Here is a 57671-nt window from a genome sequence, read left to right as displayed (position 1 = left end):
CATTCGGCGGCGCCGCACAACGGTCAAGATGAAGGCGGCCTGAAAATTTCAGTTCGCCTGAGTTCAATTCTCGACAGAGGCCCTGGGGCGAAGCGCCCTGAACAGGGATCTTACGAGCGAGCATCTTCCAGGATCGAGTCGTGACGGACGGCCGAAGATCGGTCGCCGTCTACACGATCGCGGGGCCGCTGGATTGGAAGCGTTCACAAGTCGGAGTGACGCGCGCTTCGAGGGCACCGTTAGTTTGCCGCTGCCCGCGCGGTCGACTTCGGCGATTCGGACTGGGCTGGAAGGCATGTGATGGGATGTCATGCCGTCGCGCTAGGGCAGGGTTCCGTCGGGCGAGCATGAGGGTCCTTCGACGAATTTCCATTGCGCACCGGCCTCGGCACGCCAGACAGGTGGCGTGACCAGTGCTGACGAGTGCTCCCGGGGCCCAGCGTCCCGCGTGAGCGCGAATCCGGCCTCTTGCGCTCATCGCAGTGCAGTGGCATCGTCACCCACCAATACCGCTTCGTCGGGCTGACACATCCCATCACATGAACGAGCGTCAGACCGGCGCGAGCTTGTGAGCGCTAACGAGCCGAGGGCGGCCGGCTGCTGCGCCGCCAACTCATTCCGTCTGCTGAAGGGCATCACATGTCTTCGCTCTCCGCCTTCGAGATCACTCGGCGCAGGCTGCTGACGACGATCGGGGCCGCTGGTGCGGCGGGCCTTCTCGGCGTCGATGTCGCGGGCGCCACCAGCGGGCCGTCGAGTTACACCGCTTCGTGGGCTTCGGTCGATCAGCACCCGCCGGCGCCGGAGTGGTTCCAGGACGCGAAGTTCGGGATCTACTTCCACTGGGGTGTGTTCAGCGTTCCCGCGTACGGGGACGAGTGGTACCCGCGGCGGATGTACATCTCCGGGGACGCGTGCAACACCCACCACATCGCGACCTACGGGGATCCGTCGGTGTGGCCGTATAACGACTTCATCGACGGCGGGTACGACAAGTCCGGCAACTTCGTGCAGTTCGCGCCGAAGCTCGCCTCGGCGGGCGGCGCGTTCGATCCGAACGCGTGGGCTCAGCTGTTCAAGAGCGCCGGTGCGAAGTTCGCGGGGCCGGTGGCCGAGCACCACGACGGGTACTCGATGTGGAACAGCCAGGTCAACGAGTGGAACTCGGTCGGGCGGGGTCCGCATCTGGATCTGGTGGGCCTGCACGCTCAGGCTATCCGCGCGCAGGGGTTGAAGTTCATCACGACCTTCCATACCGCGTACCACTTCAACGGCTACTACGACCACGTGCCGGCGCAGTCGAGCGCCACGCTGCAGAAGCTCTACGGGCAGCTCGGTACGGCTGCGGAGAACCAGCTCTGGTACAACAAGCTCGTCGAGGTGATCAACGGCTACCAGCCGGACCTGATCTACCACGACTTCGATCTGAACCTGGTCGAGGAGAGCTACCGGCTGCAGTTCCTCTCCTACTACTTCAACCAGGCGGTCGCCTGGAACAAGGACGTCCTGACGACGTACAAGGACGGGTTCGACAGCCTGGGCGAGGTCTACGACTACGAGCGTGGAGGGCCGGGCGGGCTGCTGACGCCCTACTGGGAGACCGACGACAGCATCTCCGGCTCCACTTGGTGCTATGTCACCGGTATCGGCTATTACACGACCCAGCAGCTGCTGCATTCGATGATCGACCGGATCAGCAAGGGCGGCACGATGCTGCTCAACATCGCGCCGATGGCGAGCGGCACGATCCCCTCCGCGCAGCAGTCCGTGCTGCTGGGGATCGGCGACTATCTCGGCCGTTTCGGCGAGTCGATCTACGCGACCCGGGCGTGGACGGCGTATGGCGAGGGGCCCACGCAGATGGGTGGCGGCGCGTTCACCGGGGATGTCGCGGGCACGGCGAAGGACATCCGCTTCACGCGCAGCAAGGACGGCACGGTGCTGTATGCCACCGCGCTCGGCTGGCAGGGGAGCACGATGACGATCGCGACGCTGAACTCGAACCAGTTCAGTCTGAGCAATCTCGTCTCGGCGCAGCTTCTCGGCAACACGGCGGGCAGCTACACGAATCTGCCCAAGCCCACTCAGGACGCCTCGGGCCTGCACCTCGCCATGCCCGCTTCCACGGCGCCGTTCAGTGCCCTGGCGTATGTCGTCAAGCTGACCTTCTCCGGGCAGATTCCGACGCTGGGCACGGGCGGCAGCGGCAGTGGCATACCGACCGGCTGGACGAAGATTGCGAACGCCACCAGCGGGCTCGTGCTCGATAGCGGCGGCAGCGTCGCGTCGGGGTCCAACCTCAAGCAGTGGTCCTATAACGGCAGCCCGAACCTGCAGTGGCAGTTCGTGAGTCTGGGCGGCGGTTACTACCGCATCGTCAACAACACCAACGGCATGGTCGCCGACAGCTGGGGTGACACCGCCAACGGTGCGCCCGCGCGCCAGGCCGCGTGGAACGGCGGCAACAACCAGCAGTGGAGCCTGACCAGCGTCGGCAACGGCCGGTACCAGATCGTCAACCGCGGGTCCGGCACGGCTCTGGACGGCGCGGGCAGCACCACGACCGGTTCGACGGCAGAGCTGTGGGCGCCGAACGGCAGCACCAACAACGAATGGACCATCACCGGGGTCTGAAGATCACACGGCTGCTGCCGGGCGCGCTCGCTCCTCCTCCGGGCGTGCCCGGCAGTTCTTGCTTCGAGACAGAACAGGACGTTTTCGTGAGTCTTCTGCGTCATCGTTCGTGGCTGGCCGGCGGCAGCGCCGCCGTGCTGGCCGCCGCCGGGTTGACCCTGGCCTCGACCACCACCGCCCAGGCCGCCGCCGGCTGCCAGGTCTCCTATACCGTCAGCAGCCAGTGGCAAGGCGGCTTCGGCGCGAACGTCACCATCACCAACCTCGGCAGCCCGATCAGCGCGTGGAGCCTGGGCTGGTCCTTCACCACCGGCCAGGCCATCACCCAACTCTGGAACGGCAGCTACACCCAGACCGGCACGAACGTCACCGTCACCAACGCCTCCTACGACGGCGCGATCCCCACCAACGGCACCACCACGTTCGGGTTCAACGGCTCCTGGACCACCGCGAACCCCGCCCCGGCCCAGTTCACCCTCAACGGCACCACCTGCACCGGCGCGGTCACCGCCACCAGCGCTAGCGCCAGTGCTTCCGCGAGCGCGTCCGCTTCCGCGTCGCCGACGGGAACGGCCAGTTCGTCGAAGCTGCCGTGCGACATCTACGCGGCCGGGGGCACCCCGTGCGTCGCGGCCCACAGCACCGTGCGTGCGCTTTACGCCGCGTATTCCGGCTCGCTCTACCAGGTGCGGCGCTCCTCGGACAACACGACGAAGGACATCGGAGTCCTGGCTACCGGGGGATACGCGAACGCAGCGGCCCAGGACGCGTTCTGCGCGAACACGAGCTGCGTGATCACGATCGTCTACGACCAGTCCGGACACGGCAACAACATGACGTATCAGGGCTCTGGCGGAGCCGGCGGCGAGGACACGGCGGCGACCGCCACCACCGAGTCGCTGAGCGCCGGCGGCCACAAGGCCTACTCGCTCTACATCAAGCCCGGCAACAGCTACTGGCACAACGGTTCATCCTCCGGCATACCCACCGGCAGCAGTCCGCAGGGCATTTACATGGTCACCTCGGGCACGCACGTCAACAGCGGCTGCTGCTTCGACTACGGCAACAGCGAAACCGACCGCAGCGCCGACGGCGCCGGCGCGATGGACGCGATCTACTTCGGCACCAGCTGCTGGTTCGGCGGCTGCTCCGGGACCGGGCCGTGGGTCCAGGCGGACCTCGAGTACGGGCTCTTCCCCGGCGGCAGCTCCTCCTGGAACCCGGGCCAGCGCGCGTTCACCAGCAAGTTCGTCACCGCGATGCTGAAGAACAACGGGAGCACCCAGATGGCGCTGAAGGGCGCGAACGCGCAGTCCGGCACGCTGAGCACCCTGTGGAACGGATCACTCCCGCCGGGATACGACCCGATGAAGCAGCAGGGCGCGATCATCCTCGGCAGCGGCGGCGACTGCTGCGCCCGCAACACCAACCAGAGCCAGGGCACGTTCTACGAAGGCGCCATCGTCGCCGGCTACCCCTCGGACGCAACCGACAGCGCCATCCAAGCGAGCATCGTGGCCGCCGGATACCAATAGGCCCCCGCCCACAGGGTCGCGCCACGTGGTCGCGCCGCGCCTGGTTCCTGTCTCCGCCTCTATATTACCGGCAGCGTGCTGTTACGCTGCCGCAGCGAGGCGTCCCTGAGTGAGGTGCGACAGATGTCGTTGACCGACAAGGCCATCGAGCATATCCGGGAACTGATCCTGTCCGGCCAGTTGCCTCCCGGGTCCCGCCTGCCTTCCGAACCGGGGCTCGCCGCCCAGCTGGGGATCTCCAGGAACCTGATGCGCGAGGCGGTCAAGTCGCTGGTGATGGCGCGGGTGCTGGAGATCCGCCGCGGCGCGGGGACCTACGTCACCAGTCTCGAGCCCGGGGTGCTGCTCGAAGGGCTCGGCTCCGCGGTCGAGCTCCTGCAGGGCGACACTCTGCTGGAGATGATCGAGGCCCGGCGGCTGTTCGAGCCGGTGGCCACCGGGTTGGCGGCCACCAGGATCTCGGCGGACGCGTTGGAGGTGGTCGCCGGCCACCTCGCCGCCATGCGCGCGGCCCACGACGACGTGGAGCTCCTGAACCGGCACGACGCGGCCTTCCACCGCGCCGTGGTGGCCGCCACCGGCAACGAGACGCTCGCCAGCCTGATGGACGGGATCGCCGGCCGGACCGTGCGTGCGCGGGTGTGGCGCGGGATGATCGACGGAAATGCGGCACAGGGCACCCTGAACGAGCACCAGGCGATTTACGACGCGCTGGCGGCCGGTGATGCCGCTCTTGCTCAGGCGACGGCGTTGATGCATGTGAACACGACGGAGACGTGGCTCAGGAGACATCTCGCGGATGTCGCCGCGGCCGTCCCGGATGTGCTGGACGACCGCGGCGACGACGCCGAGCCCCTTGCGGACGAGGACCCGGTCTTGTCCTGAATCAGCAGGCCGGGTTCGTTCCGGTGGCCAGGCCGATCCGCCAGGGCAGCAGGTTGTAGCTCTGGGTCGAGCCGGGAGCCACGCCCTGGTACAGGTACTGGAGGTGACAGGGGTCGATCGTGGGCGTCTGGTTGTAGGTGGTGCGGATCGCCTCACCGCTGCTGAAGTCCTGGGTCCACACCGGGGTGCCGGACGGGAAGGTGACGTCGGAGGCGCCCATGAACGGGTTGGACTGGGTCGCGGCCAGTGGGGTCCAGGTCCCGGTGAGGCTGTTCGAGGTCCAGGAGTGGAAGAGCCGGTGCCCGTCGGTGCCGATCGCCTCGACGATGAGCAGGTAGGTGTTCGATCCGGCGACCTGGTAGACGTTGTCGGCTTCGAACATGTCGTTCTTGTTGCTGTCCGAGGCTGCGATGACGGTGTTCGAGCCGTTGCCGAAGCCGCTCGGGAACTGGGCGAGCGAGCTGGTCGAGCGGTAGATGTGGCCGTTGTCGTCGGCGGAGAAGAGGTAGCAGTTGGCGGTGTCGCAGATGACCCAGCTGTCGACCCAGTAGCCGCTGCCGATGTTCTGGCTGATGATCGAGGGCATGCCGTTGCTGTAGAAGTTGTGCGTCGCGCTCCAGCCGGACGGGTTGGTGATGTCGGGGTTGGTCGAGTATCCGATGTTGCTGCCGGTCTGGTACGTCAGGTACCACAGCTTCTGCGGGGCGAAGTAGAACAGCATGGGTGCGGTCTTGTACCCGCCGCCGATCGGGGTGGTGTCCAGGTAGGTGACGGGCGCGGAGGCGGCCTGGGACCAGTCGGTGAAGTTGATGGTCGCCATGCCGTAGTTCCCGCTCGCGTCCACGGTCGACATGTAGACGTACCAGCGGCCGTTGTAGGAGACGACCGACGGGTCCTTCACGGCAATGATGTTGTGCGTGGAGTCGGACTTGGGGCTGATCAGGATGTTGCTCGAACTCCACTTGAAGCTGCTCGGCAAGCTCCCGCCCGTTCCGCCGCCGGTCGATGACGGCGTGGGCGAGGCACTGGGGGAGGCGCTCGCGCTCGGTGACGCGGTGGTGGGCGTGGCGCTGGGGGTGCTGCTGGCGACCGAGCCGGTGCAGACTGTGCCGTTGAGGGTGAACTGGGCCGGGGCGGGGTTCGCGGTGGTCCAGGAGCCGTTGAACCCGAACGTGGTGGTGCCGTTGGTGGGGATCGCGCCGTCGTAGGAGGCGTTGGTGACGGTGACGTTCGTGCCGGTCTGGGTGTAGCTGCCGTTCCAGAGTTGGGTGATGGCCTGGCCGGTGGTGAAGGACCAGCCCAGGCTCCACGCGCTGATCGGGCTGCCGAGGTTGGTGATGGTGACGTTCGCGCCGAAGCCGCCTTGCCACTGGCTGCTGACGGTGTAGGAGACCTGGCAGCCGGCGGCGGCTTGGGCGGTGGTGGTCGAGGCCAGGGTCAACCCGGCGGCGGCCAGCACGGCGGCGCTGCCGCCGGCCAGCCACGAACGATGACGCAGAAGACTCACGGTGCACACTCCGAGGAGGGATGCTGTATCTGTTAGCGTTAACATGAGATGTCGAGCAGAAAAGGGCCGATGTGGGTGATGGGATGATTCTGACGAGATGGTGAGGTGTCGCCAGTTAAAACTGCCAAGCTGTGTGGGCGTGGGCAAGGTGTCTGCGGCGACCCGCGCGGCGCGGCGTGCTCGGTCGGTATCCGGAATCCCTTGCCAGCTGGGGGTGGAGGCGGCTGCCGATAAGCCCCTTCGGACGGAAATCCGATAGGGGATAGTGAAAATTTCATAAGTGTGCTTCGATAGTTCCGCGGCGTTCGCGAACAGCCATCCCATCACTGGGCGCTTGCGGGGCCGGAAGAGACATCAGAGCGCTGGACGGTGCCGGGGAGCCCGCGCTACAACATCACGGATGCGGCCGGGGCTCGTGCCGCATCACCACCGCACTGCGATTCGCGCATTCCCTTCGCGAGGAAGGCACTTCGACCATGGCTTCGCCCGAATCAGCGCCCTTGTCCGTCCAGAACGGGTTCACCGCCCGTCCGCGGCCTGCCGCGGCCGGCGGAGGACCGGACGGACGGGCCCCGCGGATGGCGGACGTGGCGCGCTTCGCAGGCGTCTCGCACCAGACCGTCTCCAGGGTGCTCAACGACCACCCGAACGTGAAGCCGGCCACGCGCGATCGCGTGCTCGAGGTCATCAAGGAAATGGGATATCGGCCGAACGTGGCCGCGCGTGCGCTCGTCACCAGGAAGTCCCGGACCCTAGGCGTCGTCGCCTTCAACACCACGCTCTACGGGCCGGCCTCGATGTTGTACGGGATCGAACAGGCCGCCAAGGATCTCGACTACTTCGTCATGGTCGCCGCGCTCTCGTCGTTGGACCGGCGAGCGGTGCTCGACGCCGTGGACCGTCTCCGCGACCAGGCTGTGGAAGGCCTGATTGTGATAGCGCCTCAGGCGAGCGCCGTGCGCGCGCTCGGCCAGGTGCCCTCTGGCATCCCGTTGGTCGCGGTCGGCTGCGGTACCCATGCCGGGGTGGCCTCGGCGGCCGTCGACAACGAAGCCGGTGCCGCGCAGGCCACCTCGTTCCTTCTCGACCTGGGGCACCGCACCGTCCACCACGTCGCCGGTCCGCGGCTGTGGCTTGAGGCGCAGGAGCGTGAAGCCGGGTGGCGCCGGGCCCTTCTCGAGCGCGGCGCCCCGGTCGTCGAGCCGATGTACGGAGGCGACTGGTCCGCCCGCTCGGGCTTCGCGCTCGGCCGTGAAATGGTGCAGCGGGTCTATGACGAGGCCGATCCGATCACCGCCGTCTTCTGCGCCAACGACCATGCCGCGCTCGGGCTCGTCCGCGCGTTCCAGCAGGCCGGCGTGCGCGTGCCGGAGGACGTGAGCGTGGTCGGGTTCGACGACATCCCCGAGGCGGAGTTCATCGGCCCGCCTCTCACCACCGTCCGGCAGCACTTCGACGAGCTCGGTCGGCACGCGCTGTCGACGCTCATGGAACTCGTGCGTGGCGAAGCGGGCCAGGGCGGGCGGCCGTCGCCGACGACCGCGCCGAGATTGACGGTCGCACCGGGCCTGGTCGTTCGGGCGTCGACGGCTCCGCCGCGTTCGCGGGGGTAAGAGGCGCACCGAAGTGCCGCACCGCCGTTGTGCGGTGCGGCACTCGTGCTCGCGCAGACGCGCGGCCGGTTCTGTGCCTGATCAGCCGGTGGTGCAGGATGCGCCGTTGAGCGCGAAGTTCGTCGGGACCGGGTTGGAGCTGTTGTTCCAGGCTCCGTTGAAGCCGAAGGTGGTGTTGCCGCCGGTGGCGAGCGAACCGTTGTAGGAGACGTTCTTGACGGTGACGTTCGCGCCGGACTGGGTGTAGCTGCCGTTCCACAGCTGGGTGATCGTCTGGCCGGCGCCGAAGGACCAGGTCAGGGTCCAGCTGCTGATCGGGCTGCCGAGGTTGGTGACGATGATGTTGGCGCCGAAGCCGCCTCCCCACTGGCTGGAGATGCTGTAGCTGACCTTGCAGCTGGATCCGCCACCGGTGGGCGAGCTCGACGGGCTGGCCGAGGGCGACTTCGACGGGCTGCTTGAGGGCGACGCGGACGGGCTCGCGGACGGGGAGCTGGACGGGCTGGAGGACGGTGAGGCCGAGGGGGAGTTGCTCGGCTGGACGCCGCCGCCGTTCAGGGCGTTGAGCACGGAGGTGTACGAGGCTTTGGGCTGCCAGTTGCTGTCGAACAGCGTGGCGGCGCCGTAGCCGGAGAACGTGCCGGGGACCCAGGAGTCGGCGTCACTGATGTTCCACTGGGTGACGCCGGGGCAGTGTGCGTTGGCCAGGCAGACCTTGACGATGTTCGCGTCGTCAGTGGCCTGCTGGGTGAGGTTGGCGCTGCTGGCCGGGGTGGGCATGCGGTCGTCGAGCTCTGTGATCGCGACGTCCAGGCCGAGCGCGGTGAAGCGGGCCATGTTCGAGGCCAGGGTGGAGGGGACCTGTCCGACGATGAAGTGGCTCTCGAACCCGATGCCGCTCAGCGGCACGCCCGCCTGGAGCAGTTGCTGGGCGAGGGTGTACATGGCGTTGGCCTTCGCGCCGGAGCCCTCGATGTTGTAGTCGTTGATGTAGAGCTTCGCGTTCGGGTCGGCCGCGTGCGCGGTGTTGATCGCGTCGGCGATGTACTGCTCGCCGCCGCCGAAGGCGTTGTAGAACACGTCCTGCCGGTAGGTGCCGTCGTCGTTGAAGGGCTCGTTGACCACGTCCCAGGCGTAGATCTTGCCCTTGTAGTGGCTGACCTCGGCGGTGATGTGCGCTTCCATCGCGGCTTTGACCTGGCTGGTCGGCAGGCTGGTGACCCAGGAGGGCAGCTGGTTCTCCCAGACCAGGTTGTGTCCGCGCACCTTTTCGTTGTGCGAGGTCGCGAAGTTGACGATCGCGTCACCCGGTCCGAAGTTGTACGAGCCGTTGGACGGCTCGATGGTGTCCCACTTCATCTCGTTCTCGGGGGTCACCATGTTGAACTGGGTGCCGGCGAGGTTGGCGGCGGAGGAGTTGCTCAGGTCGCTCTGGCCCACCGAGACGCCGAAGTACCGCCCGCTGGTCGCGGCGGCCCCGCCGAGCGTGGTCGCCGCGGAGGCGCTGCCGGCCATCACGACGACGGCGCCGGTGGTCATGGCGACGACGGCCACCGTCGCGGCGGCGAGGCGAGCGCGCAGCCGGCGGCTGCTCGAAGATCTGATATCGCTGTCGATACCCATGGGTGTTCACCTTTCTCGTCCGCGCAGCGCGGACGAAGACGGCTGAGATGCGAGGCCCGGGGCCTTCGCGTCGTGGAGTGTGTCAAAGGCTGGCCGAAACCTCAACGACTGACTCTCGAAACTTTCGACCAGGCCGCCGGGCGAAGCGGCATCGTGGCGCATCAGGCCGGTGGGATGTCCTGATGGACCGACCAGGGCGCGCCGTCGAGTGGCCGGGACGAGGGGGCTGCGGACCTGAAAATTTCACTGCCCGCGGCTTGAAAGCAGCACGCGGCTGAGGCCTTGCTATGACAGCCTCCTGAGCTGCCGTTTCCGGTGCGGGTGCGCCCATCCGCCGTCGCACTCGACATGTGCGGCTCTTAAGCTTTCGGCGCGGTCTTGGCGGCTTCATCCATCGACGCGGTCCGCGCCCGAGCCGGCACATCCCATCTCGGCGCGCCGCGGGCGGGAACCACGGCGTAGGGGAGTGGACACCTCCTGCCGCCCCGACACCGGGTGACGGGACGGCAGGAGGTGACTGTCTGCTGCTGAGCCTTCAGAACGTCAGCTCAGCGACCACTTCTGGTTGGATCCGCCCGAGCAGCTGTAGAGCTGAATGAGCGTGCCGTCGGCGGTCCCGGCGCCCACCACGTCCAGGCAGAGGCCTGACTGAACGCCGGTGATGGAGCCGTTGGAGTTGATGTTCCACTGCTGGTTGGTCTGGCCGTTGCAGGGCCAGATGATCACCTTGGTGCCGTTCGTCGTACCGTTGCCGTTGGCATCGAGGCAGTCGGTTGTGCCGTTGTTCGTGACGGTCAGCTGACCGGAGGCGGTGTGGGTCCAGACCTGCGGGGCCCCGCCCCAGCAGTCGTAGATCTGCTGCTGGGTGCCGCCGGTCGTGCTGCCGTTGGGGTCGTCCAGGCACTTGCCCGCGCCGACGGCGTGGATCTCCCCGGACGTCCCGCCACCGCCGGTGCCACCGCCGGTGCTGCCGGAGCCGTAGCCGGCCGCGACGATGTTGGCCTGGACTGAGGCTTCGGTGGTGGCGGAGGCGTAGCCGGTGGTCATGACGCCTTCGTAGAAGGTGCCGTCGACGCCGTCGCTGTTGTCGCCGCCGATGCCGAGGATGATCGCGCCCTGCTTCTTCATCGGGTTGTAGCCCGAGACGTTGGGCCGCGCGCCGCTGTAGTCGGTGGCGAGGGTGCCGGACTGGGCGTTGCCGCCGAGGATGGCCCACTGGTTGGCGCCGCCCTCGATCATCGCGGTGGTGTAGCGGTAGCTGGTCGTCGGGTCGTTGGCGTTGTATCCGGCGTTGCGGCCGGAGTACAGGCCGTTCTCCATGTCGGCCATGATCCACGGGCCGTTGCCGGCGCCGTAGCCCCAGACCTTGATGCTGCCGAAGTAGATGGCTTCCATGGTGCCGTTGCCGTCGTCGTTGTTGTTCGTCTCGGCGTTGCCGTAGTCGAAGCAGCAGCCGCCGTTGTAGTCCTGGCCGTCGAGGACCGCGTACTCGGACTCGGGGTTATCGCCGGTGGCGATGCCGTTGGTGGCGTCGTCGCGGTAGCCGGTGCCCGGGACGATCGCGACGCCGTAGGCCTCGTGGCCGCCCAGGGTGGTGGGTGCGGCGTTGGCCACCGCGAGCTTGTCCGGTCCGGGCTGTGCGCCGCCGGCCGGGGCGTCGGTGAGGTTGTTGCCGCGCCCGGACTGGTCGTAGATCTCGGTGATCACGCACGAGGTGCCCGCGCAGAACGAGTCCTGCGCCGCGGCGTTCGCGTAGCCGCCGGCCGAGGTGACGCCGATGTTCAGCGTCGTATTGTCCGACGAACGCCGCACCTGGTACAGGTTCCCGCTGTACGCGGCGTACAGGGCCCGGGTGGTGGAGTGGGCGGCCACGCACGGAGTGCCGCCCGCCGCGTAGATGTCACACGGACCCTGCGACGCCGCCTGCGCGGTGCCGGCCGTGATCGCGTAGCCGGTCAGCGCCGCCGCGGCGAGCGCCGTGGCAGCGGACATCCGGCCGAGCGTGCGGAGCCGGCCCGGCGGCCGCGTGCGCTCGCTGCGGGTGCGGGCGAGGTGGAGCGGAAGTGGTCTCACCGGTTGCCTTCCTGGTAGATCGGGCACAGTGATTGTTAGCGTTAACAACTCGGCTTCGCGGGTGGGCCGGAAACCGAGGAAGACCCCGGGGGTGTTGCGAGGGGAGACGGTGCACCCGGCGGGCGGGGGTTGTCAAGAGAGACGGACGCAACCGGTTCGACGCTCCGCCAAGTGTGCAGGGAAACGCGAGGTGAGCCCATGAGTCCTCATGAAACTTACATGAGGGCTTGACGTCCGTGTGTCGGGCGAGTTTCCTGCTTCCCACAGCCCGGGTCAGGGGCCGCATGCCGGGCGGTCCCGCAGTGCCGGTGCTGCATCGTTCGGCGCCCAGCGCGCCGAGTCATCCCGTCACACGCCCCTTTCGCGGCGCCTCGACGCCATAGCGCGGTGGGCGGGTGAGCCGTATCCCACAGGTGACTCACCTGGGAAGGAACCCACATGTCTTTCCTCAGATCACTGACCCGTTCACGCGGCGGGCCGCGCGCCCTCGCGGCGCTCGCCACCGCCGTGGCCGCCGCCTCCGCCGACGGCGGGCGGTACTTCGGTACCGAGCTGACCGGCAACATGGTCGACAACTCGACCATCACGAATCTGGCCGCCACCCAGTTCGACATGGTCACCCCCGGCAACGAGATGAAGTGGGACGCCACCGAGCCCTCGAACGGGTCGTACAACTTCAGCGGGGGCGACGCGATCGTCTCCTTCGCGTCCTCGCACGGCATGCAGGTTCGGGGGCACAACCTGGTGTGGCAGAACCAGCTGCCCTCGTGGGTCTCGAGCCTGCCGACCAATCAGATCCAGGGCGCCATGGAGTCCCACATCACCACCGAGGTGAGCCACTTCAAGGCCAAGGTCTATTCGTGGGATGTGGTGAACGAGCCGTTCAACGGCGACGGCTCGCTCGTCTCGGATCCGTTCTACAAGGCGATGGGCTCGGGCTACATCGCCGACGCCCTGCGCACCGCGCACGCCGCGGACCCCAACGCCAAGCTGTACCTGAACGACTACAGCATCGAAGGCGAGAACGCGAAGAGCAACGCGATGTACTCGCTCGCCCAGTCGCTGCTCTCGCAGGGCGTGCCGCTGAACGGAATCGGCTTCGAGAGCCACTTCATCGTCGGCCAGATCCCCTCCGACATGCAGGCGAACATGCAGCGCTTTGCCAACCTCGGCCTGGACGTGGCCGTGACCGAGCTCGACGACCGGATCCAGACGCCGGCATCGAGCGCGAACCTTCAGCAGCAGGCGACGGATTACGCCACCGTCGTCCGCGACTGCCTGGCCGTCTCCGGCTGCGTGGGCGTCTCGCAGTGGGGCGTGGGCGACGCCGACTCATGGATCCCGGGCACCTTCTCCGGGTGGGGAGCGGCGACGATGTACGACAGCAACTACCAGCCCAAGCCCGCGTGCACCTCGACTCTGGCCGCTCTCGGCGGCGGTGGCGGATCCTCCTCGAGCTCGCCGCCTCCCGGTGGCGGTACGAGTGGTGCGTTGCACGCGGTGGGTGCCGGCAAGTGCCTGGACGACCCGAACTCGACCACCACCGGCGGCACCCAGCAGCAGATCTACGACTGCAACGGCCAAGCCAACCAGCACTGGACCCACACCTCCTCCGGACAACTCACCCTCACCGTCAACGGCACCACCGACTGCCTCGACGCCAACGACAACGGCACCACCAACGGCACCAAAGCCATCATCTGGGCCTGCAACGGCCAGACCAACCAGCAGTGGACCCTCAGCTGACCGCTGTTGCCACGCTCGGGCGAATCCGGAGTACCTGCGCCAGTTCAGAAGGCGCAGGTACTCCCGCGCTCGATCAGCTGGGTTTGCAACTCGACCCGGGGTACCTGAAGCTGCTCGCCGTCGATCAGGCGCAGCAGCATCCGGGCGGCCTGCTCAGCCATCTCGCGCACGGGCTGGCGGACGGTGGTCAGCCCCGGGCTGAGCCAGCGCGCCTCGGGGAGGTCGTCGAACCCGACGACGCTCAGATCACCCGGGACCCGCAGTTCCCGTTCGGCGGCCGCGTCGAAGACGCCGAGCGCCATCCGGTCGGAGCAGGCGAAGATCGCGGTCGGCCGGTCCGGCTGGTCGAGCAGCACCCGTGCGGCCTCGGCCGCTCCGCTGCGTCGCCAGTCGCCGTAACCCACATCGAGCGTGTCGCCGGCGAAGCCGTGGGCGATGAGCGCGGAGCGGAATCCGTCGACCCGGGCCTGGCTGTACTGGTGGCGCGCTGTGCCTGCGATGACCGCGAAACGCTCGTGCCCCAGGGCGATCAAGTGTTCTGCGGCCTGCCGGCCGCCGGTCCAGTGGCTCGCGCCCACGGTCGGGATCGCGCCGGAGATCGGCTTGTGCGGGTCGAGGGCGACCACCTGGACGCCGGCGGCCCGCAGTCGGCGGTATTCGGCGGCGGTCGGGGCGACCAGCGCGAGCACCGCGCCCTTACTGCCGCGATCGATCAGGCGCTGGACCCAGTCGCGTTCCTCCGGCACGCCCTCGCGCGCGAGCACGACGACGACGTCGAGACCCGTCTCCGCCGCCGCGCCCTCGATCCCGGAGAGCATGACGTTCGCCCAGGTGCCTTCCACGGCCGAGACCACGAGGTCGAGCAGAGCGGTCAGCGCGGAAGCATTCACCGACGGGGCCGGGGTGTAACCGGCCAGCCGAAGCTGCTCGGCGACGGTCTCGCGCACCGACGGCGACACGTCGCTGCGCCCGTTGAGCACCTTCGAGACCACCGGCACCGGCACGCCCGCGGCTCGGGCGATCTGGGTCAGCGTCGGCGATCCGGGAGGTCTGCGCCATGCGCGCTGCGTCATGCCGCGAGTATGCGGCGCACTGCATTTGTTGCGCAACTTTCTCCCTATGGCCTGCCGATCCGAAGCCGATGTATCGTTCCTAAGCTGTCCATGCGCGAATTACTCCTCGCGCCCGGCCGTCGTTGGCCTCAAAGTTGCGCAAGATAAGGAAGGACCAGTACGTTGCCCCGCGCCCACATCGAACTCGACCGAAGCGCCGTCATCGCCCCCGTCCGGCGCCGCACCTTCGGCTCGTTCGTCGAGCACCTCGGCCGCTGCGTGTACAACGGGCTCTACGAGCCGGGACACCCGAGCGCGAACGAGGACGGGTTCCGCATGGACGTCGTCGAGCTCGTCAAAGAGCTCGGCAGTACGACCGTGCGCTACCCCGGCGGCAACTTCGTCTCCGGCTTCCGCTGGGAGGACTCGGTCGGCCCGCGCGAGAAGCGCCCGGTGCGCCGCGACCTCGCCTGGCACTCGCTCGAATCGAACCAGGTCGGGCTCGACGAGTTCGCCAGGTGGCTCAAGCTCACCGACTCCGAGCTGATGCTTGCGGTCAACATCGCCACCCGCGGCATCCTGCCCGCGCTCGACCTGCTCGAGTACGCCAACCACCCGTCCGGCACGGCGCTCTCCGACCTGCGTATCGCCAACGGCACGCCGGATCCGCACAACGTGCGCATGTGGTGCCTGGGCAACGAGATGGACGGCCCGTGGCAGACCGGGTTCATGACGGCGCAGGACTACGGCAAGCTCGCCGCGCGCACCGCGGCCGCGATGAAGATGGCCGACAAGGACCTCGAACTCGTCGTCTGCGGCTCCTCCGGCTCCGGCATGCCGACCTTCGGCGACTGGGAGCGCACGGTACTCGAGCACAGCTACGACCACGTCGACTACATCTCCTGCCACGCCTACTACCAGGAGCACGACGGCGACCTCGGCTCCTTCCTCGCCTCGGCGCTCGACATGGACTTCTTCATCGACACCGTCGTCGCGACCGCGGACCACGTCGGGTACAAGAAGCGCTCGAACAAGAAGATCAACATCTCCTTCGACGAGTGGAACATCTGGTACCTCAAGGAGCACATGGAGTCCGAGAAGCCTGACGAGGGATGGCACTACGCCCCGCGCAAGCTCGAGGACGTCTACACGGTCGCGGACGCCGTCGTCGTCGGCAACCTGCTGATGACGCTGCTCAAGCGCAGCGACCGCGTCACCTCCGCCTCGCTCGCCCAGCTCGTCAACGTGATCGCGCCGATCATGACCGAGCCTGGCGGCCCGGCCTGGCGTCAGACGACGTTCTACCCGTTCTCGATCACGAGCCGGCTCGCCTCGGGCGAGGTGATCCGGCCCGTGATCCATACGTCGACGTACGAGACGGCACGCCACGGCGAGGCATCCCTCGTCGACGCCGTGGCGACCGTGGATGAGGACCGAGCCGCGCTCTTCCTCGTCAACCGCGACCTCACCGAGGCTGCGCAGGTCACGATCGACCTGCGCAGCCTCGGCTCATCGCGCATCGTCGAGGCGCTCACCCTCGCCGACTCCGACGTATACGCGAAGAACACGCTCACCGACCAGTACCGGGTGACCCCGTCCGCCAACAAGAGCGCGACGCTCGCCGACGGCGTGCTCACCATCGACCTGCCGGCGGTGTCCTGGACGGCGATCGCCCTTCACTGACCGATGATGGCTGATCAGCTGCTGCTACATGTCAGCGTGGGCGTCGGTGTGGAGTTGCCGGTGGCCGTGAACCCGAAGGTCGTGCTCCCGCCGACGGCCAGCGTGCCGTTATAGCTCTCGTTCGTGACGGACACGCTGCTGCCACTCGTCGTCAGAACGCCGCTCCACAGTTGGCTGATGGCCTGGCCGCTCGGCAGTGTCCAGTGCACGTTCCATGCGCTGGTCGGCGTAGAACCGGCCGAGACGGTCACGGTGGCCTGGAACCCGCCCGGCCAGGTGTTGGTCACCGTGTATGCCGCCGTGCAGCCGCCGGTGGCTGGCGGAGTGGACTGCGACGGAGAGGCGCTGGGGCTCGCGCTTTTGCTGGGGCTCGCCGAGGGTGAGGCCGAAGTGCTCGGCCCGCCGGTGCCGCCACTCCCGGTGATGCGGTAGGTGACGAGCGACCGTGCCGGAACCGTGGCGTTGAACGCGCCGCCGCTCACGGCGATCGCCGACTGCGCCGCCGTGCTGCTCGAGCTATTGGTCACATACGGCGTGGCCGTCCCGTTCGAGACGCCGGTGCCGGTCAGGCTGAAGCCGGTGGTCGTGGCGCTGCTCGCCGAGTTCAGTGCGACGAGGATGATCGAGCCGTCGCTGTTGCGGTAGGCGCTCACGCTCAGGCCGCTGGGGGCGCCGGTGGCTGCGATGCGCACGGCGCCCGGCCGGATGAACCGGCTGTAGTTGGCCAGGGCGTAGTAGCGCTTGGACGGCGTGAGAGTGGACCCGCTCAGCCCGATCAGGGAGCTGTCGTGGCTGGTCGAGCTGATTCCCCACCAGTAGAGGAACGCATTGAGGTTCGCGCCGGTCATGCCAGTCTGGATGTTCTGCGCCCAGCTGTAGCCGGAGTCCGCGGTGCCGTCGTCCCAGGCGGTGTCCCAGTTGCTGCCGTTGATCGACCACTCCGACTCCCACACCGGGCGTCCGTTCGAGCTGATCGGCGAGCTCGGCGCGCCGGAGTAGCCGTGGCTGGTGAACAGGCCGACGTCGGCGTTCGCGGTCGAGTTGCCCTGCACGGCACTGACGTAGCCGGGAAGGACGTTGAACCCGAGCGTGTCGCAGCAGGCCACCTTCGTGGAAAGGCCCGAGGCCTTCATGGTCGGCCCGAGCACGGATAGGAAGCTGGCCGCCTGCGAGGAGTTGACCAGCATGCTGTCGTAGGTGGTGGTCAGGGAGGGCTCGTTGACGAAGTCGACGGCTGAGGGGGTGAGCCCGACCGAGGACCAGTCCTTCGCGTACTGCACCAGGTAGTTCGCGTAGGCCTGGCGCCAGTCGCCTGATGAGCAGGTGGCGCCCGGCGTGCCGCACAGCGAGCCGCCGTTGATGTTGCTTCCGTTGGTCTTCATGTAGCCCGGAGCGCTCCAGGCGTCTTCGTAGAAGTCGGATACGCCGTAGGTCTTGGCCTGCTTGGCGAGCCACAGCTGCCCGTCGTCTGTGGCGTCGCTGTTGCCGTTCCATACGTACGTAGGCGTGGCGGACGGGCTGCCCGGGCTGTTCGGTTCGATCGAGTCGCTGCCGGAGGGGATCAGGCTGCGCAGGATGCTGAATCCGGCGCCGGTGCTGGTGTTGAACAGCAGATCCAGCGCCTGCTTCTGGGCGGAGCCGGTCAGGCTGCGGATGGAGTTCGCCTGACCGAAGGCCTCGGAGATGCCGAATCCGTCGATGGTCTGGTAGGTCGTGCCGCCGTTGATCGCGACGGTGGAGGCCGCGTTGGCCGGTGTCTGAGCCGCGGCGACCAGCAGGCCGGCACCGACGACGGCAGCCAGGCCGGCGCAAGCCGCGCCTCGTAGAGATGGCTTATCGGGCATGGGATGACTTCCTCGAGTAGGCGGCCCGACCTGCCCGGCACCTGGCCGAATCTGGCCAAAGCTGGCCGTGGGTGCCGGATCGGTCGGCATGAGTCGATGTGACATGGGATGACCGCGCGCCTCGGCGACCCGTCGAAGAGGCTGTGACGTGCTTCGTTAACGCTAACAACAAGCGAATTCGGCTGCTGAGATATGTCGGGGACAGGGGTGTCGGGCACGGCGGCCACGTCATCGAGGGACGCTGCCAGGCCCCTGCGAAAAGCTCAACAGCCTCACGGCGGATCCGTCCGCATTGCGAACCGACGGCCCGCCGACACGGCCCGTCAACTGCAATGATTTGCCCTCGCCGGACAACCGGCCGATGTCTGCGCCCGCGGAAACTTACAGCTGATCAGGCGCCGTTTCCGCGCGCAGATCGAAGCCGTTGTCACCCACCCTGTAGGCCGGCGCGGCGTCGGCCGGGCCGCTCGTCATCGTGCATCGCCCCGCTCGTGAAAATTTCATCTGCGCTCTGCTCGGCCGGCGGCGGCGGCAGGGCGGCTCTCGTGCCCGAAGAGTCGCTGCTGAACGGCTCCGTGGCGCGCATCGCCGCTCGAAGCGATCACGGCGCGGCTCGCGCCGGTTTCCGGCTGGGCATTGCAGGCGGACTTGCGGATTTATACGGTGCGCACGTCGTCGTCCGAGGGCCGCACTCTCCTTTGCGGTCATCCCGTCCGGGGCGCGCATCAGGGACAGCTCGCCATGGCCATCCACGGCGAGCACTCGACGATGCACTGTTAGCGTTAACATTGGAGGCTCTCCATGCTCTCTCCGCGAAGTCGCGCGGCCGTGGCGGCCGGCGTGGCGGCGGGGCTCGCCACCGCCGGCGTCGTGCTGGCCACCGTCTCGGCGCAGGCGGCCACCGCAGCAGGCTGCTCCGTGAACTACGCCGTCAGTTCCCAGTGGCCCGGCGGATTCGGGGCCGACGTCACCATCACGAACCTCGGCAACGCGATCAGTTCGTGGAACCTGACCTGGTCGTTCGGCGCCGGGCAGACGGTCACGCAGCTGTGGAACGGGACCTACACCGAATCCGGCGCGAACGTGACCGTGGCGAACGCCTCGTACAACGGTGCGCTCGCCACCGGCGGAACCGCGGCATTCGGGTTCAACGGCTCCTGGAACAACAGCTCCAACCCGACTCCGACGAACTTCGCCTTGAACGGCGTCGCCTGTACCGGCAGCGTCACGACGACCTCGTCCGCACCCACGTCCGCCTCCGCCAGCCCGAGCAGTTCGCCGACGACCTCGCCGACTCCGCCGCCCGCCGGGCAGGAGCCGTGCGACATCTTCGCCGCGGGCGGCACGCCGTGCGTCGCCGCGCACTCGACCACGCGCGCGCTGTTCGCCGGCTACAACGGCCCGCTCTACCAGGTGCGCCGTTCCTCGGACAACACCACGAAGGACATCGGCGTCGTCAGCACCGGCGGCGTGGCCAACGCGGCGACCCAGGACTCGTTCTGCTCCGGCACGACCTGCGTCATCACGGTCATCTACGACCAGACCTCTCATCACAACAACCTGACCCAGGCACCGGCCGGCGGTGCCGCCGGGGGACCGGACAACCTCGCCAACGCGACCTCGGCCGCGACCACACTCAACGGGCACAAGGCCTACGGCGTCTACATCCCGCCGGGCACCGGCTACCGCGACAACTCCGCCACCGGCACCGCCACCGGCGACAACTCCGAGGGCGAATACGCCATCTTCGACGGCACCCACTACAACGGCGGCTGCTGCTTCGACTACGGCAACGCCGAGACCAACAGCCGCGACGACGGCAACGGCACCATGGAAGCGATCTACTTCGGCAACATCAAGGTCTGGGGCTACGGTTCGGGCAACGGCCCGTGGATCATGGCGGACCTCGAGAACGGCCTGTTCTCCGGCGTCAACCAGCATCTCAACTCGAACGACCCGAGCGTGAGCTACCGCTACCTCACCGCGATGGTCAACGGCGGCCCGAACCACTGGGCCATCCTCGGCGGCAACGCCCAGTCCGGCAGCCTCTCGACGTTCTACGACGGCGTGCGCCCGAACGTCTCCGGCTACAACCCGATGCACAAGCAGGGAGCCATCATCCTGGGCACCGGCGGTGACAACAGCGACGGCGCGCAGGGCACGTTCTACGAGGGCGTGATGACCTCCGGCTACCCGTCCGCCGCGACCGACGCCGCGGTCCAGGCGAACATCGTGGCCGCAGGCTACGGCCACTGATCAAATCGCGGCGCCGGGTCCTGTGGCCCGGCGCCGCACCGTGGACGGACGGCCCCTGGGTGGATTGGCACAAGGTTCCGACTGGCACCGCATCAAGGTACTGGTATGTGGAAGTTTCACAGATTCGAGCTCACGCAGCCTTCCGGCAGCCGACTCGGTCAGGGCTCTGACCTGCGATGTCCCGCGTGTCCTGCGTTGTCCGGCCGCTCGGTCGACCCGGCCGGTACTTGAGCCCCGGGCAACGTCTTGGCATGGTCCCGAGCGATGGAAACGTTTGCGAAACCGGGCTGGCCCACCCACCCGGCTTCGCTCGTCTCTCAAAGGAGTACCCAATGACTCGAAGATTCCGGCCGCGCGCGCTTGCGGCGGTCCTCGCGGTCGCCTTCGCGGCGGCGCTGTCCATCGTCGCCGTACCGGCCGCGCAGGCGGACACGTCCACCTGCTCGGGCACGGGCACGATCGCGGCCGGCGCCTACGAGATCCAGGCCAACGAGTGGAACTCGAGCGCGCAGCAGTGCATCGACTACACCAGCGGGACCGCCTGGACCGTGTCGACGGCGAACTTCAACCTCGCGACCAACGGCGCCCCCGCCACGTACCCGTCCATCTTCAAGGGCTGCCACTGGGGGTTGTGCACCGCGAACAGCGGCCTGCCGATCCAGATGAGCAACCTGGGCAGCGCCGTCTCCTCGTGGAGCACCACGCAGCCCTCCTCGGGTGCCTACGACGTCTCCTACGACATCTGGTTCAACTCCACGCCCACCACCAGCGGCCAGCCGGACGGCACCGAGGTGATGATCTGGCTCAACAGCCGCGGCGGTGTGCAGCCCTTCGGCTCGCAGACCGGCACCTCGAACGTCGACGGCATGAACTGGAACGTGTGGACCGGCCAGCAGACCTCGTGGAAGATCATCTCCTATGTGCTGAACCCCGGCGCGACCTCCGTGAGCAACCTCGACCTCAAGTCCCTGTTCCAGGACGCGGTCTCGCGCGGCTCGATCAACCCGTCGAACTACCTGATCGACGTCGAGGCGGGCTTCGAGATCTGGCAGGGCGGCCAGGGTCTGGGCACGAACAGCTTCTCGGTCTCGGCCACGGCCGGCAGCAGTGGTGGCGGCGGCGGTGGTGACACGAGCGCGCCCTCGACGCCGACCGACGTGAAGGTCGCCGGCGTGACCAGCTCCTCGGCCTCGCTGTCCTGGTCGCCGTCCACCGACAACGTCGGGGTGACCGGCTACCGGGTGTACCGCAACGGCACCCAGGTCGGCACGGCGAGCGGAACCACGTTCACCGACACCGGCCTGTCGGCGTCGACGAACTACACCTACACGGTCGCCGCCTACGACGCGGCCGGGAACGTCTCGGCCCAGTCCGCCGGCGTGGCCGCGACCACCTCCTCCTCCGGCGGCGGCGGTGGCACGGGCAGTGGCGGCGGATGCGTCGCCAGCTACGTGGTGAGCAGCCAATGGGCGAACGGGTTCACCGCCAACGTCACCGTGACGAACAACGGGACCACGGCCGCCAAGGGTTGGAAGGTGGCCTGGAACTGGGGCGGCAACCAGCAGATCACCAACCTCTGGAACGGAGTCGAGAGCCACAGCGGGCAGAGCGAGACCGTCACCAACGCGAGCTTCAACGGCTCCGTCGCGGCCGGCGGAAACACCTCGTTCGGGTTCCAGGCCAGCTACTCGGGTTCCAACACCACTCCGACACTCAGCTGCACCCTGAGCTGACACAGCAGCACCGCGCGACCGCCCGCCTGGAGACCTTTCTCCAGGCGGGCGGCTCGTGTATCGCCATCGCTATCGCAGAAGCCTCCTCCGTGGCCGTCCTCCGGTTCGCTTCACCGTCAGCTCGGCGGGGTCAGCAGGGATCTGCGCAGCCATTTCTCCGCGGTACTCACGTGGATGAGCGCGGCTGCGTGGGCGAGCACGGGATCGCGGGATGCGAGAGCGGCGTGGATGGCGGCGTGCTCGGCGACCACGGTGTCTGCGGTGTCTTCGTCGAGGACCCCGCGCGGTATCCAGGCGAGGGCGGTCTGGGCCGGCACACCGCCGAAAAGCCTCGCCAGCGCATCGTTCCCGGTGGCGAAGGTCACCGTGCGATGGAAGGCGATATCGAGCCTGCCGAACGCGGCTGCGTCGTCGCGGGCCGCGGTCATCGCTTCAAGCAGGGCGGCGATCTCGGTCAGGTAGTCCTCCGCGACGCGCGTTGCCGCGAGGGAGGCGATGGCCGGCTCGAATAGCCGGCGTACCTCGATGAGCTCGAGCAGGACATTTGGGGAGAGAGGTTCCGTCGGCCGCGTGGTCTCCCGCGTCGCCACGTTCGGGGCGTCATGCGCGAGCTCCAGTACTCGCGGGGACCCCGGCATCATCTTCAGCCGTGGTGAGCGAATGTGATAGCTCACTTGAGTCTCCTCGAAATGCGTGTAAGAGGGCTGAATTCATACGGGGATGGTTGATTCGGCTCGACGGCCCTCACTATGACGCTCGTGTGATCTCCCGTCAAGATGAGGGGCCCGTGCGAGAAGACTCACAGCAGAAAAGTGATATGACCGGTGCGCTGCCGGGCCCGCTGCACTGACCTCCATGTTCGGCTCGCCGCTGTCGCCGATTCGGCTGCATTCGACATATGCGGTGATTTCTGTTCTGTATCACGCACTGCGGTTGTGATTCCTACGCGTGTTGACGGCGAAGCAGTTCTCTGGGAGATTCGTGACCTCGGTTTTCTCCCGACGGTTCCCGCCGGCACCGCTCAGGCGGTCTTGCCGACGAGGGATGCTGTTGATCGCTATAGGGTGAGTGCCTACCTGCTCCGCATTCGACTCTGCAGGAGGGTGAACGCGTGACGACCGCGAGTGCCAAGGGTTCCCAGCTCGTCCTCGAGGCGCAGCAGGGCGACGCCCGGGCGCGTGACGCGCTTGTCGCGGAGTATCTTCCGCTCCTGTACAACGTCGTCGGGCGCGCGTTGAGCGGGCACGTCGATGTCGACGACGTCGTCCAGGAGACCCTGCTGCGGGCCGTACGCGACCTGAAGGATCTGCGGTCACCCGAGAGCTTCCGACCTTGGCTGCTGGCCATAGCGGTGCATCAGATCGACGGGCACCTGCGCAGGCAGCGGACGGCGGATGAGCGAACCGCAGCCGTCGACGACGCGAGAGCTTTGCCGGGAGACGTCGCGCTCGAGAACGAGACCGTTTTGCGGATGGAGCTGTCCGACGAGCGGCGCCGAGTTGCCGAGGCAGCCCGCTGGCTCGATCCCGGCTTCCGAGCGGTACTCGGGCTGTGGTGGCAGGAGACAGCCGGGCTGCTGAGCCGGCCTGAGCTCGCGAAAGCGGTTGACACGAGTGTTGCGCACGCCGGGGTGCGGGTGCAGCGGATGCGCGAACAGATGGAACAAGCGCGCGGCCTGGTCGCGGCTCTCGTGGCCAAGCCGCGGTGTCCCGACCTGGCGGACCTGATCTCCAGCTGGGACGGTCGGCGTTCGCCGTTGTGGCGTAAGCGAATAGTCCGTCACACGCGGCAGTGCCCCGTCTGCACGGTCGCCGCCGCGCGGCGTATCCCCTTGGAGCGGCTGCTTCCGTCGCTCGCCCCGATCGGTGTCCCTGCGTCGCTGGTTACCGCGCTGCATGCGAAAGGCTTGTTGGCGTGGATGCCTGCGGCATCAGCGGCGGTAGGGAGTTCGCCGGGTGCCGCTGTGGCCGGCGCCCACTCGGCTGCAAGGGTCGGTCGAGCGGGAGCTCACGCCGCTCGACACGGTCTGCGCGGTACGTCCCAGATCCGCAAAGTGGTGCGTCCGGCAGCGGCGCATCCCGCCGTCACCAGCGCGATCGGCGTCGCAGTGGTCGTGGGCGTCATCGCGACTACGACCTGGCCGCCCGCCTCGACGCACAAGCCGACCCCGACCGCGGCCCCGACAGCAGCCGTGCACCCCGCAAGCCACACCCCTGACCCTGACCCGTCGCCTTCGCCGAGCGCGATACCGGCCGGCACAGTGCCGCTCGGCCCGTTGTCGCTGGAACTGGTATCCGAACCCGGCCACTACCTCGCCGACCCGGCCGTGTACGCCGACCTGGCTTCGGTTTCCGCCTCCAGCAACCTGACCGCCAGGAGACAAGCGACGTTCACGGTGGTCCGCGGCCTCGCCGACGCAAAGTGCGTCTCATTCGTCGCCTCCAACGGGCTCTACCTGCGCCACTACGAACTGCGACTTCAGCTCAGCGCCCCAGACGGCACACAGCTGTTCCACGAAGACGCCACGTTCTGCCCCCACCCCGGCGCAACAGCCGACTCGGTGCATCTGCAGTCACTGAACTACCCCTATCTGGTCATCCGGCTGCGCGCCGGCGCCTTCTACATCGATGTCTCCGACGGCACCACCGCGTTCGACGACGAGAGCTCCTTCGTCGTGCACCCGCCCTGGGCGTGACACTCAGGCAACGTGATTGCCCGGCGACCGCGGCACCCGCTTCGAGGGCGGCGAATTAGGCGAAACGGGTGAAGCGCGCGACGACGGGGACGCCGGATTCGGCGTTCGCGGAGGCGTTAGGGGAGGCGTTCGCGGTGGTGTCGCGGGCCCTTCGGAGGAGTCCGGCGGCGGGGGCATGGATCGGCGCGCCTCCCGCATTGCCGTCGTTCCGGCTCTCGCACCGTAATCTGGGATGAACCGGCCCGTAAGCGGGCAAACAGGGTCGGTTTATTAGGATACGAATATCATGGAAGGCGGAATCATGGCCGGAGCACGATCCCTCGGGCGCAGCTGCAGGGCCCGCCTCGCGGCGGCCGGCGTGTGCTTGGGCATGGTGTGTACGGGGGCCGCTGGATGCGACTCGTCGTCCACGGTTCCGAACGTCAGCATGGCGTCGCCCGCGGACACCCTGGCCGGAACCGCGGCGCAACGCGAGCTCGCCTGGTTCGAGGCACTGCCCACCCGAGCGTCGGGACCACGGCTCGCCTCCGGGTACTTCGGCGGATACGGAACCGGCTTCTCGGCAACGTCCTGGTCGGCCGACGGGCATTCTCCGGGGCTGATCGGCTGCGACTACGTCGATCTTCCCGCCTCGGGCCAGCCGGTGATCGACACGTCCTGCGACGGCGCGCTGTCGCAGTACGCCTCGGCCGGTGGACTGGTCGCCGTGAGCGTCCATGCGCCTAACCCGTCCGGCGCAGTATTCACCAAACCCATGACGGCGGCTCAGTTCGCTCAGTTGACCCAGCCGAACACCTCGATCGGCCGGGCGTGGGACGGACAACTCACGCAGGTCGCAGCCGGATTAGCCCGTCTGACGAACGCAGGGGTGCCCGTGCTCTTCCGACCGTTGCCCGAGATGAACGGCGCGTCCTTCTGGTGGAGCGGTCAGGACCCGGCGGTCTTCCGCCAGGTCTGGCAGGACATGTTCCGCCGCGTCGGCGCGAGTCTCGGCACGTCAGGGCACAACGTGCTCTGGGTCTGGTCGCCCGCTTGCGAGACGGCGGGCGGCGCCGGCGGCGCGACCGGCCAAGCCACCGCCACCACGGACTACTTCCCGGGCAGGCAATACGCCGACGTCGTCGGAGCGGACTGCTACACCAACCAGCCCGCCGGACCCGCCCCCGCTCACACCCAGGACGTGCCGCAAACCTACAAGGAGCTTTCCGGGCTGGCCCAACACGAAAGCAAGCCCTTCGCGTTCGCCGAACTCGGCGGCGACAACGGGAACAACGGGGCGGACTCAGCCGTCGACTTCACCGCCTGGATCAATGCCCTGCACAAAAACTACCCCCTCGCCTCCTACTTCATGGCGTGGAACGGGCTGGTCGGCCCGACCGGCCCGCACAACAAGAACGGTGCGAGCCTGTTGACGGACCCTGGAGTGATCAATCAGGGCCAGTTCGGAGCGCAGCAGCTCAACTTCAACGGCGCATGAGCGGAGCGCACTGACGTCGAGTGACGCACGGCCGCGCCGCAGGGTTTTGACGATGATATTCCGGACGAACCCGGCCGATCGTCACCCGGCCGGCGAGCCTGCGGGCTCGCCGGCTCAAGGCGAGAGCTGTCAGTGAGCGTACATGTCCCCGGCGAAGGTCATGAGCGCCTGCCGGATGTGCTCGTTCACAGTCCGGGAGGAGTCTTGGCCGTAGTACACGGCGGGCTGCAGGAGTAAGTAACTGCCGTGCGGTCCGCGCCGCGCAGGCTTGGGAGGCGTGACGGCGGGTTCGCACCAGACGAGGAGGCGTGCCCCGATGCCGGTACCGGTCAACCGCACGCGCTGGATGGAGTCCCAGCGGATCTCACGCTCGTGTCCATCGACGTTCCAGCGGATTCCGTCGGCATCCACGAAGATGGTGAGCTTCACGTCCGAGCGCCGCGTGCGTAGCCAGACCGACAGCGACTGAGCCAGCGCGACACCGATCCCGCCGGAGCCCAGCGCCACGCTCAGGGTGTCCAGCGCGCCGCCCAGATCCGTCGGCCCGATCGGCCCGGGTACCCGGCGGACAAGGCCGGCCAGATCACGCTCGGCGCCCAGCGATTTCGCCAACGAGTTCAACTCCGCGACAGTGTCGCCGCCACGCACGCCGATCAGCACCATACCCGGATACCCCAACGATCGGCGACCGACAGAAGCAGCGTGATGAGATCGGCAGACGACCGCATCCACGGAGCGTCACGCCAATGCTACCGGGTTCGACATCATCGGCCACGTCTACTTCGTGGGGCGCGACCGGGCCCCGGAACCGGATGTCCCGGTCCCGGGGCCGATGCGTGTGGGCCGTCGACGGGCGACCGGGGTCAGCCCGCCGGGGTCAGCAGTACGGCGTGGTTCTGGCCGGTGGTGGTGTTCGTGGCGTCGGCGAGGATCTCTCCGGTGCCGGTGATGGAGACGGCGTCGGTCAGTTCCCAGCCCGAGCCGGCCGGGATGAGGGTGTTGAGGTCCGTGAAGGTGCCGTTGCGGTAGATGAACGCGTCCTCGAAGGGGTCGCCTGCGGTGTTGACGCCGTAGGTCTGGCCGACGATGACGCCGGCGTCGTTGATCGCCTGTGGGGTGGTGTCGATGTTGTACGTGCCGAGACTGGTCATCTTGCCGTTGGAGTAGACGAACGGGTGCGAGGTGTCGCCGGCGTCCTGGGAGGATCCGGTGACGACGCCGGCGTCGTTGATGGCGTTCACCGAGGAGTTCGGGCCGCCGAGGGTGCCGACGTCGGTCACGGTGCCGTTCTGGTACACGAAGCCGCGCTCGTCGCTGTCCGCGGTGTCGGAGTTGCCGATCACCACGCCCGCGTCGTTGATCCCGTTGGCCACGCTGCTGGTACCGCCGTCGATCGTGCCGAGGTCGATCATCGATCCGTTCGTGTACAGGAAGGCGTGGTTTCCGGTGGCGCCGGGAGCGGTGGACCAGCCGGCGATCTGCCCGTTGTCGTTGACGGCGAGGGCGTTGCTGGCGGCTGCGGCGCCGTCGAGCGTGCCCAGGTCGGTGATGGTGCCGCCGCTGAAGACGGCGGCGTGGGTGGATCCGCTGGCCAGCTGCGCCGAGCCGACGAGGGTGCCGCCGGTGTTGATCGCGTTCGCGGACGAGTCCATCCCGCCGAGTGTGCCCAGGTCGGTCATGGTCCCGGCCGCGTAGCTGAAGGCGTGCTCCGGGTGCACGACGCACGGCTTGCGCACGCCGTACTTGGGCGGGCAGCCGGTCGCGGGAAGCGTCTCGGACAGCGAGGAGACGCCGCCGACTTCCCCGGCGGCGTTCAGACCGCCGCCGGACGAGGAGATGTAGCCGAGGGTGCCCAGGTCCGTGACGGTGTAGCCGGCCGTAGCCGCCGAGGCCGCGGCGGCCCCCAGGACGCTCGAGCCGCCCGCGAGCCCGACGGCGAGTGCCGCCGCGAGCAGGGTGCGTGGATGCATGTCGATCCTCCTTGACGAGGTCGTGCGGGCGCGTGGGCCGCGCCCGTGCTCTCGTTCCGCCCCGGGGAACGGGCAAACGGGCTCAGCGGTTCAGACCCCTGACACATGAACACCGACGCCCGCCCGCACACCGTCGTCGCGACGACTCGGAGCCGCAGATGAGAGTGCGCGGGTGGTCTTACGATGCTGCGGGCTGAATCCGGACCCTGCTTAAGACTCTGTGAAACTTTCCCGCAGCCCCTGTTCGAACGTGGTCGCTCACGTTTACGCGTCGCTGCTCGACCTGCCGCCCTGTCTGATCGCTAGCGCCGGGCGAGCGGGCGGCTGGGCGGCTGCTCGGCGTCGGCCCGCTCAATCAGCTCGCTGAGACCGCCGCGTCTCCGCGTCTCCGCGGCTGCAGGGCTGCGGAGTAGCCATGGCGAGCTCGGACCGGGATGATGATCGGCCATGGACCTCATGTTCAGCGGCGAGCGTCACGTTCGCCAGTTCCCGTGCCAGTGCTGCAACTCCATTGTCGATCGGACGTGGGCCAACCTGTCCGAGGCCGGCGTGGATCGAGCGGTGTTCTACGCCAGTTGCTACCACCATGCTGTTGGCGGTGAGGTCTTCTTCGACATCGTCATCGGCACGTGGGGCACCGGTGATTTCAGCGATCACGTGACGTTCGGCTGTCGTTGGGGAGCGGTCGAAGGCCATGAGCAGCCGATGTGTTCGCTGACGACCGGCGGCAATGTGTTCGGCGACAGTGCACTGTTCGGGGCCAAGCTCGACCGTGCTGCCGCGCTGGCGAGCCCGCTGCTGCCGGAGTTCTGGGGCATGGTCGACTTCCTGCTGCTCAACGACCCGGTCGTTGCCCCGTTCGTCAATTCCCACCGCGAGAGACTTCGGCTTCGGTAATGCGAGCCGGGTGCTGCAGCGGCTCGAGACCTATTCTTGGAGGCATCCACGGAGCCGAGACGGCGGCGCGTCTCCGGCAGCAAGACCTTCACCTTGTGCTCGCTCGTGCTTCTCTGTACTTGACTCGTTCGGACTAGCGTTCCGGTCAACTGGTCATCTCCAAGCCTTGATTCGTGAGGTCGTCTGCCATGGCATGATGGAGCCATGACGTCGATACGAAAGGCCTATGTCGCGTAGGTCGCCCGGCGCGGTGCGCACCGACTATCAGATGCGGCGAGGCGGGCTACGGAAATTCAGCCAGGTCAGAGGCATCAGCCAGCGAACATCTGCCGCCGTCAAGCGGTTGGAGCGCACGCGGCTGGGTCCAGGCGCGGTGGCCGAGGCGATCGCCACGTATGAACGCTTCCTTCGGCGGCCGGGTCGGCCTTTGTATAGGCCCTGGCATGAGTGCCCGTGCTGTGACCCGGTCTATGCGCGGGACACTCTGCAGGACGTTCTTGGAGCACTCCCTTCCGCAACGGGCCGTGACCTGCGGCTGCTCGTGGCACGGCTGGATGTGGAGTTCGAGCGCAAGACGTTGCCCGATCCCCGGCCGCCGCGTGTCGGGGAGAACCGCAACTGGTGGCACTTCCGGCTGTGAGCTTCGAAGCGGCCTGGTTGGCCCGAATGCAGGAAGATCGGGGACCGGAACAGGTCGATGACGTCGATCTCTCCGGCCCGTCGCTCGGCGACGGCGAGTTCCCGTCGGGCCGGCAGGTCTGCTTTGAGCTCGCTGATCCGTCTGCGTATCTTTAGGTTGACATGCACCATCGGGCATCTGCATGGCTCGCGTTCGAGCAGGCATTGAGGCGATCTCGTGTAGCTCTTTCGCCAGGATCCGCCCCGCGGACGAAATGACGAGAGGCGCGAACGGGTCGCGATCCGCCGCTCCTTGTTGAGCGCGTGACATCCGCTCCTCATAGGCGCTTATGGCCCAGCCGCGTTGGCTTTGGTGCTGCCAGGTCGGGCGCGGGCCAGGATGCGAACCTGCGGTGCGACTCGTTCGGCCTGGACCGCGACGATCCGGTCGTGCCCGTCGAGCACGACACAGCACTTGAGACCACTGATCCACCGCAGCAGGACCGGCGGAAGGCAGCCCTCGCGCACGAGCCCGCGCCACGCCTTCACGCGGGCGGCATCGGGGTTCGAGAGCGGTGCGTCCCCGATAATGCGCTGGCGTTGTACCCGGTTCACCATTAGCCTCGTCGCCGTGAACAACCTCCGAGGAGTTGGGGTCGTCGGCCGGCACGCACGCGCTGACTCATAGACCTGTCACCGCGTGCTGCTCCGGAAGCGCAGCACCACTCCTCGAAGGGCACATTCGTGTCTTGCTTCATCCTGTCCTGCCTTGTTTATCTCAGCACGGCGCTGCCCGGGTCGACCCTGGGACAGTTGTGGCCGTCGATGCGCGTCAGCCTCCACCAGCCGACGGGAGCACTCGGGGTCCTGCTCGCTGCCGGCGTTGCTGCTTCAGCCCTGTCCAGCGCCGCTACCGGGCGTCTGTCGGCCCGGATGTCGATGGGGCCGCTCCTGGTTCTCGGCACCATGACGATCAGTGCAGCCTTGGCCCTGGAGTCCGTGGCTCCCGCGCTTTGGGTGATGGCCCTTGGCGTGGCGGTCTTCGGGCTGGGCTTCGGAATGATCGACACTGCGCTCAACGTGTACGCGGCCGGGCATTTCAGTGCCCGGAACATCACCTGGATGCACGCCGGCTACGGACTGGGCGCCACCGCCGGGCCGTTGATCGTCACCGTGCTGCTGACGGGCGGCTTGAATTGGCGCGTCTCGCTTGGGTTCATGGCGGGCGTCATCGCGCTGGTGGGTGTCCTGCTCGCGTTCACACATCGCTCGTGGGATCGCCCCGCACTCTCGAGCGCGGCGACTCCGCCGCTCCCTGATACATCGCCCTCGGCGGGTGCTGTGGGGCAGACGGCGCGCTGGTCGCGAGCCCTGGTGGCCGGGGTGGCTTTCATGGCCGTGGAAGACGGGATCGAGTCGGGCGCGGGCGTGTGGGGATATGTGTTCCTCACCGCCGGGCGCGGCCTGCCGCAGACGGCGGCGGGTATCGCCGTCTCCGCATACTGGGCGATGATGTTCGCCGGTCGGATGCTGCTCGGTCCGCTCGCCGACCGGCTCGGCTCCTCCCGGGTCTTGGCGGGAGCCGTCACCGCCGTACCGCTGGGCGCGCTGCTGACCGCTCTGCCCGCCCCGGCGCCGGTCGCGGTCGCCGGGATGATGCTCTTGGGACTTGCGACCGCGCCGGTCTTTCCTCTGCTCATGCTCACCGCCGGTGACCGCGATCGCGCCGAAGCCATGGCTACGACGGTCGGCCTGCAGGTCGCGGGCTCCGCGATCGGAGGCGCCGTGCTGCCGGCAGGCATCGGGCTGCTCATCGGAGCAGTCGGTGCGTACGCCGTTGGCCCGTCCCTTCTCGTGCTCGGCCTCGCTGCGTGCGGCATCTACTGGCTGGCGCTGCACACCGATCGGGACAACGAGCCCAACGGAATGCAGCCCGCGAGAGATGCGCGGTCGACGACGCTGACTACGTCTCGCGGCCAGGAGATGGGCTGAGCGCGACTGGCCTCCGAACAGAGCGCGGACCAGGGAGATTCAAGGTTCTGACCCGGTTGCGTGACGTCGGTCCGACTGTCGGCGTTCGCGATCGAGGGGCCGGTGACAACGTCCGGCGCGCGGTTTCCCTAGAGTATGTCTATGGCCGTAGAAGACGACTTGGCCGACGTGCTGGAAGCGCCCCTGGACGGACTGATCGCGATGGATGTGCAGGTCGCCGGCGGCCTGCACATCTACGGGTGGGATCTGCGGGCGTCCCACGGCGGTTCCCGACGTCGCTTCGGCGATTGAGGCTCGCCATGTATCGCCTGAGGATCGGCTCTATGTGCTGGGAACGTGGGGCAGCTCCCGCCGGCGTTGCGTGCTGTCCATCCCGAGCACTACACGCCGACCGTCGGCTCATCAACGCCTCGGTCCCCAGTCCCGGCACACTCTCAGCGCCCGGGCAGGGCTCGGCGGGCCGCCGATCAAATCGATAAGGCGTGTGAGCTTTTGGCGGATGGCGGGGCGCGGCTACGTGTACATCCGGGGTTTTGCGGTATCGGCGAAAGGATGAGGCCCTTCATGAGTGAGGCGTTTTACTCGCAGGCGAGGCTGTACGACCTGATGTTCCCGGGCGGCGGGCCGTCAGTCGACTTCTACCTGGCGGAGGCCAAGCGCCAAGGCGGGCGCGTGCTGGAGCTCGGTTGCGGCACCGGGCAGAAGTTGATCCCCATCGCGTCCGACGGGCATCCGTGCGTCGGCCTGGACTTCTCGTCGGACATGCTGGCTGAGGCTGAGCGCAAGGCGAACGAGCGCGGTGTGTCGGTGGCGGTGGAATGGGTGCACGGCGACATGCGGGCCTTCGACCTGGGGCGCACGTTCGACTTCGTCTTCATCGCCTCCAACGCGCTGCTGCATCTGTATGAGGCTACGGATCTGGTGAGCTGCTTCCGCTCGGTTCGCGAGCACCTGGCACCTGGAGCACGGTTCGCCTTCGATGTCTTCAACCCAAGCGTGCGGATGCTCGCCGAAGCCGACGGCGTGCGGCGCACCCGAGAGTCGTTGTCGTTCGTGGATCCCGATCGTGGCACCGTGAGCGTCGATGTCGCCGAGGTCTACGATGCGGCCACGCAGGTTAACCGCGGGATGTGGCACTTCTCGACTGTCTCCGACCCCGACTTCCTCGTCACACCGCTTGAGATCAGGAGCATCTTCCCGCAAGAGCTGCCGCTGCTCCTCTCGCTCGGCGGCCTTCGGCTCGTCGAACGCTTCGGCGACTGGTCCGGGCGACCCTTTGCCGGGGATGCGCCCCTTCAACTCTGTGTCTGCGAGCCTGCGTGATCGAAGGCATTTGAGCGCGCCGCCTGACCCTGCGGTGCCGGAACGGATCGGAGGGCTGCGTGCGGGCGGTAGCTGATTGAGGTGTTGATCGGCGATCGCGGTCCGCCCGGCGGAATAACCGCGTGGCGGACATCCATGAACGCGACGGCGCGCAGCGTGACGAGCTGCACGTCCCTCCGACGTTCCCCGTGAGAAACGGGCAGATCGTGAGCACTTCGCCACGATCGACCTTAATCTGACGCCCTGTCATAGTCGCCTTGCCCGGCGTTTTCTCCCTCTTCCGACGGATGGCCGTCCCAGGCGGTCGGCCCCTGCACGGAGTCGGAGTCCAAGCTTGCCCGGCACATGTTCGTGCCCAGCCTCTTGCAGACCTCTGACTTCATCTCATCTCTTCGGGCCGTCGGCTTGCTCGGTGATCCCGGTCGGGACGAACGGGACGCGCTAAGCGATGCAGGCATGAGGAGCGGCGGCCGCTCTTTGGGAGGGGCTGCGCGGGAGCCTGGACGCAGATCTCTGCCGACGGATATATGAGGAAAGTAGGGGTGCAGAATGAGACGTTCTCACACTCCCGTTGACGGTGAGACGTATGCAGTGCCGCGAGCCGCATCGGAGCAAGGCCCGCTTACGCGCAGGTCTCGAAGCGATTAAGCTGGTAGAGGCCTTCCTGGGCCTACCGCATACTGAGGGGACTCAAAGCGGAGGAGGGAGGGTGATTGGCGATCTTCAGCGACGAGCCGCTGTTGTCGGCCCTCGAAAGTGAAGACCTTCGTACTCTACTAAGGCTAGGGTACCCTCACACTTTCTCCGCGGATGAGCGCATACTCAAACAGGGATATGCGAGCACTCATGTAGTGGCCGTTATCAGTGGGTGGACCGTCGTGCGGGGCGAGGCGGACAACGGCCGCTCGGTCATCTTCGGGCTGCTCGGTCCGAAGGATCTGATCGGCGAGATTGCTGCACTCGACGGCGGTCCGCGCACGGCGACGGTGACCGCCCTGACCCCGGTCGAGGCGCGTGTCATCAATGCACCGGACTTCCGCGGGTATCTCGAACGGCATCCGCGTGCCGCCGCGGCGGTCACCCGTCTGCTCACCGCACGTCTGCGTTCCGCCGACTTCCTCAGCCAGGACATGGCTACGCTTCCCGTCCTGCGGCGATTGGCCCGGCTGCTGCTCGACCTGGCCGGGACCGACCGGCCGGCCGAGGCCGTCGCGCGATTGACCCAGCAGGAGATGGCCGCGGCCATCGGGGCGAGCAGAGAGGCGGTCGCCAAGAACCTGGCGGCCCTTCGCGAACGAGGCATCGTGCGGTCCGTGGACCGCCGGGTGGTCGTCGCGGACGTGCGGGCGCTGCGTGCCATAGCCGATTTGTGACCGCTCTTCGGCGCATACGGCAGCCGACCGTCGACGCCGAGCCGTGGTGGCGGCTTTGTGTAATCGGCTACAGCGTCGCCCGGCGCTGATACGGAAGATAGGGATTCCGCGGACGTCCGTGCGTGGGATCGGGTCGGCTTCGCGCGGTGGTGGTCCGCGTCGGAGAGGGAGGGATGCATGAGGAGTGTTCTCTTGTCGCGCGCTCAAAAAGCGCGCGCCACCGGTGAGCAGGCCCCGGTTCGGCAGCAGCCGTCGGTGGTCGCGCATCTGGCCGCGCAGGCCGAGCACGCCATCGAGCGCGCTGACGGGAAGGCGAGCGCACTCGCCGCGACGGCGACCGCGATCCTGATCTTCGCCGCTCAGGGCCTCGGCACGGCACACCCCGGCGCCGCGGGGCTCACCCTGCTCATCGGTGCGGGCGTGTGCTGGGTCGCCGGAATCGCGGCACTGGGCGCCGCGATCTTCCCGCGCTTCGCGGGCTCGCCCGAGGACGCCGTGTGGCTGCACCAGTTCCCCGGCAAGCACGACTCCGCCACGTTGAGCAGCGTACTGAGTACGGCGAACGCCGACCCTGAACGATGGCTGCGCGCCCAGGCGGAAGTGCTGGGCCGAATCGCGATGACCAAGTTCCGCTACGTGCGGATCGGCATGGCGCTCCTGGGATTCGGCGCCGCGTTCGCGGTCGTCGGACTGCTCTTGGGTTAGCGGCCGTGGGCCGCCACCGACCGGCTTCCCCTATTAAAATTGTTGATATAGCGTGATGTAAATATACGTGCTTGAAACCTCCGGAAAGGCGAGAGTTGCATGAACGCACCAGCGTTGTACTCGGCGATTGCCGTCGCCGACATCGAACGCTTCGGCTCGAGGAACGACGCGGCGCAACGCGCGCTGCGCCGGGACCTGCACGCCGCGCTTTCGGGCGCCTTCCGCGCGCTGCACGTCGATTGGTCCTGCGTGCACGTGAAGGAGACCGGGGACGGGGCGATCATGTTCGTTCCGCCGTCCGTCCCCAAGGCGGTCGTCACCCGCGCGATGACATGGCAGCTGCACCGAGCCCTGGTCATGCGCACACTGGCCGAGACTCCCGTCGAGGAGATGCGGCTGCGTGTCTCGTTGCACGGCGGCGAGGTCAACGACGACGAGTTCGGTGTATTCGGCAGCGACCTGAACATCGCGTGTCGCATGGTCGACGCCCAGCCGCTGCGCGAGGTGCTGACCGCCGCCGCGCGCTCGACGGTGGCGGTGATCGTCTCGGATACGTGGTACCGGGGGGTGATCCGGCAGGGTCACGACGGCGTCGATGCGGATTCGTACGCGCCGTTGCTGCTCGCCGTGAAGGAAATGCGGGAAACAGCCTGGGTTCACGTTCCCGGGTTGAGCTCGCCTCCCGGCCTGCCGCCCTACGTCGCCCCCGCTCAGCCGCAGGATCCCGCGATCGTCGCCACGCGCACGGCCCCCACGGGACCGGACGGTGCGACGGCGGGGCAGCCGACCTACAGCACCCAGATCTACGGCTCTCACTTCAACGACCTCGTCAACGGCCCGAAGACAGTGAACTCCAGCGAGCCCGGATCAGGAGGTGTAAGTCGATGAGCGAGGAAACGCCGAACGCGAAGGCGTCCGAGCCTCAGCCCGGTGCACCGGCCGAGCCGGACGGCGCACCGGGGCAGCCCACCACCGAGGCGGACGCGGCGAGCATGCGCAACGGGTTCGCCACCTCTGCGGCGAGCAACCCGAACCGCAGCTCGAGAAGCCTCAGCCAGCACCGGTCCGCTGAGCGCCAGCTCTTAGGCGGTTCGCTCCAGGACGCCGTCATGGGAGACAAGAACGTCACGAACGTCTTCTACGGTGCGGTGGACGGCAGCGTTCTTCTGGAGGTCCGGCTATCAGCCGAGCAGCTCGACGAGGCGAACGCCTTCGTGGCCCCACGGGACTACGCGAAGCTGGAGTCCTTCGCCGTCGGCCGGCCGCTCACGGTGATCAGCGGAAGCCCGGGGTCGGGCCGTACCGCCGCCGCGGTCCACCTGTTGTGCTCGGCGACCGGGCGGCAGGCGATCCACGTGCTGCATCCCGACACCGACTTCGCGACGCTGGCCGCCCAACCGCTGCCGAAGGCGTGCGGGATCGTTCTGCCCGACATCACCGCGCGAGCGGCGGGCCGCCTCGATGAGTTCGCGCTTCGGCGCCTGCTCGACATGCTGATCACCAACGGCCAGAAGATGGTCGTCGCGGCGGCCCCCACGGTCGTCTGGGGATGCCCGAGCGTGAACTCGTACCTCGCGCCGTTCGGTCCGCGGCCCGATCCCCAGGCGGTGGTGGCCGCCCAGTTCCGCTACCGGTTCTCGGCTTCGATGCAGACGAGCGCGCACGCGCTGCTCCAGCGGCAGGACGTGGCGGCGCTCATCAGGGCGCACTCCGGGCCCGAGCGGCCGCTCGCCGAGGCGGCACTGCTCGCGAGTCTGCTCAAGGACGCGTCGGCGGACCCGGAATCGATGGCGGCAAACGCAGAGCTCGGCCTTCGGGCGGGCCAGGCCGACGATCTCGAGCGCTGGTTCGAGGGCTTGGCCGGCACTCGAGGCCAGAATCAGTGCTATGCGATCGCATTGGCCGTGCTCAACGGTCTTCCGAACGAGAAGGTGACGAGCGCCGGTATCCGGCTCGAGCGACTGCTCGCTCCGGAGACCGCGGAGGCGCGCGATCAACAGCGTGGGCAGGACAGCCCCTTCAGCGGTCGGAACAGCTTGCGTCTCCAGCAGCTTCGGGCGATCCAGGTACCGGACGAGCGCACCACCGACCCGGAGGGGAAGCGCGACCTGATCGTCCGCTACATCAACCGCGATCTGCCGCGGCGCCTGCTCGCCCATGTATGGCAGCAGTATGACGCGGAGCGCGGCGCAGTGACGCGGTGGCTGCGCGAACTCGGTAGTAGCGGGCTCGAGGACGTCCGCATCAAGGCCGGAGTGACCGTGGGCGCCCTCGCCAAGGGCTCCTACGACCACATCAACGACACGGTGATCACTCCATGGGCCGAATCGGGCAACATCAACCAGCAGGATGCTGCCGCCGTCGCGCTGCAGACGCTGGGCACGGACACCCGCTTCGCCGCACCGATCAAAGCAACGCTCGATGAGTGGTCCCAGATCGACAGTAGAGAGTCGCTTCAAGTCACCGCGGCCCGCGCATACGGGGCCCCGTACGGCACAACCCGACTCGACGAGGCGATCAAAGCACTGACCCGGCTGGCCACGGTCGATCGGCTGCACGTGGCGATCGCGGTCGCACGCAGCCTGACCGAGTTGATCGCGGACGACTACGGCGAGGCGACCGCGCGAGTCTTCCGACTGCTCGGTGAGTGGGTCAGCGGGCGCAAGCGACTGCTGCGTACGACGGGCCGTATGGTCTTCCTCTTCGCGGCGGCCGACCTCGTCGCGCGGCGACGTCCCAACGCCGGGTCGGGCGAGGCGGGCGGCCGGACCTGGCCGGCATTCCTGCACATGGACCAGGACCCGCACTACTCGCCGATCATCCGCTACCTGTGGGCCGACTCTCTCAACTCATCTGATCTGTATCTGACTGCGCGTGAGGTGCTCACCGCCTGGGCGACCTCGGTCGACGCCGACGCGGTCGGCTGCCGGGCGCTGGCACGGCTGCTCACGGCCGTCGCAGCCACGCATCGAACCGCGCAGATCGTGGATCTGCTCGCCAAGGACTGGACCGGGCGGGATGGCGGCGGGAATGCTCCGCACGCGGCCGCGGCCCTGCAAGGCATCTGACGGAACCAAGGAGGAGACATGAGCATGTACCAGACGCCCGGCTCGCCGGCCGGGTATGACCCGAACCGCTTGTTCACCGGCCCCCATCCGCAGAGCGGGACGTCCCGGCCGCACGTCGTGCCGGGTACCGCCCACGTGTTCGTCACCGCCGACGGCGACTACACGGTCAGCGATCGGCGTATCAGCACTCGGCAGGCCTTCTCGGCCAAGCGCAGATACGACGTCGACCTGACCGACAGGGCGACCGAGTGGACCGGCTCCGACCTGCCCAGCATGGAGAACGGCTTCTACTTCGAGTACGCGGTCTCGCTGGCCTGGCGGGTCCATGACCCGGCCACCGTGGTGCGTCGCGGCATCGACGTGAAGGGCGCCGAGTCGGCGATCAGGCAGAAGCTGCTGATCCCGATGCACGAAATCGCGACGGCCTGTCGCCCCGAACAGTGGAGCTATGCGGAGTCGCAGCTCAACTCCCAGTTCGCGAAGGAGATGCGGCTTGACATCGGCATCAGCGTCTTCCGGTTCACCGCTCACCTGCACCTCGACCCGGCGATCGCGGCGCAGCTGGCCGAGCGCGCGCGAGTGCGGGGTCGGATCGAGATCGACGCGATGACCCGTGAGGAGGTGGAACGGGCGCTGCAACGAGGCGAGTTCGGCGTCCTGGTCGAGCATCTGACGAAGAACGACGACTCCACCCGCGAGGTGCTCAAGATGGTGCTCGACGCCCGTCGTGTCAGCGAGCAGGAGCGTCAGGAGCTGCGCACGGTGCTGCTCAAGGAGGGCGTGATCCAGGACGTCGACCTGGCCAGGTATCTCGACTACGTGCTGCCGCCCGCGGTCGGGCCCGCGCCCGGTCCGGGCGTCCTCGGACCGTCCGGGCTCGCCTTGACCGGCGGGAGCGCGATTCCCCCGCCGGTCACCGCCTCTCCGGGGCCGGGCGGCGCGGCTCCCCTGCCGCCTGCGCCGCCCGCGCCGCCGCCGCCGACCGGCGGGAACGTCACGGCGCCGCCGCCGGCCGACAACTCGAGCAGCCGGCCGCTCGGCGGGGTCATCGCCTGGGACGACGTGGAGCCCTCCACCGGAACGGGCCGGGGAGCGCAGTGACGATGCGACCGCACACGCGCGCGGAGAGCACGGCATCGCCGGGTATCGCGCGGCGCCCTGCCCCCTCCGCGCCGGGTGGCACGGCCCGGGCGGACGGCCACCGAAGCCTCGTCGGGGGGCCGGGCCGCCCTTGGGTCGTCTGGCTCACCGGACTGTTGTCCATCGCAGTGGCCGCCATCCTGGTCGAGCAGTTCGGCAGTCGTCGTGAACTTCCCGCAGCCCTGCTGATCGGAGTCCTCGTCTTGGTCATCAACCGGCTACTCAGCCTCGGTTACGACTGGCTGTCGGCGCGGGGCATCGGAACCCAGACCGAGGCGCGGCCTCCGAAACCCGTGGCGCTTGCGCCGACCAGCTCGGCGACGGTGTCTCGCGCGAGGGAGGAGTCCTCGAGCACGGCCTCGGAAAACTCCGCGCCGACCCGGCGCGTACCTCAGGATCCGCCCCAGGCACCGCCTCGCACGCCGGCGGACGCCGCCCTTCAACCCCTGGCGTTCGTACACCCCACCCAGCTCGGCACTGCCGACTGGCGGCTGCCGGCTGAGCCGTCCCGCTCCGGCGTGCATGCAGATCAGGCCACGATCGGCGACCTCATCGTCCGCGCGGCCGCCGTGCTCGGCCCCTCGCACCGGCACGACGAGGCAAAGGCCACTCCATGTCAGGACGCGTACCAGCTGGGCACCACCCGGGACCGCGGGCACCTGCTGGTCGCAGTCGCCGACGGGGTGTCCGCGAGCCGATACTCGGAAAAGGGCTCTGCGATCGCTACCCATTCGGCAGTACTAGCGCTTCGCCACGCCATCGGCGACGGGCAGGACATCGGCGTCAACGTCTTCGATAAGACGTTTCACGAAGCTGCCGGGGCCATTGTTCAGGAGGGCCGCCGCGTGCGCCGCCCGCCCACGGACTATCGCACCACGCTCATCACCGCCGTGGTTCCGAGTGCGCCGGATCCCTATGGTGTGCGGCGGGTACGGCTTGCCTGGCTCGGCGATTCGAGCGCCTGGGTGCTGGGCGCCGACGGGTGGAGCCGCGTGGCCGGCACGGAGAAGAGCGGCTTCGACCGGAACACCATCGAGAGCTGCCTGCCGGGTCGACCGGGCGAACTGCTCCAGACCGTCGTCGACTTGCGTCCCGGCCAGGCTCTCGCGCTGATGAGCGACGGGCTCGGGGATGCGCTCAGCGATGTGAGCAGCGCGCCGGAGGAACTGGCGCGGCGCTGGGCTCGGCCGCCCACGTTGCCCCGGTTCCTGCGCGATCTGCTCTTCGACGCGCCGGGCCAGTACGACGACCGCACTGCGGTGCTCGTCTGGACCCCGCCCGACGAGCGGGGGCGGCGATGACGACCAGCCGGACCGCCCCCTTCCCGCCCGTCGTCAGCCGGGCGCAGCTCGGGCCGCTGGGCGTCCCGATCGGCTCGCCGGGCCAGTGCAAGGCGGTGTATCCGCTGCTCGGCAAGCCCGGCTATCTGTTCAAGGAGTATCGCCCGACCCAGCTCAAGCCCGCGGACCCGCTCCGACTCGATCGGCTCGTCCGGCTGCCGGGGCAGATGACGACGGCCGACCGGGAGCTGCTGGAGCAGAGCGTGAGCTGGCCGGTGGCCCGAGTCGTCGAGGGAGCGACCACCGTCGGCGTGGTGATTCCCACGGCGCCCAGGCAGGTCTACGCGAAGATCGTGGACGCTTACGGCGAGGCCGCGGACGTGCCGCTGGTATTGACCCATCTCGCTTCGCAGGACGACCAGCTCGCGCGCAAGGGGCTGGCCGCACCGTCGCTGGCCCAGCGCCTGACGCTGTGCGGTGGGCTCATCGACGTGGGCGACCTCTTCGAACGCCACAGCCTGGTGTACGGCGACTGGGGCTACAAGAACATCTTCTGGTCCGCGGAACGGCTCTCGGTGTATTTCATCGACACCGACGCGTGTTCCTTCGGACCGCAGCCGTGGGTCGAGAGCTACGGTTTCGAGGATCTTCAGACCCGGCAGGGCCAGATGGTGGACACGTACACCGACCGGTTCCGCTGCGCCATCGCGGTCGCGGCCTGCCTGACTGGAGATCGGAATCAGCACAAGGCCATGGGTGCGCTCGGTGGTCTGATGCACGACGAGCGGGTGCAGCGGATCGCGCCGGTGCTGCGGTGCATCGTGGAAGCGCGAAGTCGGACGACGCGTCCGGCGATCGCCGAGGTGCGAGGAGCGTTGCGGGGCACGACGCAGGGCACGACGCTGTCGGCCGGCCCGCTGTCCTCGACCATCGTCGGCTGGGATCCCGTAGAGCCGCCGCCGCGCCGTAAACCGGCGCCGCCGAGGCGATCGCCGCCCGCGCGGTCATCCCCGCGGCCGCCGACCGAACCGACCGTGCCGATTCCGCCGGCACGGGTATACGGCGGCAGTGCCCCGAGCAGCGCTCCGACCAGAAGCAGCACGGGTTCGGCCCCCTCCCTGCAGGCGGCCGGCGGCGCGGGAGAGACCCGGCAACCGCTGCCGCCGCTGACGCGGGGCGAAAGCGCCATCGCCGCCGCGGTGGGACTCTTCCTCCTCGGCGTGCTCATCGGAATCATCCTCCTGATCATTCATTTCGTGTAGCAGAGTTCTAAGAAAGGACGCAGACGATGATCCACGACCGTGGCGAAGAGCCCGTCGTCATCGCGGGAGCGGCGAAGCCCAAGTGCCTGCCGACCTACCTGGTGCTCGACACCTCGGACTCGATGAAGCCTTACACCGACCTGCTCAACGACAGCCTCAAGTTCGTCCACCGGGCGGCCTACCACGACCCCGAGATCTCGCAGTACGCGCATATCTCGATCGTCGTGTTCAACAACGAGGCCAGCGTCGCCCTGCCCATGTCGGACATCAGCGAGGTCGACCGGCTGCCGCGAGTCGCGTGTGGCGGAATCACCGAATACGCGAAGGCCTTCGATCTGATCCGGGAGCGTATCGAGGTCGACGTGCCCAATCTGCTCGCGGCGGGCCTGCAGGTGCAGCGGCCGGTCGTGTTCTTCATGACGGACGGCCTCCCGACCGACGGGATGCGCCAGGGCGATAAGAACGGAGACGAGCGCATCTGGCGCGACGCGTTCGCCCGGCTTACGGACGAGTCCTGGGACCGCCATCCGCACGTCGTCGCCTTCGGCTTCGGCAAGGCCAGGTCCTCGGTGATCGCCGCCGTCGCCACCCTGCAGGCCTTCATCGCAGAGCAGGCGCAGGACCAGGCGGAATCGCTGCGCGAGCTGTTCAGCTTCCTGGTGAAGAGCCTGTCGGCGTCGGCGACTCGGGGAGTGCTCCAGGTGCCGGAGGTGATGGACGGGTTCCGTTCCGTAGAACTCGAATACATGCGGTGAGCCGCCACGCGGCCGTGCCAGGCCGCCGCCTGGCACGGAACCGCACGAGCACCGCGTGAGGGCCGACACACCCAGCGGCTCCGGGTCTCCCCGCCTCAGCCCACCCGCACCGACTTCGCGCCGGCGCCGGTGAGGCTGTTGAACAGCTGCGAGACCTGGAGCTTGCCGTCGAACGTGCGCAGGCGAAGGCGGAGAGGTTCGCATTCGCGGAGCCGGTGACGGTCGGCTCGATGCAGCCGGGACCATGCCGATGACGCGGGCTTTCGGGTCGGCGGGGTGAAAGGGCGCGAGGCCACAGGGCATGACGACGGTGACGCCGGGGGCGTGGGGGCCGGGGTCGACGCCCATGAGGAGGGCGTGGAGTTCGGCAACCTCGTGGACGACACCGCCCTGCTCCATGACGACGCAGTGCACGAGCGGAACACGTTGGCGCGGGAGACGAAGCGCCAGGCATGCTGGGGGCGCCGCCTCAGCCTTGATCACCGCGATGTTCGGACATGATCCGTCCCAGGTTTCCTGGAGTGATTGATGTGCCCTGATCATCGGCACCGCCCCCGGCCTTCTCGCGTTGCCGGGGGCCGGCACCGAAACCGCCGGCAACTGCTCATCGCCTCCGGAGGCGACCCCGAGCGGCTCGCTCTGGAGGCCGCCTTCGCCCACCTGTGCGCCGCCGCGCCGGTACCGGCCTCATCTGGACGCACCGACCGTCACCGCCTCAACCGCACCGGCGACCGCCAAGCCAACCGCACATTGCACGCGATCGTCGTGGTCCGCATGCGGCACAAGCATCGCACCCGCGATCACGTCGTACGGCGAACCGTCAAAGGCTTCAAGACGACGGAAGTCACCAGGTGCCTCAAGTGCTTCGCAGTCCGCGAGACGTACCGCCACCTGACCAGCGCCTCCGGACGTTCATCGACGGCCTCACCCGCCACGTGACGCTTCATAGGAGCTTCAGCGTCAAGCTCAGGCGCGATCGAGCTCTGCGGCCGGCGTCGCCGGCTCCTGAGCGTCGGCCGAAAGCCCGCCGAGCGAGCCCGCGCCTTTCATGTCCAGAAGCACCATCGTGTCGTACTCGGCGGTTCCCGGTTCCGCGCCGTAGACCACCAGCCGCTGGCCGTCGGTGCGGTTGATCTCCATCACCTCATGCGCCAGCGTGAACGTACCGACTTCGGGGTGGACGAAGGTCTTCTGACCGTTGCCGACCCGCCGCACGTCGTAGCGCTCCCAGATCCGGCTGAAATCCGGGCTCTTGACCACCAGCTCGCCGACTACCGCGAGCAGGTCCGGCGCGTCCGGATCCGTCCCGGCCACCGCGCGCAGGTGCGCGACGCACGCCCGGGCCTTGACCTCCCAGTCCGGCCAGAGCGTGCGCGCCGCCGGGTGCAGAAACGTGTAGCGGATCGTGTTGCGCTGCCGCGCGGGCCAGTCCGCCATGCCCGGCAGCAGCGCGAGGCCGCCCGGGTTGGCCGCGAGTATGTCGTTGGTGCGCGAGACCACGTACGCCGGATTCGGCCGCAAGGACTCGAGCACCAGCTTGACCGTCGGCCGCACCGCACGCGACACGCTCTGCCGCGGAGCGGAACCGCCCCGCGCCGCCTGCGCCGCGAGCTCGCGCAGGTAGGCCTCCTCCTCGTGGTCCAGCCGCAGTGCCCGGGCCAGCGCATCGACGACGGACGAGCTCGGCCGCGTCTCCTTGCCCCGCTCCAATCGGATGTAGTAGTCGATGCTCACCCCGGCGAGTGCCGCCAGCTCCTCGCGCCGCAGCCCCGGCGTACGCCGGTGCCCGGCCCCGGTCGGCAGGCCGAGGTCGGCCGGGCTGACCGCCGCGCGGCGAGCTCGAAGGAATCTGCCGAGTTCCGGTTGCTGCTCCGTCATGATCTCGAGTGTGCCAAGCCGACCCCGCCGAATGGAAGCGGACAGAGGGGCCCTGGCACACCCCCGCTCTCACACCCCTGAACATCGCGGTCTGCCACGTCCGGGCCGATCCCAGCAGAGTGGAGGTCAGCGGCGAGATCCCGCCGCGTGGAGAGGGGAACCACGATGTCCACCACGGCGCTCATCGGCCACCACACCGAACCGGCCTCGGCTCGCACCAACCCTTACGCCGTCCTCGAGGTCGCGCCCGCCGCATCGATCACGCGGCCCACACCGTCGGCCATCGCGCCGCCCGCGCCGCGGCTGACGCTCTTCGCCGCGCTGCTCGGCTTCGTCATGATCGCCCTCGACGCCTCCGCAGTGAACGTGGCGTTGCCCGCGGTCGGCCGCGGCCTCGGCGGCTCCACCTCCGGGCTGCAGTGGATCGTGGATGCTTACACGCTGATGTTCGCGGCGCTGCTGCTCTCGGCCGGCGCGTTCTCCGACCGGCTCGGTGCCAACCGGCTCTACGCGGGCGGGGCGGCCGCGTTCACGCTCGCCTCGGTGGCTTGCGGGCTCGCGCCCTCGCTCTCCTTCCTGATCGGTGCACGCCTGGTTCAGGGCGCGGCGGCCGCGCTGATGCTGCCGGCCTCGCTCGCGCTGGTGCGGCAGTCCTTCCCGGAAGCGCGTGCGCGGGCCAAGGCCATCGCTCAGTGGACCATGTCCGGCGCTGCCGCCACTGCGGCCGGGCCGGTCCTCGGCGGGCTGCTCACCAGCAGCGTAGGCTGGCGCTCGATCTTTTTTCTGAACCTGCCGATCGGCCTGGTCGTGTTGTTCGCCGTGGCCCGGGTGCCCGCCTCGCCCCGCCATTCCGCCGCGCTCGACGTGCCGGGTCAGATCACTGCGGTACTCGGGCTCGGCGCGTTGACCTATGGCGTGATCGAGGGCGGCGCGTTCGGGTTCGGCCGACCGCTCGCCGTCGTCAGCCTTCTGATCGCCGTGCTCAGCTTTGCCGCGTTCGCCGTGGTCGAGCTGCGCTCCGACGACCCGATGGTGCCGCCGGCGCTACTGCGGGACCGAGTCGTCGCGGTCTGCCTGTCCATCGGCTTCGTCGTCAACGCCGCTTATTACGGCCTGATTTTCGTGTTCGGGCTCTTCGCCCAGAACGTCCTGGGCGACTCGCCGGTGCGCGCCGGGCTGATCTTCCTGCCGACCGCGGTCCTGTGCACCCTGACGAACCTGGCCTCGGCGAAGGCCGCGAACCGCTTCGGTCCCCGGTTCCCGGTCCTGATCGGCCAGGTGGTCTGCGCCTTCGGGTTGGTGCTGCTGTTCGTAGTGGGTCGCGGCACCGGCGGGCTCGCCCTCGCCGCGCTGCTGCTGCCGCTGGCGGGCGGGCTCGGCTTCGCTGTCCCCTCGCTCACCGCGATGATGCTCGGCGGGATCGCGCCGGAGCGGGCCGGGCTGGCCGGGGGCGTGCTCAACTCGGTCCGGCAGACCGGCGGCGCCCTGGCCGTGGCCGGATTCGGCGCGCTCGTCGCCGGCCGCGGCGGCTTCGTGGCCGGACTGCATCTGAGCCTGCTGATCGCGGTGGTCCTGCTGGCGCTGACGGTCGTGGCCACCCTGGCCCTGCCGAAGGCACGGTAGGCCGGCGGCCTGCGGTGATTGGCCCATGCGTCAACGGTTCTCCGCTTGACTCAAGCCCCTATAGACCGTCAAGTGGCCGGTGACCGCGGCCATCGCCGCACACGCGGCCGTGCCCGGCGCCCCAACCAGGGCACGAGACCCGCGCGGCCTTGATCCGGGGCTGGCTGGAGCACCCGCGACGCCAGCGCGTCGAGGTCGAGGTCGAGGTCGAGGACCAGGGCTGGTCTGTCGGACGCCAGGATCCGGCCCGCCCGAATCCAGTACTGGGCCTGCAACGGCACTGGCGCCCAGCATTGGACGCTCTCACGGCGTCTGTAGCCCAGGTCATGCAGCTGAGGGGAACGTCCTCAGCCGCATGATCGCGCTGAGGCGGGCGCCGCGCCGGCCCGTGAACTCAACATGCAAGCGCGGCGTCAACTGCGGTGTAAGCCCACTGCAAGAAGTCGTGGAATCCCTACATCAGTGAGATCGGCACAAGCAGCCGCGACGCTCATGTCGTTCGGCTGAGAGCCCTGTGCCGTCCGACGATGACCGGCACTCGATCGACCGGAAGGTCGTGGAGTGCCATCACTGAGTGGAGGGAGAAGGGGGATGAGCCCGTCAATCGGGGGATGGTTCAAGAGCAGCTACAGCAATCCGAACCCCAACTGCGTCGAGGTGCGCTTCCTCGACGGCATGGCGCAGGTTCGCCAGAGCCGGCAGATCGACGGTCCGGTGCTGGTGTTCGACCGTGGGGAGTGGGAGGCGTTCCTGTTAGGGGCTTTCAACGGGGAGTTCGAGTTTCCCGTCTAAGTTGCGATGACGCAACGCGCATGACGTGTTGAGCCTGCGGCCCGCCTCCGGAATACGACGGCGGGCCGCGCGTGGCCGCGGCGTCTCCGAGCCCCTGGCGCGCCCCGAATTAGTGGTTAGAGTACTGATAAAGGGGCCGAATTCGCGGGTGGGAAGAGGGGGCTGCCGTGACGGACGAGAACCATGTAACAGCTCGGCCGAATCCGGCAGCGGTCTCCTCGTCGCTGTCGGGTACGGCGCACGACGTGGTGCAGGCGCGGGATGTGCACGGCGGCATCCACTTCCACCACGCCGGCTCGCCGCCCCAGGTTCCGCGGCAACTGCCGGGCGAGGCCCGTGGGTTCATCGGACGCGAAGAAGAACTGCAGCGCCTCCACGCCCTCGCGGCTCAGGACAGCGATACGGGGACAGTGGTCGTCATCGCCGGGACGGCAGGAGCGGGCAAGACCGCGTTGGCACTGCGTCTGGCCCACCGGTTGCGCGATCGCTATCCCGATGGGCAGCTGTTCGTGAACCTTCACGGCTATGACACGGGCCCTCCGCTCGCGCCGCAGCGAGCGCTCGGCCGGTTTCTGCGCGCGCTGGGCGTGGCGTCGCAGGCGCTGCCGATGGAGTTGGAGGAGCGGGCCGAGCTGTACCGATCTCTGCTGGCGGGTCGCAGGATCCTGGTCGTGCTGGATAACGCCGCCACCGTCGGCCAGATCCGCGCGCTGCTGCCGGGCGAGCCCGACTGCCTGGTGCTGGTGACCAGCAGAAGTCGGCTGTCCGGCTTGGCAGCCCGCGACGGTGCCCAGCGTTTGACGCTGGGTCTGCTGAGCGAGCCGCAAGCCTTGGCGCTGGTCGAGGCGAACACGGCCGCGTACCGGCAGGGGGACGATCAGGGCCAGGTGGCCGAACTGGCGCGGCTGTGCGCGTATCTGCCGCTGGCCCTGCGCATCGCCGCCGAGCGTGCGGCCGCGCGCCCTTGGATGCCGCTGCACACGCTGATCGAAGACCTGCGCGACGAGTCGGCGCTCTGGGATGCGCTCTCGACCGAGGACGGCGAGGAGGCCGACGCGGTACGGGCCGTGTTCGCCTGGTCCTACCGAGTGCTGCCTCCGGCCGCCGCGCGGGTCTTCCGGCGACTTGGCCTTCACCCCGGCCCGCACTTCGCCGTTCCGGCGGCTGCCGCGGTCGCCGACCAGCAGCCCGACGGCGTCTCGGGTCTGCTGGACCTGCTGGTCGGGGCGCACCTGCTCGAGCAGACCGGGCAGCAGCGCTATCAGTTCCATGATCTGCTCCGTGCCTACGCCGCCGACCAGGCGCGACGGGAGGAGAGCACGGACGAGCGTCGCGCGGCACTCGCTCGACTCGCCGCCTGGTACCTGCACAGCGTCGTCGCCGCAGTGGGCGTGGCCGACACCTTCAACCCACCGGAGCTCGGCCCCCTGCCGGAGAGCGTCATCGCGCCGATGAGGTTCGCCGACTACGCCGCGGCGCTCGGTTGGCATCGTGCCGAGCAGGCCAACCTTCTGGCCGTGGTGCGTGCCGCCGCCGAGGCCGGCCTCGACCAGCTTGCCTGGCAGCTGCCGGCGGCACTGCACGGCCTGCACGTGGCGCGCAATCCGCTCGATGACTGGACGCAGCTGGCCACGCTGGGCCTGGAGGCCGCCCGGCGGCTGGGTGACCGGCGAGCCCAAGCGGTTCTGCACGAGAGTCTCGGTATCGCGTGGACGGCGGCTGGTCGGCTCGAGCAGGCCGCCTCCCAGCATCGGGCGGCCTTCGCGCTGCGCGACGAGCTGGCAGATCGGCCCGGTATGGCCGCGTCAGGCCACCATCTCGGCTTGGTGCAACTGAAGAGCCGCCAGCTCGACGAGGCTCTCGTCAGTTTCGAACAGACCCTCGATTTCGCCCGACGGCCCGGCAACGATGCGTGGCGGGCGCCTGCGCTGTGCTGCCTCGCCTATGTGCACGTGGAAGCCGGCGACCTGGAACCGGCGGTGGACCTGGTCGAACAGTCGCTCGCCGCGCTCGAACACCAATCCGCGCCCGCGTACCTTCAGGTCGATCCGCTGCTCCTGCTCGCGCGCGTCGATCGGGAATCGTCCCGCTACGACAGGGCCGCCGGCCATCTCGACCGGGCGGCCGCGATCGTCGACCAACTCGATCACACGGCTCTCGGTCACGCCGTGCTGCTCGAGCGCGCCGAACTCGCGCGCGCGAACGGCCGGCACGAGCAGGCACTCGAACTCTACTGGCAGTATCAGAACGCGGAGCGCTCCGCTGGCGATCCGGCACACCAGGCGGTCGCCTACGATGGCACAGGCCTGAGTCTGCGTGCGCTGGGCCGGCTGCCGGAAGCGATCGAATTCCATCTGGCCGCCGCGGTCCTCAACCGGCACCCGCCTTCGCCTTGGCAGCTTGCTGCGACGCTGTCGCACCTGGCCGAGGCCTTCGAGCAGACCGCTGACGACGGCCGTGCCGACGCCGCGCGAGCCGAGGCGTACAGCCTGCTCGAGCCCTTCACCGACGCGCGTACCGCCGCGATGCGCGAACACTTGCGTTCGCTCGAACAGCGCACTGCTACGTGATGCCGCGTTTCAGCGTGTTCCCGCGTGTCGATCGGCGCGCGGGTGGGACATTCAAGACGAGGCCGGGCAGTCGATTCGCGCTCCCGGCCGGGAGGGAACGACGGTGGATCCGGCACTGGCGACCTTGGTCCTCGGAAGCGTGAACACAGCGGCCAACGCGGCATCGCAGGAGGCGGGAAAGCGAGTATGGCAAGGTCTTGTCGCCCTAGTGCGCAGGGCGCGCCGTCACCCGACCGCCGTCGTCGAGGGCGAGCGACCCGAGGACCTGGCCGCGACGCTTATCGAGAAGGCGGACGAGGATCCGCGGTTCGCGGCCGATCTCCGCTTCTGGATCGAGCAGGTCGCCGGTCTCGACGTCAACGGGGACATGACGAATTCGATCGGAGGCGATGCCCGGGTGACCGGCAACATCGTCCAGGCCCGGGATGTCTCCGGGTCGATCACGTTCGGCTGAGGGGGTAACCCAGCGCCCGGTAGAGCTCTTCGGCTCGACGCAGATGGCGGTGAGCGGCGTCCGTGTCGCCGAGCGCCGCCATGACCTCGTGCAGGGCCCGGTGCGCGTGCGCCTCCTCCAGCGGTGCGCCGACCGTGCCGGCGAGGTCGATAGCTGCCCGGAGGTGCTCCGCGGCCTCGACCTGGCGCCCTTCCCGCACCAGAACCCCGGCAAGGGTGGTCTCGAGACAGGCGCTCCGTGACGGGTCGTCGAGCTCCGCGAGTAGCTGCTCGGCTCGTCTGAGCCGGGCCCGAGCGCCCTCGGGGTCGTCTTCGGCCAGGGCGGCGGCGAGAGCCGTGAGGGCGTCCACCTGGTCGACTCGGTCGCCCAGCGACTCGTAGAGCTCGAACGCTGTCTGCAGAGATCGGCGGGCGGCCTGTTTTCGACCGGCACGGTGATCGAGGATTCCGGTGTTCAGCGCGAGTACGGCCAGGTACTGGGGATCCGCGCGGTCCGGGGCGAGATCTCTGGCCTGGCGGAAGCAGGGGTCTGCGAGTTCGTCTCGACCGGTCCGCCGGTACGTCTCGCCCAAGTTGACCAGGATGATGCACTTGAGGGCCTGGTCGTCGAGTTCGGCGACGAGCCCGAGAGCGCTGCGGGCCATGGTGACGGCGTCCAGATGCCGATGCTGCTGGTAGAGGATGATGGCACGGTGGTATTGGGTGATGGCGCGGCCGTGCGGCAGCCGAAGTCGCCGGTAGAGGGCCTCGCTGGACTCGTAGGCGTCGATGGCCTGCTGGAGCCGCCCGGAGTACCAGTGGATGCGGCCGAGCTCGAGCAGCGAGTCCGCCTGCCCGCGTAGGTCGTCGAGGTCGCGCCACGCGGCGAGCGCGGTGGTGGCGCGTGCGCCGGCATCGTCGAGCGCTCCGACTCGGATCTGGGCGGCGGCGAGATGGACGAGCACCTGGGCGTGGTTCGCCTCGGTCTGTTTGCCGCCCGCGGAGTCGAGCGCGAGCTCCGCCCGGGTCAAGACGTCGACGGCTTGCGGCCACAGCCCTCGGCGCTCGAGGTGGGCGGTGAGCAAGGCCGCGAGAATGCCGGCGTGGCGGTGGGAGGCTCCGGTTGGGGCGTCGGTGTAGGCGGCGAGGGCGAGCAGGTTCGCGGACTCGGTTTCGAGCCACGCGTGGGCGCCGGCGGCTACGTCGAGATCGAGCTCGGCGGTGAGCGGGCAGCTCGTGATGCCGTCCGGCAGCCGCCGGTGCGGGCGCAGCGTGCGCTCGGCCTGGGCGGTTGCCGCGACGTAGTAGTCGATCATGTGCTCGATCGCCGACGTGATCCCGGCGTCCTGCTCGTCCGGCGGTTCGTGGGCGGCGAAGTTGCGCAGCAGATCGTGCAGCCGATACCGGTGCCGGCTGACCTCGTCGATGAGGCGCTGCTCCACCAGCGCCTCGAGCAGGAGGTCGGCGGTCGCGGTATCGGTGCCGAGCAGGGCGGCAGCGGCTCGGACGCCGAGATCGGGGGCCGGCTGGTGCGCGGCGAGCCGCAGGAGCCTGCGGTGTGGGGGAGAGAGGGTCTGGTAGGACAGGTCGAAGGTACGGTGCACCGGCGCGGAGAGGAAGTCCGAGGCTGCGGGGCCGGGGTGTTCCAGCCGCTCGACGAGGTCGGACAGCGCCCATGTCGGGTGCGCGCGTAAATGTGCCGCGGCCAGGGTGACGGCCAGCGGCAGCCCACCGCACCGAGCGGCGAACCGCCGTAGTTCGCGGCTCTTGCCGGGGAACTGGCGGTGGGTGATCCGGGCGAGAAGCCGGGTCGAGGCGAGGTCGTTCAGTGTGCTGAGAGTGAGATGGCGCGCGCCGGGAAGATGAGCAAGGCGCTGACGGGAGGTCACGATGGTCACCGACCCTGCGGCCACCGGAAGCAGCGGGGCTATCTGCCCAGCGTCGTGGACGTCGTCGAACACGAGGAGCAGGCGCAGCCCGTCGGTGCGGCGGCGCCAGAGGGCGGCCAGTTCGTCCGGGGACGCGGCCGGCCCGAGCTCCTCGGATCCAGTGCCGAGCGCTTCGAGCAGAATCAGCAACGCGGTTCGCGCGTCGAGCGGAGCCTGACGCGGGTCGTGCGTTCGGAAACTGATCTGGAGCGCACCGTCGGGGCAGTTCGAGGCGAGGCGGTGTGCGACATGCAGCGCGAGCGCCGTCTTCCCGATACCCGGCATTCCGTCGATCGCGAACAACGCGATCCCACCGGGCACCGCCAGGTCCTCGGCGGCCGCCGACATGACCTCGTGCACTTTCTCGTCTCGGCCTATCAGGTGCGGCGGATCGCGGTCCAGAGTGCGCGGCGCGAGTGGCCCGCTGCGGGCGTGCGCCACCAGCGCTGTTGCGGTCGTCGGCTCGCCGCGCAGGATGGCTTCGTGGACTGACGTGAGCTCCCGGCGCGGGTCAACCCCCAGTTCGTCACGCATACGCAGCCGGGCGGTGCGGAAGACCTCCAGGGCCTCGTCCTGTCGGCCGACATCGGCCAGCGAGGTCATCAGCATGGCGATGGCCTGTTGATCGATCCGCCCGGCCCGGGTGAACTCGGTCAGTTCGCCGAGGGCGTCGTCGCGCCGCGCCTCATCCTTGAGATCCAAACCGATGCGCGCCAGAAGGCCGTTGCGATGGCGCTCGAGCAACGTGCTGCGCGCAGCCTGTGCCCACCGGCCGGGCAGGCCCTCGAGCGGCTCGCCCCGCCAGAGTGCTTCGGCCTCGAGCAGTAGGGCGCGAGCGCGAGTCAGGTCGTGTCCGGTGGTGGCGTCCCGGGCGCGGGCGATGAGCCGGCCGAGCAGGTGCGCGTCGACGAGCCGCGGGTCGGCGTTCATCCGGTAGCCGCCGTTCGGCGTGCTGGCTATCGCCCCTGTTTCGTCGCCGGCCGCGCGTAGCCGATGGCGCAGCCGACTTATGTAGACTTGCAGCGTCTCCCGTGCCTGAGTGGGTATCTCCTCGTCCCATAACCGCTCTGCCAGCATCTGCACGGAGACCGCACGGCCCGATTCGAGCAGCAGTATCGACAATATGGTCTGGGCCTTTATCTGCCCGACGGAGTGGCTGCGTTGCTGCGCCCACACGTCGACCGGCCCGAGCAGTCGGAAGATCAAGAACCCTCCTCGTGATCCACCGGGTGAGCGGTCCGCGTGTCCCCGTGACGGCGCAACCGGATACGCACTCGTATGGCTGTGCATCGGCGAAATAAAATTTCGCACACCTGAACGACTTTTCGCCCGTGCATCGTGCAGCGGCAATTGCGATAGCATGCGTGCATATATCAGGAGGCGATGATGCCTCGCATTAGCCGTATCTCCGGTGCAATTGTGCGTCAAACTATCCGTTGCCAGCGCGCGCTGCATCCGACGGCGCGCACCCAGGCGGCGAGCACCACCAGGCGTGGATTGACCTGGCAGCGCTCGAAATGGCCGAGCGACCACGCCGTCACCCCGGCCGCCGCCGCGATGGCCGTTTGGGACAACCCTGCTGTTCGCCTCGCGGCGCGCAGGACCCCGACGATACGGCGAATCTCACGAAGGACCCAGGAATCGCCGACCACGGTGTCGATGACGATGTCGGAAATCTCGCCGTGCCGGTCGACGACGACGAACCGCCAACCCAGCTCCCGGGCCAGATGTAGCAGATTCGAGAGGGTGGGATGGCGCTGGTAGGTCTCCCATTCGGCCACTGTCTCGCGCTGCACCCCCACCGCCCGGGCAACGTCGCGCTGGGACAAGCCGGCCGCAAGTCGTGCCTCGCGCAGCTCCGCCACCCAGGCCTCCACCAGAGCGCGCGCCGCGGGTTGTACCTCTGAAGCGGTCAATACTCGGTCCCCGTCCGCCGGACTGCGTGAGCAGCTCTCCCTGATGCCCACTAAGCGGCTGCCGACGCGCACCCCCTCGGCGCACCCCGCGCGTGCTGACTGGGCTCGATCTGCCCCAGTCATGGTACGCAGTCTGCCCGCCCTCCGGGCAGTTTCAAAACTCTGAGTCGGACTTCATATTAGCGGACCCGTGCTGAGCAGACGCTGCGCTGAAACCGGCGCACAAGGCAAGGCGCCGATGCGCCGTTCCGTTCGCCGCCGTGCTTCTACTCGATTATCAAGGTGAAATCTGGCCGTCGACCAGCCCGTTCTCGGGAATGGGTGCCTCAAATTGTACCCAGTCGCCTATGGTCTGCCCTAGGATCGGCTTCCTCACCGTCGGCGCCCTACCGACGCCGTCGGCTCCATTACCTGGAGGCACTGCATGGCCGCGATACCCACCCTTAAGCGTGTCGGCCCCATCGCCACGGCAGCCGCAGTCGCGGCCCTGGTCGCCGGTGTCGGCTCCCAGTTCCATTCGTCGAGCGACGCCGGCCAACCAGCCGTCGCCTCTAGCTCAAGTGTCAATGATTATATTTCAAACCAGAATGATATGACCTACGAAAGCGCTGGTTACGTTCACGCCTGGTGGCTCGACTACGGCTCTGACGTGTCTGTCTGACGCTCGTGCCGCACCTCAGCGCTCCAACTCGAGCGCGCCGCACCCTCCGCGCGGCGCGCTCGACCTGTGCTTTCCGGCTCGGCGATGGCGGCTCATCGAGCTTGACCGTGCTTGAGGTGTAGGGCGTTCGGTGGCCCGTAGATCAGGGTCTTGCTGAAGTAGAGGCGCCCGTGGCGCTCTGTGATCATTCGAGTTGCTGAGACAAGAGTGATCGCGAGGGAGCCACGGGCTTGGTCAACGATACGACATTGCTGTTCGGACTCGACGGGGTGCAGGTCGTGCGCGTCATGCTCGATGACGACGAGAATCCGATACTGGCACTGGTGACCGCGTCTGAGCAGGCCAGATGCTGTCCCGGCTGCGGGATGCGTTCACAGCACGCGCATTCGTGGGTGCGCACCCGGCCACGGGATCTGCCGGTGGCAGGGCGCCGGACGGCGCTGACGTGGACCAAGCGGCGTTGGCGCTGCCGCAACGCCGCCTGTGAGCGGGCGACCTTCACCGAGTCGGTCCCGCAGATCCCGCCGCGTGCCCGGCTGACCGGTCGGCTTCGCGCCTCGATCGGAGCGGCGGTGGCCGACCGCGGGCGCACCGTGATCCAGGCCGCCCGCGACCACGAGGTGTCCTGGCCGATCGCGCAGACGGCGTTCGCCGCCCACACCCGCCTCGCGCTACCGGCCGAGACACCGCAGGTCGCACGCCTGGGCATCGACGAGATCCGGCGCGGCAAGGCGCGCTTCCGGCTCGTGCCCGGCGAAGGCGGCGACGAGAAGTGGGAGGTCGTGGCCGATAAATGGCACGTCGGGATGGTCGATCTCGGCGGCGGCGCCGGACTGCTCGGGCAGGTCGAGGGCCGCACCGCCGAGACGCTCTCGGCGTGGATCGAGGCGCAGAGCCCGCAATGGCGAGCCGGAGTCCAGGTCGTGGCGATCGACATGTGCACCGTGTTCAAGGCCGCGATCCGCACCAGCCTGCCGCACGCGGCGCTGGTGGTCGACCGCTTCCACGTCGCGCAACTGGCGAACACAGCGCTGACCGAGGTACGCCGCCGCGTCACCGTCCAGGCGCGCGGACGCCGAGGACGCAAGGGCAACCGGGAGTGGGAGCTGAGAAACAGGCTCACCCGCGCCGGCACACGGATGCACGCGAAGCACCTGGACCCGATGATCGACGACCTCCGGGCACTGCCCGCGAAGATCGGTATACCGATCCTCAAGGCATGGAACGTCAAGGAAGACCTGATGGACCTGCTCGCACTCCACGGCACACACCCGGACCGGGCACAGATCAGCGCTCTGCTGATCAGGTTCTACGAGAACGCCGCCGCCTGCGGCCTGCCGGAGATCACGCGGCTGGCCGGCACCGTCTCGACCTGGTGGCCGCAGATCCTCGCCGCGATCACCACCGGCGTGACGAACGCGGGCTCCGAGGGCACCAACCGCGTGATCAAAACCGACGCCCGCACCGCCTACGGCTACCGCAACCCCGCCAACCAGCGCCTACGCGCACGCGCCGCCACCACCCGCCGCGCCCGTGGACACCTCACCACCCACACCAGCGGACCCCACGCCCAACCCAGACGCCGCTCAAAAGCCTGACAGCACGGTCAAGCTCGATGAGCCGCGATGGCCCGGGCGAGTACGTGGTTCTCGACATGACGGGGCGCGGGCAGCTTCGCTCAGGGCTAATCACCGAGCCGACCGGGCGCGGCGTCTCGGACTATTGGAAATATCTCGACTTCGCACAGGGCTACGACGCCGCGCTGCGGGTGATCCGCAGAAAGGTCAGCGCCGAGGCCGACGTGCAGTTCCTGCGCAGGCACGTAGGACAGGACTTGCTGGCCTCACCAACGAGTATCGACCAGCGGCCTGAAGCCGCAGGTCACAACTTCGGCCGAGATGTCGACCGCTACCGGGCTTTGCAGGAGGTCGTGCGCAACGCCGTCAACGTGCAGACCGCGACAGCCTGACGAGGCGTCAAGACGATGCCACGGCTAAGGCATCGAGGTTGAATCAAATTCGGAGCGGTTCAAAATCGCGACAGCATGAAAAGTATCACGATAACTCGATAGAAGCACTTTAAAGGCCCTCCTAGTTCAAGTGATCAAGTTCGCCTATGACGGCATCGTGAAGCGCGCGCTGATGCGCATGCGGATCCATGTTTTTGTTCACGATCTCGATGATCCTGGATGCCGGGATCCATTTCTGGAGTGTCAGTCCTACAGCGGCGGGATGCAGCGGATCGTCCGAGACGATCACGAAGATGTCCGTGTCGAGCGCTGCGTAGTGGGCGCGGCTGGGCAGCGGGCAGTCAGCGGGCAACTCTTCTAGGACGCGCACATGGCGTTCGGCTGCCGGCCGGGTGAACTGCTTGAGCAGTGACTCGGCGGTCGCCGGAGCCGTTTCGGCAAGGCACCGATAGAGTCCGCCGGCCTGAAACAGACGCGCCCCCTGGGCCGACCCGTGCCGCCGCAACAGATCGGCGACGGCCTGGAACGGGGCCAGGTGCGCCGGAGAGCCGGTATCGAGCCAGGTCGGCCGGACGAGCACAAGGCGGCTCACCAGGTCGCGACGATCTGCGGCAAGCCGGACGGCGACACCCGCACCCATCGACACCCCGACGACGGGCACGGGCCCCGGCGGGATGAGCGCCTCGGTGTGCAAGCGGTCGAGAAAGGTTGCGATCAATATGGCGAATGCGTCGAATCCGACGGCTTGCCGCGAGTGTAGTGCTGCCGAGCCGTGCCCTGGTAGGTCCGGGGCAATCCGCGTGCCGGGCCAGGCCGCCGGGAGGAGGTCCATCGCCTGATCCCGGTTCCCACCGAGACCGTGAAGGAGCAGCACCGGCGGTGCATCCTTTGCACACAGCCAGCCAGCCTGAGTGCTCGGCGGTTGGATGCGATGTCGTACGTCGCCCCCTCTACGCACCGCCGCCCGCCCGCGACTCCTGATGCCACCGCCGAAGGTCGATGTTCACGCGGGCGGCGTCACCGGGCTCGGCGTCCTGTACGATCAACGGCACCCCGGGGACCCGTTCGATGAGGTCCAGCACGTGATGATAGTCCATGAGCCCGACCCCCGGAGCACTGTATCCGCCCGCTACGACGTCTTTCGCATGGGCACTCAGGATATG

44 protein-coding genes and 2 pseudogenes (1 of these 46 cut by a window edge) are annotated in these 57671 nt (G+C 68.3%); 32 read left to right on the top strand and 14 right to left on the bottom strand.

Features of this window, described 5'->3' with window-relative positions:
* Positions 1–639 precede the first annotated feature (639 nt).
* The 3 genes from ACTRO_RS07950 (at position 640) to ACTRO_RS07940 (ending at position 5054) form a co-directional block, all read left to right on the top strand.
* Positions 640–2634, top strand: a complete 1995-nt coding sequence (locus ACTRO_RS07950) for an alpha-L-fucosidase (protein ID WP_034262418.1) — start codon at positions 640–642, stop codon at positions 2632–2634.
* Positions 2635–2720: 86 nt separating this feature from the next.
* Complete coding sequence (locus tag ACTRO_RS07945; protein ID WP_034273700.1) at positions 2721–4169, top strand: arabinofuranosidase catalytic domain-containing protein; 1449 nt, start codon at positions 2721–2723, stop codon at positions 4167–4169.
* Positions 4170–4292: 123 nt separating this feature from the next.
* On the top strand, positions 4293–5054 hold the full coding sequence (locus ACTRO_RS07940) for a FadR/GntR family transcriptional regulator (RefSeq protein ID WP_084316073.1): 762 nt from the start codon (positions 4293–4295) through the stop codon (positions 5052–5054).
* 1 nt (position 5055) lies between these two features.
* Here ACTRO_RS07940 and ACTRO_RS07935 read toward each other — a convergent pair whose 3' ends face one another.
* Entirely contained in the window at positions 5056–6561 is a 1506-nt protein-coding gene (locus tag ACTRO_RS07935) for a glycoside hydrolase family 62 protein (RefSeq protein WP_034273696.1), read from the bottom strand.
* Between the two features lie 578 nt (positions 6562–7139).
* Between ACTRO_RS07935 and ACTRO_RS07930 the strand changes: the two genes are divergently transcribed.
* Positions 7140–8174, top strand: a complete 1035-nt coding sequence (locus ACTRO_RS07930) for a LacI family DNA-binding transcriptional regulator (RefSeq protein WP_034262416.1) — start codon at positions 7140–7142, stop codon at positions 8172–8174.
* 81 nt (positions 8175–8255) lie between these two features.
* Here the strand turns inward: ACTRO_RS07930 and ACTRO_RS07925 are convergent, their stop codons facing one another.
* Both ACTRO_RS07925 and ACTRO_RS07920 read right to left on the bottom strand, forming a co-directional pair.
* Positions 8256–9797, bottom strand: coding sequence for an endo-1,4-beta-xylanase (locus ACTRO_RS07925; protein WP_063627941.1), 1542 nt, complete (start codon positions 9795–9797; stop codon positions 8256–8258).
* A 543-nt stretch (positions 9798–10340) separates the two neighbouring features.
* Positions 10341–11789 carry an arabinofuranosidase catalytic domain-containing protein gene (locus tag ACTRO_RS07920; protein WP_034273690.1) on the bottom strand — a complete coding sequence of 483 codons (1449 nt, stop codon included), beginning with the start codon at positions 11787–11789 and terminating at the stop codon, positions 10341–10343.
* Between the two features lie 519 nt (positions 11790–12308).
* Between ACTRO_RS07920 and ACTRO_RS07915 the strand changes: the two genes are divergently transcribed.
* Entirely contained in the window at positions 12309–13616 is a 1308-nt protein-coding gene (locus tag ACTRO_RS07915; RefSeq protein WP_084316071.1) for a glycoside hydrolase family 10 protein, read from the top strand.
* A 44-nt stretch (positions 13617–13660) separates the two neighbouring features.
* Here the strand turns inward: ACTRO_RS07915 and ACTRO_RS07910 are convergent, their stop codons facing one another.
* Positions 13661–14689, bottom strand: coding sequence for a substrate-binding domain-containing protein (locus ACTRO_RS07910; protein WP_051450493.1), 1029 nt, complete (start codon positions 14687–14689; stop codon positions 13661–13663).
* 162 nt (positions 14690–14851) lie between these two features.
* On the opposite strand from ACTRO_RS07910, the gene arfA reads away from it, so the two are divergent.
* On the top strand, positions 14852–16351 hold the full coding sequence (gene arfA / locus ACTRO_RS07905) for an arabinosylfuranosidase ArfA (RefSeq protein WP_034262413.1): 1500 nt from the start codon (positions 14852–14854) through the stop codon (positions 16349–16351).
* 14 nt (positions 16352–16365) lie between these two features.
* Here the strand turns inward: arfA and ACTRO_RS07900 are convergent, their stop codons facing one another.
* On the bottom strand, positions 16366–18195 hold the full coding sequence (locus ACTRO_RS07900) for a cellulose binding domain-containing protein (protein WP_051450492.1): 1830 nt from the start codon (positions 18193–18195) through the stop codon (positions 16366–16368).
* Between the two features lie 801 nt (positions 18196–18996).
* On the opposite strand from ACTRO_RS07900, the pseudogene ACTRO_RS50865 reads away from it, so the two are divergent.
* The 3 genes and pseudogenes from ACTRO_RS50865 to ACTRO_RS50275 form a co-directional block, all read left to right on the top strand.
* Positions 18997–19398: pseudogene (locus ACTRO_RS50865) on the top strand (cellulose binding domain-containing protein); the annotation flags it as partial.
* Positions 19393–20442: pseudogene (locus ACTRO_RS50860) on the top strand (arabinofuranosidase catalytic domain-containing protein); the annotation flags it as partial. The pseudogenes ACTRO_RS50865 and ACTRO_RS50860, both read left to right, overlap by 6 nt.
* 341 nt (positions 20443–20783) lie before the next feature.
* Positions 20784–22184, top strand: a complete 1401-nt coding sequence (locus tag ACTRO_RS50275) for a GH12 family glycosyl hydrolase domain-containing protein (RefSeq protein ID WP_034262409.1) — start codon at positions 20784–20786, stop codon at positions 22182–22184.
* 116 nt (positions 22185–22300) lie between these two features.
* On the opposite strand, the gene ACTRO_RS07885 is transcribed toward ACTRO_RS50275, so the two are convergent.
* Complete coding sequence (locus ACTRO_RS07885; protein ID WP_084316069.1) at positions 22301–22858, bottom strand: FadR/GntR family transcriptional regulator; 558 nt, start codon at positions 22856–22858, stop codon at positions 22301–22303.
* A 437-nt stretch (positions 22859–23295) separates the two neighbouring features.
* On the opposite strand from ACTRO_RS07885, the gene ACTRO_RS07880 reads away from it, so the two are divergent.
* Together ACTRO_RS07880 and ACTRO_RS07875 are read left to right on the top strand one after the other, a co-directional pair.
* Positions 23296–24879, top strand: a complete 1584-nt coding sequence (locus ACTRO_RS07880) for a sigma-70 family RNA polymerase sigma factor (protein WP_034262407.1) — start codon at positions 23296–23298, stop codon at positions 24877–24879.
* Positions 24880–25306: 427 nt separating this feature from the next.
* Complete coding sequence (locus ACTRO_RS07875; RefSeq protein WP_051450490.1) at positions 25307–26356, top strand: glycoside hydrolase family 26 protein; 1050 nt, start codon at positions 25307–25309, stop codon at positions 26354–26356.
* A gap of 129 nt (positions 26357–26485) precedes the next feature.
* Here ACTRO_RS07875 and ACTRO_RS43025 read toward each other — a convergent pair whose 3' ends face one another.
* Both ACTRO_RS43025 and ACTRO_RS43020 read right to left on the bottom strand, forming a co-directional pair.
* Entirely contained in the window at positions 26486–27019 is a 534-nt protein-coding gene (locus ACTRO_RS43025; protein WP_051450489.1) for an effector-associated constant component EACC1, read from the bottom strand.
* A 200-nt stretch (positions 27020–27219) separates the two neighbouring features.
* Positions 27220–28326 (bottom strand): DUF3466 family protein, encoded by a 1107-nt coding sequence (locus ACTRO_RS43020; RefSeq protein ID WP_051450488.1) that lies wholly within the window; start codon positions 28324–28326, stop codon positions 27220–27222.
* 447 nt (positions 28327–28773) lie between these two features.
* Between ACTRO_RS43020 and ACTRO_RS07860 the strand changes: the two genes are divergently transcribed.
* Complete coding sequence (locus ACTRO_RS07860; protein ID WP_051450487.1) at positions 28774–29223, top strand: hypothetical protein; 450 nt, start codon at positions 28774–28776, stop codon at positions 29221–29223.
* 636 nt (positions 29224–29859) lie between these two features.
* The gene (locus ACTRO_RS47020; protein WP_157435934.1) at positions 29860–30018 is read left to right on the top strand and encodes a hypothetical protein; all 159 of its coding nucleotides are present in this window, start codon (positions 29860–29862) and stop codon (positions 30016–30018) included.
* A gap of 171 nt (positions 30019–30189) precedes the next feature.
* On the opposite strand, the gene ACTRO_RS07855 is transcribed toward ACTRO_RS47020, so the two are convergent.
* Positions 30190–30390: a hypothetical protein gene (locus tag ACTRO_RS07855; RefSeq protein WP_157435932.1), complete on the bottom strand. Its 201-nt coding sequence runs from the start codon at positions 30388–30390 to the stop codon at positions 30190–30192.
* Positions 30391–30585: 195 nt separating this feature from the next.
* Here ACTRO_RS07855 and ACTRO_RS07850 point away from each other — a divergent pair, with 195 nt between their 5' ends.
* The 12 genes from ACTRO_RS07850 (at position 30586) to ACTRO_RS50855 (ending at position 43678) form a co-directional block, all read left to right on the top strand.
* On the top strand, positions 30586–31833 hold the full coding sequence (locus ACTRO_RS07850; RefSeq protein ID WP_051450486.1) for an MFS transporter: 1248 nt from the start codon (positions 30586–30588) through the stop codon (positions 31831–31833).
* Between the two features lie 141 nt (positions 31834–31974).
* Positions 31975–32124, top strand: a complete 150-nt coding sequence (locus ACTRO_RS47015; protein ID WP_157435928.1) for a hypothetical protein — start codon at positions 31975–31977, stop codon at positions 32122–32124.
* Between the two features lie 273 nt (positions 32125–32397).
* Positions 32398–33156, top strand: coding sequence for a class I SAM-dependent methyltransferase (locus tag ACTRO_RS07845; protein ID WP_034273665.1), 759 nt, complete (start codon positions 32398–32400; stop codon positions 33154–33156).
* Between the two features lie 713 nt (positions 33157–33869).
* Positions 33870–34529 (top strand): Crp/Fnr family transcriptional regulator, encoded by a 660-nt coding sequence (locus ACTRO_RS07840; protein ID WP_034262402.1) that lies wholly within the window; start codon positions 33870–33872, stop codon positions 34527–34529.
* Positions 34530–34721: 192 nt separating this feature from the next.
* Positions 34722–35234 (top strand): Pycsar system effector family protein, encoded by a 513-nt coding sequence (locus tag ACTRO_RS07835; protein WP_157435926.1) that lies wholly within the window; start codon positions 34722–34724, stop codon positions 35232–35234.
* Between the two features lie 99 nt (positions 35235–35333).
* Positions 35334–36122, top strand: a complete 789-nt coding sequence (locus ACTRO_RS07830; protein ID WP_157435924.1) for a nucleotidyl cyclase domain-containing protein — start codon at positions 35334–35336, stop codon at positions 36120–36122.
* Complete coding sequence (locus ACTRO_RS07825; protein ID WP_034262393.1) at positions 36119–38302, top strand: hypothetical protein; 2184 nt, start codon at positions 36119–36121, stop codon at positions 38300–38302. Before ACTRO_RS07830 ends, ACTRO_RS07825 begins: the two co-directional genes overlap by 4 nt.
* Positions 38303–38320: 18 nt before the next feature.
* Entirely contained in the window at positions 38321–39403 is a 1083-nt protein-coding gene (locus ACTRO_RS07820) for a hypothetical protein (protein ID WP_157435922.1), read from the top strand.
* Positions 39404–39570: 167 nt separating this feature from the next.
* Positions 39571–40743, top strand: a complete 1173-nt coding sequence (locus ACTRO_RS43015) for a protein phosphatase 2C domain-containing protein (protein ID WP_169739853.1) — start codon at positions 39571–39573, stop codon at positions 40741–40743.
* Complete coding sequence (locus ACTRO_RS07810; RefSeq protein ID WP_034262388.1) at positions 40740–41984, top strand: hypothetical protein; 1245 nt, start codon at positions 40740–40742, stop codon at positions 41982–41984. The genes ACTRO_RS43015 and ACTRO_RS07810 overlap by 4 nt, the downstream gene beginning before the upstream one ends.
* Positions 41985–42010: 26 nt before the next feature.
* A complete protein-coding gene (locus tag ACTRO_RS07805; RefSeq protein WP_051450483.1) occupies positions 42011–42739 on the top strand; it encodes a vWA domain-containing protein in 729 nt (242 codons plus the stop codon).
* Positions 42740–43267: 528 nt separating this feature from the next.
* Positions 43268–43678, top strand: coding sequence for a transposase (locus ACTRO_RS50855; protein WP_051450482.1), 411 nt, complete (start codon positions 43268–43270; stop codon positions 43676–43678).
* Between the two features lie 27 nt (positions 43679–43705).
* Here the strand turns inward: ACTRO_RS50855 and ACTRO_RS07790 are convergent, their stop codons facing one another.
* Positions 43706–44617 carry a helix-turn-helix domain-containing protein gene (locus ACTRO_RS07790; protein ID WP_034262383.1) on the bottom strand — a complete coding sequence of 304 codons (912 nt, stop codon included), beginning with the start codon at positions 44615–44617 and terminating at the stop codon, positions 43706–43708.
* 165 nt (positions 44618–44782) lie between these two features.
* Between ACTRO_RS07790 and ACTRO_RS07785 the strand changes: the two genes are divergently transcribed.
* The 4 genes from ACTRO_RS07785 (at position 44783) to ACTRO_RS07770 (ending at position 50056) form a co-directional block, all read left to right on the top strand.
* Positions 44783–46240 carry an MFS transporter gene (locus ACTRO_RS07785; RefSeq protein WP_084316067.1) on the top strand — a complete coding sequence of 486 codons (1458 nt, stop codon included), beginning with the start codon at positions 44783–44785 and terminating at the stop codon, positions 46238–46240.
* Between the two features lie 591 nt (positions 46241–46831).
* Entirely contained in the window at positions 46832–47032 is a 201-nt protein-coding gene (locus ACTRO_RS07780) for a DUF397 domain-containing protein (protein ID WP_034262378.1), read from the top strand.
* 167 nt (positions 47033–47199) lie between these two features.
* A complete protein-coding gene (locus tag ACTRO_RS07775; protein ID WP_051450481.1) occupies positions 47200–49602 on the top strand; it encodes an ATP-binding protein in 2403 nt (800 codons plus the stop codon).
* A 103-nt stretch (positions 49603–49705) separates the two neighbouring features.
* Positions 49706–50056: a hypothetical protein gene (locus ACTRO_RS07770; protein WP_157435920.1), complete on the top strand. Its 351-nt coding sequence runs from the start codon at positions 49706–49708 to the stop codon at positions 50054–50056.
* On the opposite strand, the gene ACTRO_RS07765 is transcribed toward ACTRO_RS07770, so the two are convergent.
* Positions 50043–53168, bottom strand: coding sequence for an AfsR/SARP family transcriptional regulator (locus ACTRO_RS07765; protein WP_034262375.1), 3126 nt, complete (start codon positions 53166–53168; stop codon positions 50043–50045). The genes ACTRO_RS07770 and ACTRO_RS07765 overlap by 14 nt on opposite strands.
* A gap of 218 nt (positions 53169–53386) precedes the next feature.
* Positions 53387–53827 (bottom strand): helix-turn-helix domain-containing protein, encoded by a 441-nt coding sequence (locus ACTRO_RS48015; protein WP_211244157.1) that lies wholly within the window; start codon positions 53825–53827, stop codon positions 53387–53389.
* 475 nt (positions 53828–54302) lie between these two features.
* On the opposite strand from ACTRO_RS48015, the gene ACTRO_RS47005 reads away from it, so the two are divergent.
* From ACTRO_RS47005 to ACTRO_RS07750, 3 genes are all read left to right on the top strand, one after another.
* A complete protein-coding gene (locus ACTRO_RS47005; protein WP_157435918.1) occupies positions 54303–54539 on the top strand; it encodes a hypothetical protein in 237 nt (78 codons plus the stop codon).
* Between the two features lie 230 nt (positions 54540–54769).
* Positions 54770–56137: an ISL3 family transposase gene (locus ACTRO_RS07755; RefSeq protein ID WP_051450234.1), complete on the top strand. Its 1368-nt coding sequence runs from the start codon at positions 54770–54772 to the stop codon at positions 56135–56137.
* 17 nt (positions 56138–56154) lie between these two features.
* Positions 56155–56508, top strand: coding sequence for an ATP-binding protein (locus ACTRO_RS07750; RefSeq protein ID WP_034262368.1), 354 nt, complete (start codon positions 56155–56157; stop codon positions 56506–56508).
* Positions 56509–56629: 121 nt separating this feature from the next.
* On the opposite strand, the gene ACTRO_RS07745 is transcribed toward ACTRO_RS07750, so the two are convergent.
* Both ACTRO_RS07745 and ACTRO_RS07740 read right to left on the bottom strand, forming a co-directional pair.
* Positions 56630–57382, bottom strand: coding sequence for an alpha/beta hydrolase (locus ACTRO_RS07745; protein WP_034262365.1), 753 nt, complete (start codon positions 57380–57382; stop codon positions 56630–56632).
* Between the two features lie 76 nt (positions 57383–57458).
* A protein-coding gene (locus ACTRO_RS07740; protein ID WP_169739852.1) for a sugar phosphate isomerase/epimerase family protein crosses the window boundary here: on the bottom strand, positions 57459–57671 show its 3' end. It continues 714 nt past the right edge of the window; the window shows 213 of its 927 coding nt (coding positions 715–927); its start codon lies beyond the right edge, outside the window; its stop codon occupies positions 57459–57461.

Source organism: Actinospica robiniae DSM 44927, assembly GCF_000504285.1.
GTDB lineage: Bacteria > Actinomycetota > Actinomycetes > Streptomycetales > Catenulisporaceae > Actinospica > Actinospica robiniae.
This window is presented reverse-complemented; position numbering and strand designations above follow the sequence as displayed.

Excerpts from the sequence above, each read along its gene's own strand:
- ACTRO_RS07925 (WP_063627941.1), bottom strand. The coding sequence starts at position 9,797 with ATGGGTATCGACAGCGATATCAGATCTTCGAGCAGCCGCCGGCTGCGC.
- ACTRO_RS07805 (WP_051450483.1), top strand. The coding sequence starts at position 42,011 with ATGATCCACGACCGTGGCGAAGAGCCCGTCGTCATCGCGGGAGCGGCG.
- ACTRO_RS43020 (WP_051450488.1), bottom strand. The coding sequence starts at position 28,326 with ATGCATCCACGCACCCTGCTCGCGGCGGCACTCGCCGTCGGGCTCGCG.
- ACTRO_RS47015 (WP_157435928.1), top strand. The coding sequence starts at position 31,975 with ATGGCCGTAGAAGACGACTTGGCCGACGTGCTGGAAGCGCCCCTGGAC.
- ACTRO_RS07860 (WP_051450487.1), top strand. The coding sequence starts at position 28,774 with ATGGACCTCATGTTCAGCGGCGAGCGTCACGTTCGCCAGTTCCCGTGC.
- ACTRO_RS07950 (WP_034262418.1), top strand. The coding sequence starts at position 640 with ATGTCTTCGCTCTCCGCCTTCGAGATCACTCGGCGCAGGCTGCTGACG.
- ACTRO_RS07750 (WP_034262368.1), top strand. The coding sequence starts at position 56,155 with ATGAGCCGCGATGGCCCGGGCGAGTACGTGGTTCTCGACATGACGGGG.
- ACTRO_RS43025 (WP_051450489.1), bottom strand. The coding sequence starts at position 27,019 with ATGGTGCTGATCGGCGTGCGTGGCGGCGACACTGTCGCGGAGTTGAAC.
- ACTRO_RS07810 (WP_034262388.1), top strand. The coding sequence starts at position 40,740 with ATGACGACCAGCCGGACCGCCCCCTTCCCGCCCGTCGTCAGCCGGGCG.
- ACTRO_RS07900 (WP_051450492.1), bottom strand. The coding sequence starts at position 18,195 with ATGCCCGATAAGCCATCTCTACGAGGCGCGGCTTGCGCCGGCCTGGCT.
- ACTRO_RS07940 (WP_084316073.1), top strand. The coding sequence starts at position 4,293 with ATGTCGTTGACCGACAAGGCCATCGAGCATATCCGGGAACTGATCCTG.
- ACTRO_RS07790 (WP_034262383.1), bottom strand. The coding sequence starts at position 44,617 with ATGACGGAGCAGCAACCGGAACTCGGCAGATTCCTTCGAGCTCGCCGC.
- ACTRO_RS07875 (WP_051450490.1), top strand. The coding sequence starts at position 25,307 with ATGGCGTCGCCCGCGGACACCCTGGCCGGAACCGCGGCGCAACGCGAG.
- ACTRO_RS07820 (WP_157435922.1), top strand. The coding sequence starts at position 38,321 with ATGAGCATGTACCAGACGCCCGGCTCGCCGGCCGGGTATGACCCGAAC.
- ACTRO_RS07830 (WP_157435924.1), top strand. The coding sequence starts at position 35,334 with ATGAACGCACCAGCGTTGTACTCGGCGATTGCCGTCGCCGACATCGAA.
- ACTRO_RS07915 (WP_084316071.1), top strand. The coding sequence starts at position 12,309 with ATGTCTTTCCTCAGATCACTGACCCGTTCACGCGGCGGGCCGCGCGCC.
- ACTRO_RS07910 (WP_051450493.1), bottom strand. The coding sequence starts at position 14,689 with ATGACGCAGCGCGCATGGCGCAGACCTCCCGGATCGCCGACGCTGACC.
- ACTRO_RS50275 (WP_034262409.1), top strand. The coding sequence starts at position 20,784 with ATGACTCGAAGATTCCGGCCGCGCGCGCTTGCGGCGGTCCTCGCGGTC.
- ACTRO_RS50855 (WP_051450482.1), top strand. The coding sequence starts at position 43,268 with ATGTGCCCTGATCATCGGCACCGCCCCCGGCCTTCTCGCGTTGCCGGG.
- ACTRO_RS07825 (WP_034262393.1), top strand. The coding sequence starts at position 36,119 with ATGAGCGAGGAAACGCCGAACGCGAAGGCGTCCGAGCCTCAGCCCGGT.
- ACTRO_RS07785 (WP_084316067.1), top strand. The coding sequence starts at position 44,783 with ATGTCCACCACGGCGCTCATCGGCCACCACACCGAACCGGCCTCGGCT.
- ACTRO_RS47005 (WP_157435918.1), top strand. The coding sequence starts at position 54,303 with ATGGCCGCGATACCCACCCTTAAGCGTGTCGGCCCCATCGCCACGGCA.
- ACTRO_RS07920 (WP_034273690.1), bottom strand. The coding sequence starts at position 11,789 with ATGTCCGCTGCCACGGCGCTCGCCGCGGCGGCGCTGACCGGCTACGCG.
- ACTRO_RS07845 (WP_034273665.1), top strand. The coding sequence starts at position 32,398 with ATGAGTGAGGCGTTTTACTCGCAGGCGAGGCTGTACGACCTGATGTTC.
- ACTRO_RS07930 (WP_034262416.1), top strand. The coding sequence starts at position 7,140 with ATGGCGGACGTGGCGCGCTTCGCAGGCGTCTCGCACCAGACCGTCTCC.
- ACTRO_RS07780 (WP_034262378.1), top strand. The coding sequence starts at position 46,832 with ATGAGCCCGTCAATCGGGGGATGGTTCAAGAGCAGCTACAGCAATCCG.